This is a genomic window from Saccharothrix sp., assembly GCF_031180885.1.
Taxonomy (GTDB): domain Bacteria; phylum Actinomycetota; class Actinomycetes; order Mycobacteriales; family Pseudonocardiaceae; genus Actinosynnema.
Window position 1 is genome coordinate 57,672 of the sequence record NZ_JAPSLK010000029.1, and the last position, 41,133, is coordinate 98,804.

General features: G+C 71.0%; 47 protein-coding genes and 2 tRNA genes (1 of these 49 cut by a window edge). 19 read left to right on the top strand and 30 right to left on the bottom strand.

The window, feature by feature from the left end:
• The 8 genes from RIN75_RS27395 to RIN75_RS27430 form a co-directional block, all read right to left on the bottom strand.
• On the bottom strand, positions 1-440 hold the beginning of the coding sequence (locus RIN75_RS27395; RefSeq protein ID WP_309114906.1) for a hypothetical protein. It extends 1,474 nt beyond the left edge of the window; only the first 440 of its 1,914 coding nucleotides appear in the window; the start codon lies at positions 438-440; its stop codon lies off the left edge, out of view.
• 84 nt (positions 441-524) lie between these two features.
• Positions 525-944 carry a hypothetical protein gene (locus RIN75_RS27400; RefSeq protein WP_309114907.1) on the bottom strand — a complete coding sequence of 140 codons (420 nt, stop codon included), beginning with the start codon at positions 942-944 and terminating at the stop codon, positions 525-527.
• A 525-nt stretch (positions 945-1,469) separates the two neighbouring features.
• The gene (locus RIN75_RS27405; RefSeq protein ID WP_309114908.1) at positions 1,470-1,712 is read right to left on the bottom strand and encodes a WGxxGxxG family protein; all 243 of its coding nucleotides are present in this window, start codon (positions 1,710-1,712) and stop codon (positions 1,470-1,472) included.
• A gap of 326 nt (positions 1,713-2,038) precedes the next feature.
• A tRNA-Ala gene (locus RIN75_RS27410) sits at positions 2,039-2,111 on the bottom strand.
• Positions 2,112-2,184: 73 nt separating this feature from the next.
• Positions 2,185-2,850 carry a gephyrin-like molybdotransferase receptor GlpR gene (gene glpR / locus RIN75_RS27415; protein WP_309114909.1) on the bottom strand — a complete coding sequence of 222 codons (666 nt, stop codon included), beginning with the start codon at positions 2,848-2,850 and terminating at the stop codon, positions 2,185-2,187.
• 152 nt (positions 2,851-3,002) lie between these two features.
• On the bottom strand, positions 3,003-3,665 hold the full coding sequence (locus RIN75_RS27420) for a GNAT family protein (protein ID WP_309114910.1): 663 nt from the start codon (positions 3,663-3,665) through the stop codon (positions 3,003-3,005).
• A 10-nt stretch (positions 3,666-3,675) separates the two neighbouring features.
• Entirely contained in the window at positions 3,676-4,899 is a 1,224-nt protein-coding gene (gene glp, locus RIN75_RS27425) for a gephyrin-like molybdotransferase Glp (RefSeq protein ID WP_309114911.1), read from the bottom strand.
• A gap of 14 nt (positions 4,900-4,913) precedes the next feature.
• Complete coding sequence (locus tag RIN75_RS27430; RefSeq protein ID WP_309114912.1) at positions 4,914-5,795, bottom strand: UTP--glucose-1-phosphate uridylyltransferase; 882 nt, start codon at positions 5,793-5,795, stop codon at positions 4,914-4,916.
• 38 nt (positions 5,796-5,833) lie between these two features.
• On the opposite strand from RIN75_RS27430, the gene RIN75_RS27435 reads away from it, so the two are divergent.
• From RIN75_RS27435 to mscL, 6 genes are all read left to right on the top strand, one after another.
• Positions 5,834-6,397, top strand: a complete 564-nt coding sequence (locus RIN75_RS27435; protein ID WP_309114913.1) for a 5-formyltetrahydrofolate cyclo-ligase — start codon at positions 5,834-5,836, stop codon at positions 6,395-6,397.
• Positions 6,398-6,537: 140 nt separating this feature from the next.
• Entirely contained in the window at positions 6,538-6,819 is a 282-nt protein-coding gene (locus RIN75_RS27440) for an FmdB family zinc ribbon protein (protein ID WP_309114914.1), read from the top strand.
• Positions 6,820-6,927: 108 nt separating this feature from the next.
• Positions 6,928-7,431: an SAF domain-containing protein gene (locus RIN75_RS27445; RefSeq protein ID WP_309114915.1), complete on the top strand. Its 504-nt coding sequence runs from the start codon at positions 6,928-6,930 to the stop codon at positions 7,429-7,431.
• A gap of 97 nt (positions 7,432-7,528) precedes the next feature.
• On the top strand, positions 7,529-7,948 hold the full coding sequence (locus RIN75_RS27450; protein WP_309114916.1) for a VOC family protein: 420 nt from the start codon (positions 7,529-7,531) through the stop codon (positions 7,946-7,948).
• Between the two features lie 5 nt (positions 7,949-7,953).
• Positions 7,954-9,129, top strand: coding sequence for an RNA polymerase subunit sigma-70 (locus RIN75_RS27455; protein WP_309114917.1), 1,176 nt, complete (start codon positions 7,954-7,956; stop codon positions 9,127-9,129).
• Between the two features lie 97 nt (positions 9,130-9,226).
• A complete protein-coding gene (gene mscL / locus RIN75_RS27460) occupies positions 9,227-9,628 on the top strand; it encodes a large-conductance mechanosensitive channel protein MscL (RefSeq protein ID WP_309114918.1) in 402 nt (133 codons plus the stop codon).
• 304 nt (positions 9,629-9,932) lie between these two features.
• Here the strand turns inward: mscL and RIN75_RS27465 are convergent, their stop codons facing one another.
• The 8 genes from RIN75_RS27465 to RIN75_RS27500 form a co-directional block, all read right to left on the bottom strand.
• Positions 9,933-10,115, bottom strand: coding sequence for a hypothetical protein (locus RIN75_RS27465; RefSeq protein ID WP_309114919.1), 183 nt, complete (start codon positions 10,113-10,115; stop codon positions 9,933-9,935).
• Positions 10,112-10,612: a molybdenum cofactor biosynthesis protein B gene (locus RIN75_RS27470; RefSeq protein WP_309114920.1), complete on the bottom strand. Its 501-nt coding sequence runs from the start codon at positions 10,610-10,612 to the stop codon at positions 10,112-10,114. The genes RIN75_RS27465 and RIN75_RS27470 overlap by 4 nt, the downstream gene beginning before the upstream one ends.
• Positions 10,613-10,661: 49 nt before the next feature.
• Positions 10,662-11,663 (bottom strand): HAMP domain-containing sensor histidine kinase, encoded by a 1,002-nt coding sequence (locus tag RIN75_RS27475; protein ID WP_309114921.1) that lies wholly within the window; start codon positions 11,661-11,663, stop codon positions 10,662-10,664.
• Complete coding sequence (locus RIN75_RS27480) at positions 11,664-12,356, bottom strand: response regulator transcription factor (protein ID WP_309114922.1); 693 nt, start codon at positions 12,354-12,356, stop codon at positions 11,664-11,666.
• A gap of 559 nt (positions 12,357-12,915) precedes the next feature.
• Complete coding sequence (locus RIN75_RS27485; protein WP_309114923.1) at positions 12,916-13,938, bottom strand: trypsin-like peptidase domain-containing protein; 1,023 nt, start codon at positions 13,936-13,938, stop codon at positions 12,916-12,918.
• Between the two features lie 672 nt (positions 13,939-14,610).
• Complete coding sequence (gene galT / locus RIN75_RS27490) at positions 14,611-15,690, bottom strand: galactose-1-phosphate uridylyltransferase (RefSeq protein WP_309114924.1); 1,080 nt, start codon at positions 15,688-15,690, stop codon at positions 14,611-14,613.
• Entirely contained in the window at positions 15,687-16,487 is an 801-nt protein-coding gene (locus RIN75_RS27495; protein ID WP_121223266.1) for a DeoR/GlpR family DNA-binding transcription regulator, read from the bottom strand. The genes galT and RIN75_RS27495 overlap by 4 nt, the downstream gene beginning before the upstream one ends.
• A 1-nt stretch (position 16,488) precedes the next feature.
• Positions 16,489-18,483 carry a beta-galactosidase gene (locus tag RIN75_RS27500; RefSeq protein ID WP_309114925.1) on the bottom strand — a complete coding sequence of 665 codons (1,995 nt, stop codon included), beginning with the start codon at positions 18,481-18,483 and terminating at the stop codon, positions 16,489-16,491.
• A 251-nt stretch (positions 18,484-18,734) separates the two neighbouring features.
• Between RIN75_RS27500 and RIN75_RS27505 the strand changes: the two genes are divergently transcribed.
• The 4 genes from RIN75_RS27505 to RIN75_RS27520 are packed head-to-tail and all read left to right on the top strand — an operon-like array spanning position 18,735 to position 23,196.
• Positions 18,735-20,030 (top strand): ABC transporter substrate-binding protein, encoded by a 1,296-nt coding sequence (locus tag RIN75_RS27505; protein ID WP_309114926.1) that lies wholly within the window; start codon positions 18,735-18,737, stop codon positions 20,028-20,030.
• 5 nt (positions 20,031-20,035) lie between these two features.
• Positions 20,036-21,013, top strand: a complete 978-nt coding sequence (locus RIN75_RS27510) for a sugar ABC transporter permease (RefSeq protein ID WP_309114927.1) — start codon at positions 20,036-20,038, stop codon at positions 21,011-21,013.
• On the top strand, positions 21,010-21,867 hold the full coding sequence (locus RIN75_RS27515) for a carbohydrate ABC transporter permease (RefSeq protein WP_309114928.1): 858 nt from the start codon (positions 21,010-21,012) through the stop codon (positions 21,865-21,867). Before RIN75_RS27510 ends, RIN75_RS27515 begins: the two co-directional genes overlap by 4 nt.
• A 3-nt stretch (positions 21,868-21,870) precedes the next feature.
• Positions 21,871-23,196 carry an alpha-galactosidase gene (locus tag RIN75_RS27520; RefSeq protein WP_309114929.1) on the top strand — a complete coding sequence of 442 codons (1,326 nt, stop codon included), beginning with the start codon at positions 21,871-21,873 and terminating at the stop codon, positions 23,194-23,196.
• On the opposite strand, the gene RIN75_RS27525 is transcribed toward RIN75_RS27520, so the two are convergent.
• The 6 genes from RIN75_RS27525 to RIN75_RS27550 all read right to left on the bottom strand — a co-directional run bounded on the left by RIN75_RS27525 (position 23,193) and on the right by RIN75_RS27550 (position 28,387).
• Positions 23,193-24,572 (bottom strand): HAMP domain-containing sensor histidine kinase, encoded by a 1,380-nt coding sequence (locus RIN75_RS27525; RefSeq protein WP_309114930.1) that lies wholly within the window; start codon positions 24,570-24,572, stop codon positions 23,193-23,195. The two genes, RIN75_RS27520 and RIN75_RS27525, sit on opposite strands and share 4 nt — an antisense overlap.
• Positions 24,569-25,258: a response regulator transcription factor gene (locus RIN75_RS27530; RefSeq protein ID WP_309114931.1), complete on the bottom strand. Its 690-nt coding sequence runs from the start codon at positions 25,256-25,258 to the stop codon at positions 24,569-24,571. The genes RIN75_RS27525 and RIN75_RS27530 overlap by 4 nt, the downstream gene beginning before the upstream one ends.
• Positions 25,259-25,438: 180 nt before the next feature.
• A complete protein-coding gene (locus RIN75_RS27535; protein ID WP_309114932.1) occupies positions 25,439-26,050 on the bottom strand; it encodes a trimeric intracellular cation channel family protein in 612 nt (203 codons plus the stop codon).
• A 45-nt stretch (positions 26,051-26,095) separates the two neighbouring features.
• A complete protein-coding gene (eis, locus tag RIN75_RS27540) occupies positions 26,096-27,235 on the bottom strand; it encodes a GNAT family N-acetyltransferase (protein WP_309114933.1) in 1,140 nt (379 codons plus the stop codon).
• 10 nt (positions 27,236-27,245) lie between these two features.
• Positions 27,246-28,070 carry a 3-hydroxyacyl-CoA dehydrogenase family protein gene (locus tag RIN75_RS27545; protein ID WP_309114934.1) on the bottom strand — a complete coding sequence of 275 codons (825 nt, stop codon included), beginning with the start codon at positions 28,068-28,070 and terminating at the stop codon, positions 27,246-27,248.
• Positions 28,067-28,387, bottom strand: coding sequence for an EthD family reductase (locus RIN75_RS27550; protein WP_309114935.1), 321 nt, complete (start codon positions 28,385-28,387; stop codon positions 28,067-28,069). The genes RIN75_RS27545 and RIN75_RS27550 overlap by 4 nt, the downstream gene beginning before the upstream one ends.
• 55 nt (positions 28,388-28,442) lie before the next feature.
• Here RIN75_RS27550 and RIN75_RS27555 point away from each other — a divergent pair, with 55 nt between their 5' ends.
• A complete protein-coding gene (locus RIN75_RS27555) occupies positions 28,443-29,087 on the top strand; it encodes a histidine phosphatase family protein (RefSeq protein WP_309114936.1) in 645 nt (214 codons plus the stop codon).
• 1 nt (position 29,088) lies between these two features.
• Here RIN75_RS27555 and rpmF read toward each other — a convergent pair whose 3' ends face one another.
• Genes rpmF through RIN75_RS27570 form a run of 3 tightly spaced genes read right to left on the bottom strand, consistent with a single transcriptional unit; the run spans position 29,089 to position 30,469 of the window.
• Complete coding sequence (rpmF, locus tag RIN75_RS27560; RefSeq protein ID WP_309114937.1) at positions 29,089-29,250, bottom strand: 50S ribosomal protein L32; 162 nt, start codon at positions 29,248-29,250, stop codon at positions 29,089-29,091.
• Positions 29,250-29,501 carry a type B 50S ribosomal protein L31 gene (locus RIN75_RS27565; protein ID WP_309114938.1) on the bottom strand — a complete coding sequence of 84 codons (252 nt, stop codon included), beginning with the start codon at positions 29,499-29,501 and terminating at the stop codon, positions 29,250-29,252. Before RIN75_RS27565 ends, rpmF begins: the two co-directional genes overlap by 1 nt.
• Positions 29,498-30,469 carry a GTP-binding protein gene (locus RIN75_RS27570; protein WP_309114939.1) on the bottom strand — a complete coding sequence of 324 codons (972 nt, stop codon included), beginning with the start codon at positions 30,467-30,469 and terminating at the stop codon, positions 29,498-29,500. The genes RIN75_RS27565 and RIN75_RS27570 overlap by 4 nt, the downstream gene beginning before the upstream one ends.
• 47 nt (positions 30,470-30,516) lie before the next feature.
• Here RIN75_RS27570 and rpmB point away from each other — a divergent pair, with 47 nt between their 5' ends.
• The 4 genes from rpmB to rpsR are packed head-to-tail and all read left to right on the top strand — an operon-like array spanning position 30,517 to position 31,465.
• Positions 30,517-30,756 carry a 50S ribosomal protein L28 gene (rpmB, locus tag RIN75_RS27575; protein ID WP_309114940.1) on the top strand — a complete coding sequence of 80 codons (240 nt, stop codon included), beginning with the start codon at positions 30,517-30,519 and terminating at the stop codon, positions 30,754-30,756.
• Positions 30,756-30,923: a 50S ribosomal protein L33 gene (rpmG, locus tag RIN75_RS27580; RefSeq protein ID WP_033439124.1), complete on the top strand. Its 168-nt coding sequence runs from the start codon at positions 30,756-30,758 to the stop codon at positions 30,921-30,923. Before rpmB ends, rpmG begins: the two co-directional genes overlap by 1 nt.
• A complete protein-coding gene (gene rpsN, locus RIN75_RS27585) occupies positions 30,923-31,219 on the top strand; it encodes a 30S ribosomal protein S14 (protein WP_309114941.1) in 297 nt (98 codons plus the stop codon). Before rpmG ends, rpsN begins: the two co-directional genes overlap by 1 nt.
• A gap of 12 nt (positions 31,220-31,231) precedes the next feature.
• Positions 31,232-31,465 carry a 30S ribosomal protein S18 gene (rpsR, locus tag RIN75_RS27590; RefSeq protein WP_309114942.1) on the top strand — a complete coding sequence of 78 codons (234 nt, stop codon included), beginning with the start codon at positions 31,232-31,234 and terminating at the stop codon, positions 31,463-31,465.
• On the opposite strand, the gene RIN75_RS27595 is transcribed toward rpsR, so the two are convergent.
• Positions 31,413-31,736, bottom strand: a complete 324-nt coding sequence (locus RIN75_RS27595; protein WP_309114943.1) for a hypothetical protein — start codon at positions 31,734-31,736, stop codon at positions 31,413-31,415. The genes rpsR and RIN75_RS27595 overlap by 53 nt on opposite strands.
• A gap of 377 nt (positions 31,737-32,113) precedes the next feature.
• Between RIN75_RS27595 and bluB the strand changes: the two genes are divergently transcribed.
• Complete coding sequence (gene bluB, locus RIN75_RS27600) at positions 32,114-32,746, top strand: 5,6-dimethylbenzimidazole synthase (RefSeq protein ID WP_309114944.1); 633 nt, start codon at positions 32,114-32,116, stop codon at positions 32,744-32,746.
• A 100-nt stretch (positions 32,747-32,846) separates the two neighbouring features.
• Positions 32,847-34,307: a GGDEF domain-containing protein gene (locus RIN75_RS27605; RefSeq protein ID WP_309114945.1), complete on the top strand. Its 1,461-nt coding sequence runs from the start codon at positions 32,847-32,849 to the stop codon at positions 34,305-34,307.
• A gap of 99 nt (positions 34,308-34,406) precedes the next feature.
• Here the strand turns inward: RIN75_RS27605 and RIN75_RS27610 are convergent, their stop codons facing one another.
• Together RIN75_RS27610 and RIN75_RS27615 are read right to left on the bottom strand one after the other, a co-directional pair.
• Positions 34,407-35,054 carry a response regulator transcription factor gene (locus RIN75_RS27610; protein ID WP_309114946.1) on the bottom strand — a complete coding sequence of 216 codons (648 nt, stop codon included), beginning with the start codon at positions 35,052-35,054 and terminating at the stop codon, positions 34,407-34,409.
• Positions 35,055-35,195: 141 nt separating this feature from the next.
• Positions 35,196-35,816: a peptidoglycan recognition family protein gene (locus RIN75_RS27615; protein ID WP_309114947.1), complete on the bottom strand. Its 621-nt coding sequence runs from the start codon at positions 35,814-35,816 to the stop codon at positions 35,196-35,198.
• Positions 35,817-35,964: 148 nt separating this feature from the next.
• On the opposite strand from RIN75_RS27615, the gene RIN75_RS27620 reads away from it, so the two are divergent.
• Complete coding sequence (locus RIN75_RS27620; RefSeq protein ID WP_309114948.1) at positions 35,965-39,144, top strand: penicillin acylase family protein; 3,180 nt, start codon at positions 35,965-35,967, stop codon at positions 39,142-39,144.
• Between the two features lie 54 nt (positions 39,145-39,198).
• On the opposite strand, the gene RIN75_RS27625 is transcribed toward RIN75_RS27620, so the two are convergent.
• Both RIN75_RS27625 and RIN75_RS27630 read right to left on the bottom strand, forming a co-directional pair.
• Positions 39,199-39,945: an FkbM family methyltransferase gene (locus tag RIN75_RS27625; protein WP_309114949.1), complete on the bottom strand. Its 747-nt coding sequence runs from the start codon at positions 39,943-39,945 to the stop codon at positions 39,199-39,201.
• Between the two features lie 18 nt (positions 39,946-39,963).
• On the bottom strand, positions 39,964-40,827 hold the full coding sequence (locus tag RIN75_RS27630; protein WP_309114950.1) for a hypothetical protein: 864 nt from the start codon (positions 40,825-40,827) through the stop codon (positions 39,964-39,966).
• Positions 40,828-41,038: 211 nt separating this feature from the next.
• On the opposite strand from RIN75_RS27630, the gene RIN75_RS27635 reads away from it, so the two are divergent.
• Positions 41,039-41,111 (top strand) — tRNA-Arg (locus RIN75_RS27635).
• Positions 41,112-41,133: the final 22 nt, after the last annotated feature.

Genomic DNA, 41,133 nt, shown 5'->3' on the forward strand with positions numbered 1-41,133 from the left:
TCGAAGTCGAGTCCGCCGAAGTGGGTGTGGGCGGTCTCGCGGGCGTCCCACACGTACCCGGTGTCCGGGTCGAGGTCCTTGAAGGTGCCCAACGGCCGTTCCCGGCCGACCTCCACGACGTCCTTCGCCTCGACGTCCACCAACAGCCTGCGAGCCGCGTACGACCGCCCACTGCCCGGCCCCGCCAGGACGACCACCCGCTGGGCGGTCAGGATCCGCGCGGCGTCCCCGAACCCGCCGGGCAGCACGAAGTTGTCCCGCACGTCGTCCAGTTCCGCCCGGGTGGCCCGCAACACCGCGAGCCCCGACTCCCGCCCGACCCCGAAATGCACACCGCCGTGGATGACACCGGCCTGCACACCTTTGAACGCGCCGCCCTCGACGGAGTTCTCGACGGGGATGAGGCGGAGTTCCTCGGGAACGTCGTCTTCGTCACTCACATCGGGAATCCTGGCGAGCCGCGGGCCGATGTTCTCCCCGGAATTGCGGTCTCACCCCGATCGTCGGCTATCCCCGCGAAGATGTCACCAAGCGCCGGTCTGCCCTTGCGCCATGTGCGGACCAGGACCAGGACCGGGGCCGGGGCCGGGACCCGGCGGCAGCGGTGGCCCAGCCGGCGGCCTGACGGGATTCGGCACCGGCGCGACCCGAACCCGGTCGAACTGCCCGATCGCGACGGCCGCACCGATCAACGCCACCCCGCCGATCGTGAGCCCGAGGTAGCTCAAGGTGTCGACCAACCCACCCGGCCCCGCGTAGGTGGCCCCTTCGGTCTTGCAGGACAGCCGCCCGGTCGCGCCGGTGCCTTCCTGCTTGCAGGACCACGTCGCCGTGATCGGCCCACCCGACACCCGGGCGTCCACGGCGATCATGATGATCCCCAGGGCAGCCGCACCGATGCCGAGGACGATCAGGGCGACTCGCACAATCCGGAGGAAGATCACACCCGAACGTTAACGCTCACAGTCCCGGGCGTCTTCAATTTCGCGACATCTCGGGCACGTTCCCCACCCATCGCAACCACAGCCGGGGGTCCGGGGGCGAAGCCCGCCGGGCGGGGTCCGGTGGTTGCACCCCCGGGAAATACGAGGAGGCGAGATGTGTCCGCGCTTTCCGCGGACACATCTCGCCTCTCGCCGAGTGGATCCGACTACACAGCATGAGAACTCTCTTGTGGCCGTTCAGGGACCTGAGCTGCTGATCCCACCCGTGGGCTTCCGCCCCGCCCGACACCTCACCGTCAGACGCCGGAGACGGTAATCGCGAGGGACGGGCGACCTGGGGTGAACCGCACGCCGCCCATCTCGGGTGACTCGTCACAGCACGGCGTTCAGCAGAACAGTGAGCAGGACCGACAACACCACGGAGATCACCAGCATCGTCAGGCATCCCGCGCGGCCACCCAAGAACTCGACCCGGGTGTTACCGAAGCGCATGACCGACTCCCGCCCCTGCCGGCTCCACTCGGGTCAACGACCCTCAGTGCGATCGGTGACCTGGTTCCGCTTCCGTCCCGCCAGGCCTGCCAAACCCAGCAGACCGAGGAGGCCCAGCAAGCCCCAGTTGCCGCTGCTGTCGTCGTTGTCGTCCTGAGCTGTCACCACCACCGTGGCGCGCGGCGCAGCGTCGGCGGCGAGCGCCGAAGCCGCTGGAACCCCGGCGAGGGCTGCGCCGAGAACGAGTACGGCCATGAGCCGCTTCGCGGTGTCCATGTCATCTCCTACGGGCGATCGTTGTTCGAAGTCCCTGGGTACCGTCGAAGAAGCCATCCATGTGCTGATCGGCGAAAACCCCCCATTCGAGTGCACCTCTAGGCACCTCGTACCTGTCGTGCCGCGCGTTGACCACATGGGAGGGCCGCTGTCCCGCACCTTGCGGGCGCCAACACGACTCCTGCGGTCCGGGGCGCGTGTCCATCGCGAGCCCTGGTCCCAGGGGTGTCGACGGCGATGGTCGGCACCACCGACCTCGACGCGGCGAATGCGAAAGAGCGGTACCCGGTTCACCGGGTACCGCTCTTCTTGCGCTGTGTCATTTGTGGAGCTGAGGGGAATCGAACCCCTGACCTACTCGATGCGAACGAGTCGCGCTACCAACTGCGCTACAGCCCCGTGTTCAGTTGTCCTGCTCGGTGGTGCGGCGAAAGCATATCAGGCGTCGGGGGGTGGTTCTGCCACCCCCCTCCTACTCGCCCACCGCCCGCCGGTACGGCAGCGTCTCCGGCCCGTCCAGCTCGACGAACACCGGGTCCTCGTCGTCGGCGTCCACCACGACCGTGCCGGGGCGGACGTGGTGCTCGAAGCGCGGCTGCGGGGCCAGGCCGTGCTCCTCCTCCACCTGCTCCTCGCGGTCCTCGACGACCGCCGGGCGCGGGGCCGGGCGGCGACGGGACTGGGCCAGGCGGGCCAGTCGGCGGGCGCGGATGTCCTCTTCGATGCGGACCTGGCGGCGCAGGTACACCAGGTAGCCGACCAGGGTCAGGTCGACGGCCGCGTGACCCCACCACGCCAGCGGGTACAGCACGCCCGCGACCACGCCCGAGACCAGGGCGACCAGCAGCAACGTGCCGACGACCCGGCGCCGGAACGCGTACTTGGCCTGCGCCACGATCGCCGCGGTCTCCGGGTCGAAGCCGCCGCGGCCGGGCCGGTAGGGCCGGTGGGCGACCTCCTCGAACTCGTCGACCTCCGCGTCGGCGTAGTCGTCGTACTCGTCGAACTCGGCGTCGGGCATGGCGTCGTACCCCTCCTCCATGCTGGTCCGCGCGTCGGCGCGCTTGCGCGCCACCATGGGGACGAGGACGACCAACCAGGCCACCACCAATCCCACGATGATCAGCGAACTCGGCATCCCCGTCACCTCCCCCCGCCCACGCGGACTTCGTACGCCACGCTAGTCACAACAGTCACACCTGTGTCGGAGGCTCGCCGACCGGCGTGCGTACCAAAGTGTGGTGTATCACCCACGTTCGGGTGATCCGAATGGGCCGCTCGGCCCGCCGATCAGGCGGTTTGGGCGAACCCGGCCGCGACCAACCGGCGTACCAGACCTTCCGGCGAGGCTTCTTCCGCGGTCATCGCGAAGCACAGGTGGTCCCGCCAGTCGCCGGCCACGTCGAGGTAGCGCAGGAACAGGCCCTCCTCGCGGAACCCGGCCTTGGCGAGCACCCGCAGGCTCGCCTTGTTCTCCGGCCGCACGGTCGCCTCCAGCCGGTGCAGCCCAGCCTCGCCGAAGCAGTGGTCCACGACCAGCGCCAGCGCGGCCGTCGCCACGCCGCCGCGGGCCCGGTCGGCGGCGACCCAGTAGCCCACCCACGCCGACCGCAGCGACCCGCGCACGATGTTGCCCACGGTGATCTGCCCGGCCAGGTCACCGTCGACCGTGATCACGAACGGCAGCGCCTGGCCGCGCCGGGCCAGGGCCTTCAGGGACGACCACTGCGCGGGCCACGACATGGCGGCGTTGCGCTCGGGCCAGCCGTCGACCGCGGTGGGTTCCCACTCCTCCAGGTAGGCCTGGTCGCGCATCCGGATCCGCGACCAGGCCGAGGCGTCGAGCAGCTTGGGCGGGCGCAGCGCGACGACACCGGCCTCGACCCGCAGCGGACCGAGCCGCGCGGGCCAGCCGGGATGTCTGCCACCTTCCCACGCGAGACCCGCGCCCATCCCCCTCCGTTCAGCTCTTCTGGGCCAGGAAGCTGACCAGCACTTCCTCGCCCGCCGCCACGTCCGTCACGTCCTCGTCGACCATGATCAGGCAGTTCGCCTCGGCCAGCGACGCCAGCAGGTGCGAACCGGAGGTACCCAGCGGCTGCACGAGGTACTCGCCGTTGTCCGCGTCCCGCAGCAACTGGCCGCGCAGGAAACCGCGCCGCCCCTTGGTGGAGGTCAGCGGCGACAGCAGCCGCGCGCCGACCGCCCGCCGGTACGGGTTGCGCTTGCCCAGCGCGGCCCGGATCAGCGGACGGACCAGCACTTCGAAAACGACCAGCGCGCTCATCGGGTTCGCGGGCAGCAGGAACGTCGGCACCGCGTCCGGCCCGAGCCGGCCGAAGCCCTGCACCGAGCCGGGGTGCATGGCCACCCGCGTGCAGTCGACGTCGCCCAGTTCGGCCAGCGCGGCCCGGACCTCGTCGCCGACCACGCCGCCGACACCGCCCGCGATCACCACGATTTCGGACAGCAGCAGCCGGCCCTCCACGACCTCGCGCAGCTTGCGCGGGTCGACCGACAGGATGCCGACCCGGCTCACCTCGGCGCCCGCGTCCCGCGCGGCGGCGGCCAGCGCGTAGGAGTTGACGTCGTAGACCTGGCCCTGGCCGGGGGTGCGGTCGACGTCGACCAGCTCCTCGCCGACGGAGATCACCGACACCCGCGGCCGGGGGTGGACCAGGACCTTGTTGCGCCCGACCGCGGCCAGCAGGCCGACCTGGGCCGCGCCGATGGACGCGCCGCGGCGGACGGCGACGTCACCGGTCTGCACGTCCTCGCCGGTGCGCCGCACGAACGCCGCGGACGGCACCGGCCGGTGGACGGTCACCTTCGCCGCGTGCCCGTCGGTGTGCCCCAACGGCACCACGGCGTCGGCCAGCGTCGGCAGGGGCGCGCCGGTCGCGACCCGGACCGCCTGGCCCGGCTGCAACCGTCTGGGCTGGCGGGACCCGGCGGGGATCTCGCCGACCACCGGCAACTGGACCGGTTCGCTGCCGGCGGCCTGCACGTCCACGCTGCGCACCGCGTAGCCGTCCACCGCCGCCTGGTCGAACCCGGGCAACGCGCGCTCCGCGACGACCTCCTCCGCGCAGAGCAGGCCCTGCGACTCGGAGATCGCCACGCGCACCGGGGCGGGCCGCACGGCGGCGGCGATCACCCGGGCGAGCTGCTCTTCCACTGACCTCATGTGCCGACCCTCGTTCAGGAGTTGCCGAGGCGTTCCCGCAACCACTCCCCCAGCTCGGGCCCGTAGTCCGGGTGCTCGAGTGCGAAGTCAACCGCAGCTTTGAGGAAACCGGCCGGATTGCCCAGGTCGTGTCGCCCACCCCGGTGGACCACGACGTGCACCGGGTGGCCCTCGTTGATCAGCAGGGCGATGGCGTCGGTGAGCTGGAGTTCGCCGCCGGCGCCGGGCGTGATCCGCTTGAGGGCGTCGAAGACGGCGCGGTCGAGCAGGTACCGGCCGGCCGCGGCGAAGGTGGACGGGGCGTCCTCGGGCTTGGGCTTCTCGACCATGCCGACGACCCGCTTGACGTCGTCGTCGCCGGTGTCGCGGACGTCGAACACGCCGTAGGCGGAGATCTGGTCCTTGGGGATGTCGAAGGCGCACAGCACGCTGCCGCCGAACCGCTCGCGCGCCTCCGCCATGCGGGTGAGGACGCCCGTGGGCAGGACGAGGTCGTCGGGCAGGAGGACGGCGACGGCCTCGTCGTCGCCGGTCAGGTTGCCCTCGGCGCAGCCCACGGCGTGGCCCAGGCCCAGGGCCTTGTCCTGGATGGCGGTTTCGACCTTGATCAGGTTCGGCGCCCGGCGGACCTTCTCGACCAGTTCGGTCTTGCCGCGCGCTTCGAGCGTCTGCTCCAGTTCGGGCTGCGGCCGGAAGTACTCGGCCACGGCGTCCTTGCCGGGTGAGGTCACGATCACGAGCTTGGTCGCCCCCGCCTGGGCCGCCTCGGTGGCGACGAGTTCGATCCCGGGGGTGTCGACGACCGGCAGCAACTCCTTGGGCACCGCCTTGGTGGTGGGGAGGAAGCGCGTGCCCAGTCCCGCCGCGGGCACGATTGCTGTCTGGAAGGCGCTCATGGAGAGCGAGCGTAACGGCGTGGTCAGGGGTGTTCGCGATGACGTCCGATGAACGTAACCGGAAGACGACGGAGCGCACACGGCTGCTCGCGGCACGGCGGGTGGCGGAGCCGTCGTCGTTGTCGTCGGTCGTCTTGTCCGCCGTGGAGGCTTTCGGGATTGTGCCTGGTCAGACGGTGTGTGCTTACCTGGCGGTGGGGGGTGAGCCGGGGTCGGCGGAGATGCTCGACGTGCTGCGGTCGGCGGGGTACCGGGTGCTGCTGCCGATCGTGGTGGGGGCGGCGCCGCTGGACTGGGCGGAGTACGACGGGGTGTTGCGGCCGGGTCCGTACGGGCTGCGGGAGCCGGCGGGGGCGGTGTTGGGGCCTGCGGCGATCGGGTCGGCGGCGTTGGTGCTGGTCCCGGCGTTGGCGGTGGACCACCGCGGGGTCCGGTTGGGGCGCGGGGGCGGGCACTACGACCGGTCGTTGCCGCTGGCGCGGTGCCCGAAGGTGGCGGTGGTGCGGGAGTCCGAGTTCGTGCCTTCGCTGCCCGCCGAGCCGCACGACGTCCTGATGGACGCGGTGCTGACGCCGTCGGGCTTGGTGAAGCTGCCCCTCTGAAGCTCTGTGGCGTTGACCTTGTGCAGTCGGCTCTGTGACGTTGACCTGTGATGTTTGCGCGGGATATGCCTGCCGGCGCATCATCGTGGTTGGCACTCTGGCGGTCTGAGTGCCAACCAGGACCCGTGGAGGGGCGACCAGTGCCGACCTACCAGTACGCATGCACCGAGTGCGACCACCGGTTCGAAGCGGTGCAGTCCTTCTCCGACTCGGCGCTGACCGAGTGCCCGGAGTGCAAGGGCAAGCTGCGCAAGCTCTACGGCGCCGTGGGTGTCGTGTTCAAGGGCAGCGGCTTCTACCGGACCGACAACCGGACGTCTTCCTCGTCCTCCTCTTCTTCCTCCGCTGCCAAGAGCGAGTCGAAGAGCGAGTCGAAGCCTGCGGCCTCGTCGTCCTCCGCGCCGGCCGCCGCCGCGTCGTAGCGCTGCTCGGTGCGGTAACCACCCCCAAGTTATCCACAGCCCCCGAGTTGTCCACAGCTCGGGGGTTCGTGCTTTTCCGGCCCCCGATCCCCACCTACCGTCGACCGCATGAACCTCACGCGAAAGATCTTGGCGGCACTGTTCCTGCTGGTAGCGGTGGCTGTGGCGGCGTGGCCCGCACCTCCCGCGGTGGAGGTCGCGGCGGCGGCCCACGACCTGGCGGCCGGTGTTCCCCTGACCCCAGGTGATGTGGTTGTCCACCGAATACCCCCAGAGTTGTCCCCAGGGGGTGCGGTGCCTGTGGAGCGCGCGATCGGGCGGGCTCTGGTGTCACCCGCGCGCGCCGGTGAGCCGTTGACAGACCTGCGCCTGTCGGCGGAGAACCCGGACACGGCCTCGGTGGCCGTGCGGCTGGGCGACCCGGCGGTGGCCGGGTTGCTGAGAACCGGGGCGCGGGTCGACGTGGTGGCCCAGGATCGGGTGCTGGCCGAGTCGGCGTCGGTGGTCGCGGTGCGCGACGGCGAGGTGGCCGTGCTCAACCTCGACCGCGCGGCGGCGACCCGGGTGGCGTCCGAGTCGCTGGCCCAGCCGGTCGCCCTCACCCTGCGTTGACCTGCCTCTTCGAAAAAATCATCGCTGGACCGATGAGTGTTCCGGCGGGCCGGCGTTCCACAGCGTGTACAACGCACAGCGAGCGAAGGAGAGCACCGTGGACTGGAAGCTGGAAGTGGTCGTCGTCCCCGTGGCCGACGTGGACCGCGCGAAGGAGTTCTACGCCGAGAAGCTCGGTTTCACCGTCGACACCGACCACAGCGCGGGTGACGCGTTCCGGGTCGTCCAGGTGACACCGCCCGGGTCGGGGTGCTCGATCGTCTTCGGCAAGGGCCTCGGCGGCGGGATGGAGCCGGGCACGCTGAAGGGCAACCAGCTGGTCGTCGCCGACATCGAGGCCGCCGCCGCGCACCTCGACGCGGCCGGCGTCAAGCACTCGGGCGTCCAGCACTTCGAGAACGGGTCCATGACACCGGGCCCCGACCCGCAGTCCGCCGACTACAACAGCTTCATCTTCTTCGACGACCCGGACGGCAACACGTGGGCCGTCCAACAGGTCGCCAAGCCCGTCCGCTGACCCCCGTGCCCACCGACGCAACCCCCGACCCGGCCACCGGTCCCACCCCGGCGGCCAGGCCCGACCCGACCGCCGGCCCGGACCAGACCACCGGCCCAGACCCAGCGGCGCGCCCAGACCCAGCAGCGCGCCCCGCCCAGGCCACCGGCCCCGACCCAGCGGCGCGTCCAGACCCGGCCACCGGTCTCGCTCCGACCGGCCACCGCGGCCCGGCCACCGGTCTGGCGCCGGCCGCCGACCCGGGTTCGACCCCCGCCCCGGACCTCGACGAGGCGTTCCGCCGACACCGGCGCGAACTGCACGTCCACTGCTACCGCATGCTCGCCTCCTACGACGAGGCCGAGGACGCGGTGCAGGAGACGCTGCTGCGGGCGTGGAAGGGGCGGGACACGTTCGACGGCGCCAACGTGCGGGCGTGGCTGTACCGCATCGCGACCACGACCTGCCTCGACGCGATCCGGTCCAAGGCGCGCAAACCGGTGACGACCCAACAGGAGGTGAACTGGCTGACCCCGTACCCCGACACGCTGCTCGCTCCCGCACTGGACGAGCCGGACGTGGTGGCGGTCGCGCGGGAGACGGTCGAACTGGCCTTCCTCACCGCGCTCCAGGTGCTGCCCCCGCGGCAGCGGGCCGCGCTGCTGGCCAAGGAGGTGCTCGACATGTCGGCGAAGGAGACCGCCGACCTGCTGGACCTGAGCCTCGCCGCCACCAACAGCGCCCTCCAGCGCGCCCGCGCCACGATGCGGCAACACCTGCCGTCCCACCGCAACGACTGGTCGGCGCACGCCCCCAGTCCGGCGGAACGCGAGCTGCTCGACCGGTTCATCGAGGCGCACGAACGCTGCGACGCCGTCGCCGCCGTGGCGATCGCGGCCGAGGACCTGCGGGTCAGCATGCCGCCGCTGTCGCTGTGCTTCGACGGCTTGACCGCGGTCGCGCCGCTGATCGAACGGGCCCTGGGCCCGGACCGCGAGGGCGACTGGCGCCTGCTCCCGACCAGCGTGAACCGCATGCCGACGGCAGCGAGCTACCTGCGCCGCCCCGGCGACACGCTGTTCCGCGCGTTCAAGCTCGACGTGCTGCGCGTCGAGGGCGACCGCATCGCCGAGATCACCACGTTCGGCACCGCGCTGTTCGACCTGCTCGGCCTACCCCCGACCCTCACCCCGACCGACTGACGGCAACCGACACACGCACCCGCTGTGTCACGGGAAGGAGCGCAACCGGTTACCCTCCGCTAGCCCCCAAGTGTCCCCCCGAACGGAGGAGCCGGTCGTGATCAAAGGCTTCAAAGACTTCCTCATGCGCGGCAACGTGGTCGACCTCGCGGTGGCGGTCGTCATCGGCGCGGCGTTCGGCGCGATCGTCACGTCGTTCACCAACAACCTGATCAACCCGATCGTCGCCCTGTTCGGCGGCAACAACGTCAACGGCCTGGCGGTCCAGCTCGGCAGCAGCGAGAAGACGATCATCGACTTCGGCGCGATCATCACCGCGGCGATCAACTTCGTGATCGTGGCGGCGGTCGTCTACTTCATCTTCGTGATGCCGATGAACAAGCTCAAGGAACGCCGCGAGCGCGGCGAGGAGCCCGGCCCGTCCGAGCCGACGGACGTCGAACTCCTGAAGGAGATCCGCGACCTCCTGGCCGCCCAGCAACGCCAAAACCAGAGCTGACCGACAACCCGGCCGGACCGGCGGCCGGTCCACCCTGGCCGCCACACCCACGCACCACCCACCCCGGTCCGCGACCGGTCCGACGGGCTGCACCCGGTTCCACCGGCAGCGGCCCAGACCCACTGGCCATCACCCGCCGCCCGGCCGCCACCGGCCATCACGCGGCACCCGGCCACCACCTGCCACCCGGCCACCACCTGCCACCCGGCCGCCACTGGCCGCCACCCGGCACCCCTGCCGAGTGGCGGGTGGCAGGTAGCTGGTGGCGGGTGGCCAAGGTGCCCCGAACGCCCCGGACCCGGGCCTACTCGTGGTGCGGCGGGCGGTTCTCCCGGTACCACTCTTCGTCGCGCGCGGCGGTGGTCGGCTCGTCGGGCGACTCCGGCAGCACCTCGCCGAAGACCTCGGCCAGCCGGCGACGACGCGCCGCCTCGGCCGCGGCGGCGGATGCCGCCGAGGCGGGGGCGTCGTCAGCCGGGTCGGTCACGCCTCGTCCAAGCCCGAGATCTGCTCGATCACGTACGGCACCAGGGCCGACAAGGTCGCCATGCCGTCGCGCACCGCCGACCGCGAACCCGCGAGGTTCACGACCAGGGTGCTGCCCGAAATCCCCACCAGCCCGCGCGAGATGCCCGCGTCCACGGCACCCGCGGCGAGCCCGGACGCCCGCAGGGCCTCCGCGATGCCCGCGATCGGCCGGTCCAGCACGCCCTGCGTCGCGTCGGGTGTGACGTCGCGCGGCGACACGCCGGTACCGCCCACGGTGACCACCAGGTCGACGCCACCGATGACGGCCGTGTTCAGCGCGGCGCGGATGCCCACGACCTCGCCCTCCACCGCGACGGTGCCGTCGACGATGAATCCCGCTTCCTCCAGCAGCTCGGTGACCAGCGGCCCCGTGCTGTCCTCGTGCTCACCGTGCGCTACCCGGTCGTCCACGATCACGACCAGGGCACGTCCCAGGCGCTGAGCGCTGCGTTCCATGCGGATCACCGTACCCAGTGAGCCGACGGGCCGGTTTGCGGACACGACGTCATGCGGTGCGCAACGGCAGGCGGACTTCGAACCGGCAGCCCGCGCCGTGGTTGCGGGCGTCGATGGTCCCCCGGTGCGCCTCCACCAACCCGCGCGCGATGGCCAACCCCAGCCCACCACCCACCGGCTGGCGGCTGGGCGTGCCCCGGAACGCCACGTCGAACACCCGCGGCAGGTCGGCCTCCGGGATGCCCCCGCACGCGTCGTCCACCCGCAACAACGCCTCCGAGCCCTCGACATCGACCTGGACGGCGACCGTCCCGTCCGGCGGTGTGTGACGGATCGCGTTGGCCAGCAGATTGCGCACCACCCGCGCCAACTCCGGGTCCGACCCCAGCACAACCGGCCACGTCAAAGCATCCGCCCGCAACTCAACGCCTTTACGCGCCGCAACCGCCCGTTCCGCCGCCACAACGTCACTGACGACATCCGCCAACGGCACTTCAGACAACGTCAACCGCAACGCGCCCGCCGTAATCCGCGACAGTTCGAACAGATCATCCACCATTCCCGACAGCTGCCGCGCTTCCGCCGAGATCCGCCCCGCGTAATCCGCGACCTCAGCCGGCCGCGTCACCACCCCATCGGCCAACGCTTCCGCCATGGCCCGAATCCCGGCCAATGGCGTGCGCAAATCGTGGCTGATCCACGCCACCAATTCCCGCCGCGACGCCTCCGCCGCCCGCTCCCGAGCCCGAGCCTCCCGCTCCCACACACTCCGCCGAGCGATCGACCGCCCCAGGACAACCGCCGCCGGCACCGTCACCAATGCGACCAGAACACACACCAAAACCGTCGTGACCAGCATCGACGTAAACATGAACCCGCTGACCGCGAGCACCCCACCGATGGTCGCGACCACCGGCACGATCGCCAAAACGGTCAACGCAGCCGCCAACGACCCGTGCACAAACCGCCGCAGCAACAACGCGCCCAACACCGCCAGCGGCAAAGAGAAAAGCACCGCGTACGGAAGGATGTGCGAGATTTCGACGAGCATTCAGCCGCTCCTGTCCCACCGGTACCCGACGCCCCACACCGTCGCAATCCGCACCGGCCGAGCCGCGTCAACCTCGACCTTCTCGCGAAGCCGTCGCACGTGGACCGTCACCGTGGACTGGTCCCCGAACTCCCACCCCCACACCCGCGCCAACAACTCGCTTCGAGAAAACGCCGTCCCCGGATTGCTCAGGAAGAACACGAGCAGATCGAACTCCCGGGTGGTCAGCGCCAGCTCAACCCCATCCCGCCAAGCCGTGTGCGCCCCAACATCAACCCGCAAGTCCCCGTCAACCAACACCGACGGCGGTGCACTGGCCGCCAACCGCGACCTCCGCAACACCGACGTGACCCGCAACGCCAGTTCCCGCGGACTGAACGGCTTGGTGACGTAGTCGTCCGCGCCAAGCGTGAGCCCCGCGATGCGGTCCTCCTCCTGCCCCAGCGCAGTCAACATCACAACGGGAACCGCACTGCGCACGCGCAACCGCCGGCAAACCTCAAGCCCGTCGATGCCGGGCAACATCAGATCGAGCACCACCAGATCGGGCTCCCGCTCAGCGATCCGCCGCAACGCCTGCTCACCATCGCCGACCAGCTCAACGTGGTGCCCGGCAAGCTCCAGGTACCGCCGGACAACGTCCCGAACCGTGACGTCGTCATCCACCACCAAAACCCGCCCGGTCTCACCCACACAACAACGCTACGACCCCACTCCCCACAAATCCCGCCCCCACCTCCCACCGTCACCACCCCGTAAGCCCCACCCACCCCCGCCGCACCAACCTTCAGCCACCCCCACCGCAACCCACCCCACCCACGACCGCCCCCACCACCGACCACCGCCACTCACTTCGATCGCCACTGGGCCGCCCGGTACCAAACCGCGCCCAGCCCTGCCTGGCCGCCGCGCCCGGCCACACCCGCACAGCCTGAACCCCAGCCGCACCCAGCCGGCCTGGCCTGGACCCAGCTCGCCAGCCCGCCTGCCCCGGCCCGGCCCGGCCTCCGCGAGCCTGGCGTGTGCCTGCCGTTGTGCCGCGCTCCTCGTTCACGGGACGCGTGAGGAGGCGAAAAGGCTCGGATCTTGTATGTCCTCGATCGGGTGATCCTGAGGCCGGCCAGTCGGTCGGCGGGTTCCACGGTCCCACGGGAGGACGGCGAAGGGCCGCATGCCGGCAGGTGAGGGGAGGCCTGCCGGGATGCGGCCGTTGGGCCGGCTCGAGGGCACTTGAGCCGGGGTCTGCGAGGGGTTACCTGGTTTCCACGGGCTGGCTGCCCAAGGTGACCTCTACGGTTCGGCTTCCTACCGTGAGCTCGACCTTCTCGCCCGGTGTGCGGGAGCGCACCGCCGCGACCAAGGCATCCGAGGTGTCGATGGGGCGGTCGCCCAGGCGGGTGATCACGTCGCCGGGCTTCAGGCCCGCCTGGTCCGCGGCGCCGCCCGGGGTCACCTCGCGGACCAGGGCGCCGCCCTCCTGGTTGTCGGTCACCTGGACACCCAGCACGGTCTGGGTGGCCTTGCCGGTCTCGCTCAGCTCCTTGGCCGTGCGCTTGGCCTGGTCGATGGGGATGGCGAAACCGATCCCGACCGAACCCGCCTGCGAACCCTGCCGGTTGGGGCTGTAGATCGCGGAGTTCACGCCCACGACCCGGCCCTGCATGTCGACCAGCGGTCCGCCGGAGTTGCCGGGGTTGATGGCCGCGTCCGTTTGGATCGCGTTCAACACCGTGGCCAGGCTGCCGCCTTCGCCTCCCGCGCGAACCGGGCGGTTCAGGGAGCTGACGATGCCGGAGGTGACCGTTCCGTTCAGGTCGAACGGGGAACCCACGGCGACCACGTCCTGGCCGATTCGCAGGTCGCTGGAGCTGCCCAGCTCCGCGGTCGGGAGGCCGGACACGCCCTCTGCCTTCACGACGGCCAGGTCGGACGTCGGGTCGCGGCCGACGATCTTCGCCGCGGCTCGCTTGCCGTCCTGGAAGACGACGCGGAGCGGGCCGCCGCCCGCGGCGGACTCGACCACGTGGTTGTTGGTCAGGATCAGGCCGTCGGAGCTGACCACGATCCCGGACCCGGCGCCGCCGCTGACCTGCACCTGGACGACTGTCGGCAGCACCTTCTGCGCCACCTGCTCGATGGAGCCCGGCGGTGCGTTCTCGGTCTGCTGGGCTGGTGGCGGGGCGTTCAGGGCGTTGGTCACCGGCCCGGACCGGTCGGCTGCCTGGTAGCCGATGTAGCCACCGACCCCGCCCGCGACGCCCCCGACGGCGAGCACGAGCGCGGTGACCCCCGCGACGACCTTCCCGCGGCCCCGATCCCGCGGTCGTGGCTGGGTGACGACAGATCCGGGCGGTGCGTAGAAGGGCCCCGGCTGGCCAGGCGTCCCCTGCTGAACGCCTGGCTGGCCGGGTACTCCCGGCTGGGCACTCCCCCAGCCGGCGGGTGGCTGCCCGGCGCTGCCCTGCCCAGCGCCCGGCCCACCGATCGGGCCCCCGACGACCGGGAACCCGGGTGCCGGCGACGCGGCGCTCCCGAAAGGCGCACTCCCCTGTGGGGCACTGGCCTGTGGGGCGCTCGGCGTTCCGGCGTCCGGCGTCGGGGTGCTCCCCTGCGAAGCACCCCCGACACCGGTTGCCGGCGTCGGGGTGCTCCCCTGCGAAGCACCCGCGACACCGTGGTCCGGCGCGGTGGTGCTGCCCTGCACAGCACCGCCCGCACCGGTCTCACTCGACGGCGCGGAGCTGCCCTGCCCAGCTCCGAGGCCGTCGTCCGACCGCCCGGCACCCTGCTGCCGGTGGTCGGCGTCTCCACGACCGGGGCCGCTCGGCGCCCACGGGCTCTGCGGCTGCTGCGGCTCGTTGTCGGTCATGTCCACCACTCTGGGGTGTGCGCCTGAGAGAAGCCTTAAACAGACCTGGGCATCACTTGTGAGTCCGCACCGACACCTTCACCCGCGCAGGCGTTCCGCGATCTGCTCGGGCGTCGCGTCGTTGACCCAAACGCCCATACCGGACTCCGAGCCGGCCAGGTACTTCAGCTTGTCGGCGGTGCGCAGCACGGAGAAGACCTCCAGGTGCAGCCACGCCAGGTCGCGACCGGTCCGCACGGGAGCCTGGTGCCACGCCGCGATGTAGGGCAGGGGACGCTGGTAGAGGGCGTCCAGGCGGTGCAGCACGGACAGGTAGAAGTGGGCGAAGTCGTCGCGTTCGGCCGGGGTCAGCCCGGGCAGGTCGGGCACCTGGCGGTGCGGTACGACGTGCACCTCGACCGGCCAACGCGCGGCGGCGGGGACGTACGCGGTCCAGTGTTCGGACGTGGCGACCACGCGGGTGCCGGCGGCGCGTTCGGCGGCCAGGACGTCACCCATCAGGTGGGTGCCATGTGACTCGTAATAAGCGTGAGCGACGGCCAGCATGCGTTCGGTCTTGGGGGTCACGAACGGGTAGCCGTAGATCTGGCCGTGCGGGTGGTGCAGGGTGACGCCGATCTCCTCGCCGCGGTTCTCGAACGGGAAGACCTGCTCGACGCCGGGTACCGCGTTCAGCGCGGTCGTGCGGTCGGCCCACGCGTCCACCACGGTCCGCACCCGGGACACGGGCAGCGAGCCGAACGACGTGGTGTGGTCGGAGGTGAAGCACACCACCTCGCACCGGCCGCGCCCGGCGGCCCGCGCCACCATCGGCATCCCGTCCAAAGTGGACGGCAGGTCCGGCACGTCCGGCGCGAAGGACGGGAAGCGGTTCTCGAACACGACCACGTCGTAGTCGGCCTCGGGGATCTCGGTCGGCATCCCCGGCGTCGACGGGCACAGCGGGCACAGGTCGGCGGGTGGCTTGTAGGTCCGGGTCTGGCGGTGGGCGGCCATGGCCACCCACTCGCCGGTCAGGGGATCGCGACGCACCTCCGACAGCGGCTGCGCCCGCGGGAGGTCCCGGGTGTCGACGGCCACGCGGGGTGGCGCCTCCGGGCTGTCGTCGAAGTAGATGATCTCCCGACCATCGGCAAGTTTCCCCGCCGTGCGCTTCACGCGAACTCTTCCTCTCCCCGTCCCGGCACGTGCGCCAGGACCAGCTCACCCACCTGCTCCCCGAGCACGCCACGCGCGGTCTCGGGCAGTCCTTCGTCGGTCACCAGCACGTCGGCCTCGTCCAGCGCGGCGATGGTGGAGATGCCGACCGTGCCCCACTTGGTGTGGTCGGCCACCACCACGACCCGCCCGGCCGCGTCGACCAGGGCGCGGTCGGTCTCGCTCTCGTTGAGGTTCGGGGTGGTGAACCCGGACCGCTCGGCCATGCCGTGCACGCCCAGGAACACCACGTCCAGGTGCAGCGACCGCAGCGCCTGCACGGCGACCGGGCCGACCAGCGCGTCCGACGGGGTCCGCACGCCGCCGGTCAGCACGACCGTCCGGTCCGTGCGCCCGCTCTGCTGGAGCACGTCGGCGACCCGGATGGAGTTGGTGACCACGGTCAGGTCCGGGATGTCGTCCAGGAACCTCGCCAGCGTCCACGTGGTGGTGCCCGCGGACAGGCCGATCGCGGTGCCGGGGCGGACCAGGGTCGCGGCCTCGGCGGCGATCGCCTCCTTCTCCGGCAGCTGGCGCACCGACTTGGCCTCGAACCCGGGCTCGTCGGTGCTGCGCCCGACCACGGACGTGGCCCCGCCGTACACCTTCTCCACCAGCCCGCGGGCGGCCAGCACGTCGAGGTCGCGGCGGACCGTCATGTCCGAGACGCCCAGCCGCACCACGAGGTCGCTCACCCGCACCGCGCCGGTCCGCCGGACCTCTTCCAGGATCACCGCTTGTCGTTGCCGCGCCAGCACGTCACACCTCTTCCCTGAGGACAACCACTCCTCCGGCGGGCACGGTGAGCGAGCCGGTCACGCGCATGCCGGACAGCAGCTCGACGCCCGCCGCGGGCAGCTCGACGTCGCCGCCCCCGTGGTTGATCGCGACCAGCCACGATACGGGCGAACCGGCCGCTCCACCCCGGCGACGCACCACCTCCACGTCCTCGGGACCGCGCGGCACGCCGGCGTCGAACAGCACGGCGTCCACCAGCTTGGCCAGGCCGTCCCCGGACAGCCCGCAGGCCAGGTACCAGGCCGCGCCGTCGCCGCGCTCGTTGCGGGTCACGGCGGGCACGCCGGGCAGCGGCCCGGAAGCGTAGGAGGCGACCGCCTTGGCCCTGTCCAGGTGCAGCAGCTCGGTCCACAGCGCGACCAGGCCGCCGTCGTCCAGGGTCGCGGTCTCGCCCCAGCCCAGCGGGAAGAACTCCTCGGTGCGCACGCCCAGCAGGTCGCGGAACGCGCCGGGGTAGCCGCCGAGGTGCACGTGGCCGCGGGTGTCGGTGATCCCGGACAGGTAGGTCACCAGCAGCCGGCCGCCGTTCTCGACGTACCGCTCGAACGGCTCGGCGGAGTCGAGGGCGTACAGGGCGGGCACCACGACCAGCGGGTACCCGGAAAAGTCGCCGTCCGGCGGCAGGAAGTCCACCGTCACACCGGCCCGCCAGAACGCCCGGTACAGCGCGAAAGCGTTCTCCTGGTAGGAGAAGTCCGAGTTCGGGTGCGCGGGCTGACCCACCGCCCACCGGGACTGCCAGTCGTAGACGATCGCCACCCGGGCGTCCACAGTGGACCCGAGCAGTTCCGAGATCCTGTGGTACTCGGACCCGACCTGGCACACCTCGCGGAACACCTTGGTCTCGGTGCCGGCGTGCGGCACCATCGCCGAGTGGTAGCGCTCGGCGCCGGCGCGGGACTGCCGCCACTGGAAGAACAGCGTGCCGTCCGCGCCGCGGGCCAGGTGGGCGTAGGAGTTGCGGCGCAGTTCACCGGGCTGCTTGGCGATGTTGCGCGGCTGCCAGTTCACCGCGGACGTGGAGTGCTCCATCAGCAGCCACGGCCGGCCTTGCGCGAGCCCGCGGGTCAGGTCGGCGGCGAACGCCAGCTCGACGTGCCGCTCGGCGTCCTCGGACGCGGTGTAGTGGTCGTTGGAGAGGAAGTCGACCTCGCGCGCCCACGCCCAGTAGTCCAGCGCGGAGAACGTCCAGCCGACCATGAAGTTCGTGGTCACCGGCACGCCCGGGGTCACCTCGCGCAGCACGTCCCGCTCGGCCTTGAACAGCTCCAGCAGGGCGTCGGAGGAGAATCGGTCGAAGTCCAGCAACTGGCCCGGGTTGCCGTAGGTCGGGGTGGTCCGCGGCGGCAGGACCTGGTCCCAGTCGGTGTAGTGCTGGCTCCAGAACGCCGTCGCCCACGCCTCGTTCAGCGCGTCGAGCGTGCCGTGGCGGGCCTTCAGCCACTCCCGGAACGCGGTCGCGCAGCGGTCGCAGTAGCAGCGGGAGACGTGGCAGCCGTACTCGTTGCCGACGTGCCAGGCCGCCAGCGCCGGGTGGTCGCGGTACCGCTCGGCCAGCGCGCGGGCCAGGGCGACGGCCTTGCGCCGGTACACCGGTGAGCTGGGGCAGTACTCCTGGCGCGAGCCGTGCGAGAGCCGGACGCCGTCGGGGCGCTCGGGCAGCATCTCCGGGTGCGCGGTGGTCAGCCACGGCGGCGGGGACGCGGTGGCGGTCGCCAGGTCCACCCGGACGCCGCCCTCGTGCAGCAGGTCCAGCACGCGGTCCAGCCAGCCGAACTCGTAGCGGCCGTCCTCGGGCTCCAGCCGGGCCCACGAGAAGATGCCGACGCTGACCAGGTTCACCCCGGCCTCGCGCATGAGCCGGACGTCCTCGGTCCACACCTCTTCGGGCCACTGCTCCGGGTTGTAGTCCGCGCCCCATGCGAACTCCGGCAGCCCCACCGGCCAGTTGGTCATGCGGCAAGGGTGACGACAAAACCGCACACCGTCAACACAAGCGAACAGAAACGATCGTTTGAGTCTGTTAGGCGGTAGCCGGGCCGACGTGTGACTGGTCACTCCAGCTCAGGGCGGCTACGGACCGAACCTGCGCGTTAACGGCTGGGTAACGAGGCTTGACAGGAGGTGTGCTGCGGACCACATTGTGCGCAACTTTGTTGAACTCCTGTTCGGTCCTGTGTCACCACCGTTACCCCGAAGGAGCGAAGATGGCAAGGTTCGAGACCCCCCACCCGCTCATGGGCCGCCGCGCCCTGCTCAAGGCGATCGTCGCGGGCGCGGGCCTCGCGGCCGTCCCGGGCCTCGCCGCGTGCGGCGGGTCCGACAGCGGCGCCTCGACCGACACGGTGTCCTTCGGCAACAACCTCTCCGACCAGGTCCCGAAGGACGCCATCACGGCCGTGCTCCAGGCGTTCGAGAAGGAGTCGAGCCTCAAGGTCGCCATCAACACCAAGCAGCACGAGCAGTACCAGGAGCAGATCAACAACTACCTCCAGGGCCGCCCGGACGACGTGCTCGCCTGGTTCGCCGGCTACCGGATGCGGTTCTTCGCGGGCAAGGGCCTCACGGGCGACCTGTCCGACGTGTGGGGCAAGGTCGGCAGCGGCTACTCGAGCGCGCTGAAGGAGGCGTCCACCGGGTCCGACGGCAAGCAGTACCTGATCCCGTTCACCCAGTACCCGTGGGGCATCTTCTACCGCAAGAGCGTGTGGCAGCAGCGCGGCTACGAGGTGCCCAAGACGCTGGACCAGATGGTCGCGCTGGCCACCAAGATGAAGTCCGACGGCCTGGTGCCGATCGCCTTCGCGCAGAAGCAGGGCTGGCCCGGCATGGGCACGTTCGACCAGCTCAACTTCCGGGTCAACGGCTACCAGTTCCACGTCGACCTGATGGCGGGCAAGGAGGACTGGCAGAGCCCGAAGGTCAAGGAGGTCTTCGACACCTGGAAGCGGCTGCTGCCGTTCCACCAGGAGAACGCCCTGGGCCGCGAGTGGCAGGAGGCCGCCCAGTCGCTCGGCCAGGGCAAGGCGGGCATGTACCTGCTGGGCAGCTTCCTAGCCCAGCAGTTCAAGGGCCCCGACCTGGACGACCTGGACTTCTTCCCGTTCCCCGAGATCAACCCCGCGCACGGCCAGGACACCGTCGAGGCGCCCATCGACGGCTACATGATGGCCCGCAAGCCCGCCAACGAGGCCGGCGCGAAGAAGCTGCTGGAGTACCTGGCCACCCCCGCCGCGCAGGCCATCTACCTCAAGTCCGACCCGACCTCGATCGCCACCGCGAGCAACGCCGACACCTCCGGCTACAACGCCCTGCAGAAGAAGGCCGCGCAGGTCATCAAGGAAGCCAAGCACATCACGCAGTTCCTCGACCGCGACACCGACCCGCGCTTCGCCAGCGACGCCGCCACCAACGGCCTCAACGCGTTCATCCAGAACCCGAACGACGTCGACTCGATCCTCAAGGGCATGGCCGACCAGGCGAAGACGATCTTCACGGGGTGAGCGGCGTGACCGTGGTGCAGGACAAGGCCTTCGGCGGCACAGACCCCGGCGGCGCGGCGGCCTCTCCCCCGCCGCGCCGCCGGACCAGGCGGCGGGCGACCGCGCTGCCGTCCGGCGACAAGCTGGTCCTCGCGTTGATGCTCGGCGTGCCGTCGCTGGTGCACGTGCTGTTCGTGTGGGTGCCGTCGCTCGGGTCGGTGGCGCTGTCGTTCAGCTCGTGGGACGGGATCGGCGGGTTCGAGGACATCGAGTGGGTCGGGTTCCAGAACTACGTCGACATCTTCACCCGCTACCCGCGCTTCTGGCCCGCGTTGCAGCACAACCTGATCTGGCTGGCGTTCCTGCTGGTGGTGCCGACCGTCGCCGGGTTGCTGCTGGCCGTGCTGCTGGACCGGCAACTGCGGTTCGGACGGCTCTACCAGAGCGCGTTGTACCTGCCGATGGTGTTGTCGCTGGCGCTGGTCGGGTTCATCTGGCAGCTGATCTACCAGCCCGAGCAGGGCCTGCTGAACAACCTGCTGGGCACCGCCGAGACGAACCCGACGAACTGGCTGGGCGACCCGGACATCAACCTGTACGCGGTGCTGGTGGCGGCGGCCTGGCGGCACACCGGGTACATCATGCTGCTGTACCTGGCCGGGCTGAAGTCGGTGGACCCGGCGCTGAAGGAGGCCGCCGCGCTGGACGGCGCGAACGCGTTCCAGACCTTCACCCGCGTCACGTTCCCGGTGCTGAAGCCGGTGAACATCGTGGTGCTGGTGGTGACGGTGATCGAGGCGCTGCGGGCGTTCGACATCGTCTACGTGGTCAACAAGGGCCGCAACGGCCTGGAGCTGCTGTCCGTGCTGGTGACGGACAACATCATCGGCGAGTCCAGCCGGATCGGGTGGGGCTCCGCGCTCGCGGTGATCCTGCTGCTGATCTCGCTCGGGTTCATCATCACCTACCTGTTCCAGGTGTTCCGGAAGGAGGAGCGGGCGTGAAGATCCGACCGGGCCGCGTGGTGCTGCACGTCTTCCTGGCGACGACGTGCCTGGTGACGCTCGCGCCGCTGCTGTGGGCGCTGTACGCGTCGCTGCGCACGTACGACGACACCAACCGCAACGGGTACTTCTCGTGGGCGGAGAACCTGACCCTGGAGAACTTCGGCAACGCCTGGACCCAGGCCGACCTGCCGCACTACTACCTCAACACGCTGCTGATCACCGTGCCCGCGCTGGTGCTCGTGCTGCTGCTCAGCTCGATGGTGGCCTACGGCGTCTCCCGATTCAGCTTCAAGTTCAACATCGCGCTGCTGATGCTGTTCACGGCCGGGAACCTGTTGCCGCAGCAGGTGGTCGTGACGCCGCTGTACCGGCTGTACCTGTTGATCGAACTGCCCGACTGGATGTCGGAATCGGGGCTGCTGCTGGACTCCCAGCTCGGGCTTGTGTTGATCCACGTGGCGTTCCAGTCCGGGTTCTGCGTGTTCGTGCTGAGCAACTACATGAAGACGATCCCGCACGAACTGGGCGAGGCGGCCCGGGTGGACGGGGCCGGGGTGTTCCGGCAGTACTGGCAGGTCATCCTGCCGCTGTGCCGGCCCGCGCTGGCCGCCCTGGCGACGCTGGAGTTCACCTGGATCTACAACGACTTCCTGTGGGCGCTGGTGCTGATCCAGACCGGGGACAAGATGCCGATCACCTCGGCGTTGCAGAACCTGAAGGGCACGTTCTTCACCGACAACAACCTGATGGCGGCGGGGTCGCTGCTGGTGGCGCTGCCCACGCTGGTGGTGTTCTTCGTGCTGCAACGGCAGTTCGTCGGCGGCCTGACGCTCGGATCGACGAAGGGGTAGGGCATGAGGATCGTCGCCGAGATCCCGGTCGAGCCCCGCTGTGCGCGGGTGCACGAGCAGGGCTGGCAGTCGTGGTCGCCGTCGACCGGGTACCACCTGGCGCAGGCGCCGCACCGCTGGGTCGCGCCGGAGCACCGCATCGGCAACTACCGGGCCGAGTCGTTCCCCGCCGGGTTCTGGGGCGAGGGGCTGCTCGCGGTGGAACCGGGTGACGGTGCTCCGGTGACCGTGGTGGCCGCCGCGTCGCCCACCGAGGCGGTGCCGTCCATCAAGGCCACCTATGTGGACCAGCGGGTTGTGGTCTACGCGGACGGGCCGGTGGAGGTGCGGACGTCGTCCGGGCCGGTGGACCTGGCGTTCGCGCGGTGGGCCGACGACGTGGTGGCGCGGCTGGGGCTGCCCGCGCCCCGGCCCGCGCCGACGATCTGGTGCTCGTGGTACCAGTACTTCACCGGGGTCACCGAGTCCGATGTGGACCGGAACCTGGCGCTGCTGGGCGAGTTGGACCTGCCGGTGGACGTGGTGCAGGTCGACGACGGGTACCAGGCGGAGATCGGTGACTGGCTGGTGCCGTCGGGGCGGTTCGCGAGCGTGCCCGGGGTGTTCGAGCGGATCACCGGGGCGGGCCGGCGAGCCGGGATCTGGACCGCGCCGTTCCTGGTGGGTCGGCGGTCGCGGGTGTTCGCCGAGCACCCGGAGTGGCTGGTGCGGGCGGGCGACGGCACGTTCGTGTCGGCGGGGCGGAACTGGAACCAGCAGCTCTACGCACTGGACACCACGCATCCCGGGGCCGTCGAGTACCTGCGGGAGGTGTTCACGGCGTTCCGGTCGTGGGGCATCTCGTTCCACAAGATCGATTTCGTGTACGCGGCGGCCCTGCCGGGGCGGCGGTACGAGGACGTGACGCCGGTTGCGGCCTACCGGCGGGGTGTGGAGCTGATCCGGTCGGTGATCGGGGACGCCTACCTGCTGGGGTGCGGCGCGCCGCAGTTGCCGTCGATCGGGTTGGTGGACGCGATGCGGGTCAGCCCGGACATCGCGCCCGAGTACGAGCCGGGGAACGGGGACGTCGCCCAGCCGTCGCAGCGCGGGGCGGTGCTCAACGGGGTGTCGCGGGCGTTCCAGCACGGGCGGTTCTGGGTCAACGACCCGGACTGCCTGATCGCGCGGCCCGGTGTGGAGCGGCGGGAGGAGTGGGCGGCGCACGTGTCGGCGTTCGGCGGGCTGCGCGGGTCGTCGGACGGGTTGGACCAGCTCGACGAGTGGGGGTTGGAGACCACTCGGCGGGTGTTGAGCGAGGCCGTGCCGGCGCGGTTGGTGGAGAGCTAGGGGCGGCCGGGCAGTCGGAGGGTGAACAGCGCGCCGCCCTCGGGGGCGCGGCCCGCGTAGGCCGCGCCGCCGTGGCGTTCCGCGGCCTGCTTCACGATGGCCAGGCCCAGGCCCGAACCGGGCAGGGTGCGGGCCTCGGAGGAGCGGTAGAAGCGCTCGAAGACGTGGGGCAGGTCGGCGTCGGCGATGCCCGGACCGGAGTCGGCCACCTCCAGGGCCACGCTGCCGTCGCCCACCTGGCGCAGCTCCAAGCGCACGACCCCGCCGGACGGGCTGAACTTCACGGCGTTGTCCAGCAGGTTGAGCACCGCCCGTTCGAGGGCGCTGGAGTCGCCCAGGAGGGTCCACGGCTGGAGACGCACGTCGAAGGTGACGTCCGCGGGGGCGCGGCGGCGGGCCCGGTCGAGGGCGCGTTCGACGACCTCCACCAAATCCACCGGCTCGTGGACGACCTGCGGGGCGTCCTCGCGGGCCAGTTCCACCAGGTCGCCGATGAGGGTGGTCAGCTCGTCGAGCTGGGCGCGCACGTCGGCGTGGATCTCGGACTTGTCCTCGTCGGAGAGGGTCGGGGCGTCCGGGCGTTCGGAGGCCAGCAGGAGTTCCAGGTTGGTGCGCATGGACGTCAGCGGGGTGCGCAGTTCGTGGCCTGCGTCGGCCACGAGTCTGCGCTGGCGCTCCTGCGAGTCCGCCACCGCGCCAAGCATCGCGTTGAACCGCTGGGTCAGGCGGGCCAGCTCGTCGTCGCCGGTCACCGGGATGGGGCGCAGGTCGCCGGTCATCGCGACCCGTTCGGTGGCCTCGGTCAGGCGCTGCACGGGGCGCAGGCCGGTGCGGGCCACGGCGGTGCCGGCCGCCGCCGCGACCAGGACGCCGATGCCGCTGATCACGAACAGGACGACGGACAGCTTGCCGAGGGTCTGGTTGAGCGGGGCCATCGACTGGGCGATCACCATCGCCCGGCCGTCCTCGTAGGGCACCGAGATGACCCGGAAGCCGGTCCGGTGGTCGTCCCACATGTTCTCCAGCGCGAGGCCCTTGGCGACGTCGAGGTCACCGGAGCTGGACGGGGGCGCGATGGTGCCGGTCGGGTAGAGCATCTGGCCGCGCACGTCGAGCAGGCCGATCCGCACGTCGCCGGCGGCGAGGAACGCGCCGGGCACCTCCGTGAGGTCGGCGTTCACCCGGGGCGCGGTGACGGCGGCGCGGGCGCGTTGGCGCAGGTTCTCGTTGAGCTGGTCGTCCAGGTTGCTGCTGACGGTCATGTACGCGCCGAGGGACACCACGGCGACCACGCCCGCCACGCAGAACGCCGCCAGCAGGGTCACCCGGGCCCGCAGGGACACCCGCTGGAACCGCCCGTTGGCGGTACCGATCACGGAGGGGTCTCCCGGAGCACGTAGCCGACGCCGCGCACGGTGTGCAGCAGGCGGGGTTCGCCGTCCGCCTCGGTCTTGCGGCGCAGGTAGCCGACGTAGACCTCCAAGGCGTTGCCGGAGGTGGGGAAGTCGTAGCCCCAGACGTCCTCCAGGATGCGGCCCCGGGTCAGCACCTGCTTGGGGTGCGCCAGAAACAGCTCCAGCAGCGCGAACTCGGTCCGGGTCAGGCTGATCGACCGGTCGCCGCGGCGCACGTCCCGGGTGTTGGGGTCCAGTTCGAGGTCGGCGAACTTCAGCACGGTGCCCGCGGGTTCGGCGGCGTCGGCGGCGGCCCGGCGCAGCAGCGCCCGCAGCCGGGCCAGCAGCTCCTCCAGCGCGAAGGGCTTGGGCAGGTAGTCGTCGGCGCCCGCGTCCAGGCCGGACACCCGGTCGGACACGGCGTCGCGCGCGGTGAGGACGAGGATCGGCAGGTCGTCACCGGTGCTGCGCAGCCGGCGGCACACCTCCAGCCCGTCCAGCCTGGGCATCATGACGTCCAGGACCATCGCATCGGGACGCTGCGCGACGACCGCTTCCAGGGCCTGCTGACCGTCGCCGGCCAGGTCCACCTGGTAGCCGTTGAACTGCAGTGAGCGGCGGAGCGACTCACGCACGGCCCGGTCGTCGTCGACAACGAGGATGCGCATGGGATCAGTCTTGCCTCTCGTCCTGAGAGCGGCCTGAGAAGGGCATGTGAGCTAACCGTCAAGTCGCGTCGGTCGTCCGGGGGTGGTTCTGCGATGATCAGCGTTTTCCGATCATCGCAGAACCACCCCCCGGACGACCGACTTCCAGGCGACTTGACCGCCGCGCCGGAGGCGCGGCCATCAAACACCGTCAAGTTTTGGTGCGGTGGGGGCATTCCAACCGCGCCAGAGAGCCAGTATGCGCAACCCCATGATGACCACCGATCCGGTGATGGCCACGGGTTCGGCCGGTAGGCCCGCGTAGTCACCCAGGGCGACGATCATGGCCCCCGCCAGCGCGGCGACGGCGTAGATCTCGCGTCTGAGGACCAGGGGGATTTCGCGCAGGAGCACGTCGCGCAGGGCGCCGCCGCCGATGCCGGTGGTCATGCCGACCAGGCAGGCGGCGTAGGGAGGAGCGCCCAGGTTGAGGGCGGTGTTCGTGCCGGCGGTGACGAACAGGCCGAGGCCGACGGCGTCGAGCACCAACACGGACCGGCGCAGTTTGGCCACCGTCGGGTGAAAGAGGAACACGACGAGTCCCGTGCCGCCCGCGACCGCCAGGTACGGCCAGGTGACCAGGGCCGTGGGCGGGGTGACGTCCAGCAGCACGTCCCGGATGGTCCCGCCGCCCAGCGCGGTGGTCAGGGCGAGCACGATGACCCCGAAGACGTCCAACCGGGACCGCACCGCGGCCAGCGCGCCCGAGGCGGCGAACGCGGCGATCCCGATCAGCTCCAGCGCGGTCAGCACCGGTGGAGGCTAGGCGACACCGCCGCGTCCGGTCACATCGGACACTCAGAAGAAGTCGGCCAGCCGCGGCACGCCCGGTGCGCCGACCAGCCGGTCGAGCAGTGCCGCGTCGCCGTTGCCGTCCAGCAGGCCCGCCCGGCGCAGGGCGTTGGTGTCCTGCATGCCGCTGAACCACGGTCCCAGCGCGCGGGAGTGCAGCCGCACCGCGCCGGTCCCACCCGGCTCGACCCGGACCACGCCGCCCTCCACCACCAGCCGCTGCCGGCCCGCGTGCCAGGGCGCGTGGTCGTCGACGACCTCCAGGTCCACGGCCGCGTCCTTCAGCGCCGCCGCGGCGGGCCAACCCCGGGCCGCGACGGCGGCGGGCAGGTCGACGACCCGGAGCAGCCAGGCGGAGGTGGTGACGGTGTAGCGGATGGCCTGGTTGGTCAGCAGGCCGGTCACCGCCGGGTCGGTCACCCGCAGCGACACCTGGTCCAGCAGGCCCGCCCAGCTCCGCAGCGCGCGCAGCAACCCGAGCTGGGTGTCGAGGTCCCGCCCGACCAGGTCGAACACGCGCAGGCCCTCGCGGTTGCGCTCGGCGGTCAGGAAGCCGCGGACCTCGCCGTCGTGGCCGGGCACGACCGTGACCACGTCGAGCTTGAGCACGTCGGCCACGTCCACGCCCGGCTTCGAGCGGTCCACCAGGCCGTTCACCGTGGACGCCAGGTCGACGTAGCAGGCGTGCAGCGCGTCGAGGTCCGCCTCGGTCGCCGGGCGCGTCGCGGCGGCGGGGCCGGTGGGCAGGCGGTCGAGAGGGAAGTCGAGCCACTCGAACACCCCGGCCCGCTCCCAGCCGCGCGACCGGTACAGCGCGGGCACCGTGGCGTAGAGGACGGACAGCGGTTGGCCGTGCTCACGCAGGTCAGCCAACACATGGTCGAGCAGTCCGCTGGCCACGCCCCGACCGCGCACGGACGGGTCCACGGCGACGCCGCCGATGCCGCCCATGGGCACCGGCGCGCCGCCGTAGAACTGGTGGAACTCGGAGATCGTGAGCACCGCCGCCGGACGGCCGTCCAGCTCGGCCAGCAGCCCGCGCCGGCCGGGGCGGACCGGGTCGTCGTCGGACGCGGCGCCGAAGGCCACCTTGCGCAGTCGGCGGACTTCGTCGGCGTCGTCCCCGGTGAGGTCTCGGATCAGCACACCGTCCTGCTTACCAGGAGAAGAAGCCCTGCCCGCTCTTGCGCCCCAACTCGCCCCGGGCGACCTTCTCCCGCAGCAGCGCCGGCGGCTCGAACCGCGGCCCCAGCTCGGCGGCCAGGTGCTCGGCGATGGCCAGCCGGACGTCCAGCCCGACCAGGTCGGTGAGCTTGAGCGGGCCCATCGGCCAGCCGTAGCCCAGGCGCATCCCGGTGTCGATGTCCTCCGCGCTGGCCACGCCCTCCTCCAGCATCCGGATGGCCTCCATGCCGACCGCGACGCCGAGCCGTGAGGTGGCGAAGCCGGGGGTGTCCCGGACCTCGATGACCGTCTTGCCCAGTTCCTCCGCCCACGCGCGGGCGTTGGCCACGGTCGAGGGCGCGACGGCGTCGTGGACGACGAGTTCCACGAGCTGCTGGACGGGCACCGGGTTGAAGAAGTGCATGCCGATCACGCGCTCGGCGGGCAGCCCCTGCGCCAGCGCGGTGATCGAGAGGGACGAGGTGTTCGAGGCCAGGACCGCGTCGGGGCAAGCGTTTGCGGCCGTGGTCAGGACGCGCCGCTTGAGGTCGAGGTCCTCCGGCACCGCCTCGACCACCAGCTCCGCCGGGACCGCGGCCAGTTGCTCGACGACGGTCAGGTTCTTCAGCAGGTCGTCGGGCGCGCTCGCGAGCTTGCCCCGGTCGGCCGCCTTGGCCAGCGACGCCGCCACCGCCGACCGCGCGGTCACCACCCGGTCCGCCGACGACTCGGCCAGCACCACCTCGTGCCCGCCCGCGAGCAGCACGTGCGCGATGCCCGCGCCCATCGTGCCGCCACCGATCACCACCGCGATCATGCTTCGACGACCTCCGCCGCGAACATGGCCACCAGCTCCATCCCGCCGATCTCGGTCAGGTTCGCCCCGGCGGCCTGCCACTCCGGCGACTTGAACGCGGCCTTCATGTCCGCTTCGGAGGCGAAGTGCATCTCGGCCACCAGGTGCGGCTCGTGCTCGCCGAGGAAGCCGGGCACGAACACCCGCCCCACCTTCGCGACCTCCGCCTTGAGCAGGCCGGGCGTGTTGCGCACCAGCGGCAGGTGGGCGGCGAAGTAGGCCTCGTCGAAGGCCTCGGGGTCCTCGGGTTTCCGGTACAGCGCGATGTACTTGATCATGTGACACCTTCCGTCCGGTTTCGCCGCCGGACTGTAACACCGGCACCATGGCGGGGTGCGGATCATCCTGCTGCGGCACGGACAAAGCCTGGGCAACGTCGACGAACTGGCGTACTGCCGCATACCCGACCACGCCCTCCCCCTCACCCCGCGAGGCGAGCGGGAAGCGGCCGAGACCGGTCCCAGGATCAAGGAACTCCTGGACGGCGCGCCAGTGGCCGTCTACGTCAGCCCGTACGTCCGCACCCGCGCCACGCTGCGCGGCCTGGCCCTCGGCGACCAGGCGGAGCGCGTCACCGCCGAGCCCCGCCTGCGCGAACAGGACTGGGGCAACCTCCAGGACCCGGTCCAGCAGGAGGTCCTGAAGCACCAGCGGCACGCCTTCGGCCACTTCTTCTTCCGGCTGCCCAACGGCGAGTCCGGCGCGGACGTGGACGACCGCCTGGCCGCGTTCCTGGTGGACCTGGAGACCCGGATGGCCCGCCCGGACCACCCGGACACCGCCCTGATCGTCTCGCACGGCCTGACCATCCGCCTGCTGTGCCGCCGCCTGTTCGGGTGGAGCGTGGAACTCTTCGAGTCCCTGTCCAACCTGGAGACCTGCGAGCACCGGGTGCTCACCCACGACGGCACGGCCTGGCGGCTGGACCGGCCGTTCGCCCAGTGGCGGGACTCCCCGGACGGCGAGACCCAGATGTGAGTCAGAGGAGTCCGCGCCGGTAGGCGGCCACCAGCCGGCGCGGCACCAGCAACTCCCGTCCGTCGAGGGTCTTCACCGGGACCAGGTCCGGTGTTGCGGCTTTCCACTGGGAGCGCCGGTGCCGGGTGTTGCTCCTCGACGTCTTCCGCTTCGGCACGGCCATCAGCGCGACCTCTTCCCGTAGCGGCGGTTGAACTTCTCCACGCGCCCGGCCGTGTCCACGACCCGCTGCGACCCCGTCCAGAACGGGTGCGAGTCGGAGGTCACGTCGACCACGATCAACGGGTACGTGTTGCCGTCCTCCCACTCCACGGTCCGCGACGACGTCGCCGTGGACCGGGTGAGGAACGCCTTGCCCGTGCCCGAGTCCTGGAACACCACGGGGTGGTAGTCCGGGTGGATGCCCTTCTTCACAACTCCTCCATCTCGTGATCGGCGAACGGGTCCACGAAGTCCAGTTCGTCCGCCAACGCCCACTCCTCGTCGGTCACCAGCGCCTCGCGCAGCGCCGACGTGATCTCGAACTCGGACGCCTTCCAGGTGATGGCGACGATCTCCTGGAGGCCGTCGGTCCGCCGCCCGATCTCCCCCATGTGCAGGCCGCCGCCCGCCGACTCCAGCCACAGCAACGCGTCCGGCTGGCTCACCAGCCACAACCGGCCCCGGCTGCGCACGACCCCGTCCAGCAGGACGTCCAGCGCCATGTGCAGCCGCATCGGGTGGAAGGGGCGCGACGCCACGAAGTGCACGACACCGACGTCACCGGCCGGTTCCAGCGGGGCGCCGCGCAGCAGCGAGCCGGTGACCTGGTCGAACCGGGGCACCCTCCGCAGCCTCATGAGCGCATCGGGCAGTTCCTCGAGGGACACCCGCGGCACGCCGGGCGAGAGGCGGTCCAGCACCGCGTTCAGCGTGAAGTCCGGCTCGCCGACCACGACCAGCACGTCGGCGAACTCGGTCCGGCCCACCACGACCTGGGCCAACGTCCGCTCGTCGCCCGGCACGTCGGACACCAGTTCCTCGTCGCCGGTCGCCTCGGCCAGCCAGGTGGAGGTGTCCACCGCGGTCACCACGGCGGCCACCCGCACCGGCCGGTCGTGCAGTGCGAGGCACACCGCCTCGGGTTCCAGCGCCGGGTCGAGGTCGACGATCACGTGCCCGCCCAAGGCGTCGAGCAGCGGCAGGAGGTCGTGGCGCAGGGTGCACGACACGCAGCCGTGCTCCAGTTCCAGCACCTCCAGCGTGCCGTCGACCCACCGCCGCACGACACCCGAGGACAGGCCCGCCAGGTCGTACCGGACCAGCACGGCACCCGGCGAGGCGCACCACAGGGACGTGGCCACGCCGTGCCCGCCGGCCACCAGAACGACAACCGTTTCCATTTGGGCTACAGTAGGTGAAAACGGTTGTCGTTTCAAAGGAGTGCTGCGTGTCTCACCGCCACTGCCAGTTGACCGGGCGCAAACCCGGCTACGGCAAGCAGGTCTCCCACTCGCACCGGCGCACGAACCGCCGCTGGCTGCCCAACACCCAGCGCCGCCGGTACTGGCTGCCCAGCGAGAACCGGTTCGTCGTGCTGACCCTGTCCGTGAAGGGGATGAAGACCGTCGACCGGCGCGGTATCGAGTCCGTCGTGGCCGAGCTGCGCGCGCGGGGGGAGAAGGTCTGATGGCCAAGAGCACCGACGTCCGGCCGATCATCAAGCTCCGCTCCACCGCCGGCACCGGCTACACCTACGTGACCCGCAAGAACCGCCGCAACGACCCGGACCGGCTGGTGCTGCGCAAGTTCGACCCGGTGGTGCGCCGGCACGTCGACTTCAAGGAGGAGCGCTGATGGCGAAGAAGTCGAAGATCGCCCGCGACCGGCAGCGCCGCGAGGTCGTCGCCCGGTACGCCGAGCGGCGGGCGCAGCTCAAGGAGGTCGTGCGCACCGACCCTGCGCGGCGCGCCGAGGCGCAGCTCGCGCTCCAGCGCCTGCCCCGCGACGCCAGCCCGACCCGGCTGCGCAACCGCGACGCCGTGGACGGCCGGCCGCGCGCCTACTTCCGGGCGTTCGGGCTGTCCCGCCTCCGGTTGCGGGAGATGGCGCACAAAGGTGAGCTACCGGGTGTCACCAAGTCGAGCTGGTAGGGGAGGACGTACGTGCCCAGGACCGAACGCACGCCCAAGAAGCGGGTCAACCTCCTGCGCAAGGAGGGCGTGACCACCGTCGACTGGAAGGACGTCGCGCTGCTGCGCAAGTTCATCTCCGACCGCGGCAAGATCCGCTCGCGCCGCGTGACCGGGTTGACGCCGCAGCAGCAGCGCCAGGTCGCGACGGCGATCAAGAACGCGCGGGAGATGGCACTGCTGCCCTACCCCTCGCAAGGCCGCTGAGCGAGGCGGTGCCGGCCGCCGCCAGCACCGCCAGCGCGGGCCAGTCGGGGGCGAAGTGCCCTTCGGCGCCCACCACGAAGCTCCCGTAAAGGCCCCAGCACTGCAGCGCGGTCAGTGCCGCGCCCAGCGGGGTGGTCACGAGTGAGACGGCCACCACCACGGCGACCAGCGCGGCGAGTGCGGGTAGGGGCCAGTTGCCCGCGACCACCGTCGCCACGACACCACCGGCGAAACCCAGGGCGGACCCGGGGGCGCTTCCGATCCTCGGCATGACGTGCCATTCAACGCCCGATTGAGACGCACGCCACCGCACGACGGCGGAGTTCACCTGATCGCGCGGGCAGGTTCCGCCGACCGAGTGGGGGTCGGGGTCGGTGGATCGGCGCGCTGGCGGGGCCGGCGGAGCAGCGGGGCCGGTGAGGTTGCCGGGCCGGTGAGAGCGGGGTCAGCGGCTGGCGGGCGGCGGCCGTGGCGAGGCTGGCAGCGGCGGGCATTTTGTGGTGGCTGCGGCCTCCGGCCCCGACACCATTTTCCCACGCAGGTACGACAGTCGGCGGAGCAGCGGCTCGGCTTTCGGGGTCCACGTGAGACGCACGCCACCGGCACCAAGGCCGGGTTCGCCTGATCGCGTGAGGCACGATCCTCCGAATGAGCTTCTACGACGTACTGCACCGCCGCCGGGACACCAGGGGCGAGTTCACCGGCGCCCCCATCCCGGACGACGTGCTGCGCCGGGTGCTCACGGCGGCCCACGCGGCGCCGAGCGTGGGCCTGTCGCAGCCGTGGGACTTCATCGTCGTCCGCGACCGGGACACCCGGCGGGCGTTCCGCGACCACGTCCAGGCCGAGCGCAGCGTCTTCGCCACCGAGCTGGAGGGCGAGCGCGCCGAGACGTTCGCGCGGATCAAGGTCGAGGGGATCATGGAGTCCACCCTCGGCGTCGTCGTCACCTACGACCCCGAGCGCGGGTCGCCCGCCGTGCTGGGTCGGCACGCCATCGCGGACGCGGGCCTCTACTCCGTGTGCCTGGCCATCCAGAACCTGTGGCTCGCCGCGACCGCCGAGGGCCTGGGCGTGGGCTGGGTGAGCTTCTACCGCGAGGACGAGCTGCGCCGCCTGCTGGACATCCCGCCGACCGTCCGCCCGGTCGCGTGGCTGTGCGTCGGCCCGGTCGCGTGCCTGCCCGACACACCCGACCTGGAGCGCCACGGCTGGCGGAACCGGCTGCCGCTGGACGACGTCCTGCACCAGGAGCGGTACACACGGCGTCCGTCCCGGTAGCCTGTCTAAGCCGTACCGCTGGTGGGCGGTCCCGCGTACCCGCCCACCGAGCCGGAATGGAGTGTCGACACGGGTGGAGCAGCGAGATCCGCTGGTAGCGGTGCCACAGCTGGACCTTGAGGTCAAGGCGTTGCTGAACGCTGGCCGCCTGCCGGAGGCCAACACGCTGTTCGACCAGGTCGTGAGCCGGATCCCGCCCGGCGCCGACCGGTGGACGCGCTCCGCGGTGCTGGTCAACCGGGCCAAGCTGGCGTGGCGGCTGGGCCGCATCCCGCTGGCCCTCGAACTGGCCGCCGAGGGCTGGACCGACCTCGACGGCGAGAACGCCGACAACCCCGCCGCCGCGCAGGCCATGCACGCCCTGGCCTACCTGCTGGAGGGCATCGGCAACCGGCGCGCGGCGGTGGACATGCTGCGGCTGTCCGTGCAGGTGGCGCGGCGCGCGGACGTCCCCGAGGTGCTCGGGCACTGCCTCCAGGGGCTGGGCGGCACGCTGAACTTCCGCGCCATCTCGTCCCCGCCCGACCGCGCCCCGGCGATCTTCGCCGAGGCCCGCGAGTACCTGCGCGAAGGTCTGGAGCTGACCACCGACGAGCAGATGCGCCGCGCCCTGCTCGGCGCCTACAGCCGGTCGCTGGCCGGGGTGGGCGAGCTTTTCGAGGCGGAGCAGGCGGCCCGCGAGACCCTGCGGCAGGCCACCGAGGCCGGTGACAAGTGGTCCCAGGCCGTCGGCAACTGGGTGCTCGCCGTGGTGCGCCGCGACCAGGACGAACTGGTCGAGGCCCGCACCCTGGGCAGCCGCGCGGTCGCGGCGGCCGAGGCCATCAACGACGCGTCCCTGCTGCTGAGGTTCTCCCTCGACCTGGCCGACATCTGCGCTCAGATGAACGACCACGTGGGCGAGGCCGCCGCGCTGCGCTGCTCGGTGGCGGCGAGCAAGACCGCGACCGAGACGTTGCAGGAGGGCCTGGCCCAGGCCTTGGAGCAGCGCCGGGTGGCCGTGCAGGCCCAGCGCTTGGCCGTGGCCGCCCAGGAAGCCGCCGCGCGGGACCCGCTCACGGGCCTCGCCAACCGCCTGGGCCTGGAACGCGCTGCCGCCGGACTGCTCGAATCCACCGCCGCCCGGGGCCGGGTGCCCTGGCTCGTGCTGGTCGACGTGGACTGGTTCAAGGGCGTGAACGACGACGCCGGGCACGCCGCCGGCGACGCCGCCCTGCGCGAGATCGCCCAACTGCTCCGGCGCGAGTGCCGGGCCGACGACCTGGTCGCCCGGTGGGCCGGCGACGAGTTCGTGGTGTTGCTGGGTGACACCGACAGCAACGCCCGCGATGTCGGGCCGGTGGTCGCCGAACGCATCCGCGCGGCCGTCGACTGCCACGACTGGACGATGGTCCTGGGCACCACCCGCCGCCCCACGGTCAGCATCGGCGTCGCCGCCGGACCGGCCAAGCTGGACCAGCTCTTCGCCGCCGCCGACATGGCGCTCTACCGGGCCAAGCGCCACGGCCGCAACCGGGTCGAGGTCGAACCCAGCGTGGCCGAGATCCTCGGCGGCGCCTGACCGCGGCACGACGGCACGACGGCACTGCGGCATGGCAGCAAAAAGCCGGTATTTCCCCACGGCCCCACACCGCGGGGAAATACCGGCTCTTCGAGAGCGCTAGGCGATCAGCCCGCCCCGGAAAGCGACCAGGGCGGCCTGGACGCGGTTCACCGCGCCGATCTTGCCCAGGACCGAGGACACGTAACCCTTCACCGTCGCCTCGGACAGGTGCAGCGTGCCGCCGATCTCCGCGTTCGACATGCCCTGTCCGATGAGGACGAGCACCTCCCGCTCCCGCTCGGACAGCGACGCCAGCAGCCGGCGCGCGGGCTCGGCGGCCCGTTCGCCGTCGGCCACCGCGGCCAGGACCCGCGCGGCCACGCCCGGGTCCAGGACGGCGCCACCCGAGGCGAGGTCGCGGACGGCCCGGACCAGCTGCTCGGGTTCGGTGTCCTTGAGCAGGAAGCCCGACGCGCCCAGCCGCAGCGCCTCGGACACGTACTCGTCCACGTCGAACGTGGTCAGCATGGCGATCCGCGGCGCGTCCGGGATCGAGCGCAACCGCCGCAGGGCGGTCAGGCCGTCCGAGGACCGCATCCGGATGTCGAGCAGCACGACGTGCGGGCGGTGCTGGCGGGCCAGGTCGGCCACCAGGTGCCCGTCGTCGCACTCAGCCACGACCTCGATATCGCCTGCGCTGTTGAGGATCATGCGAAGGCCGGACCGGACGAGGTCTTCGTCATCGGCCAGCATCACCTTGATCACGACGCCTCCCCGCGTTGGCGTTTCGTGTTCGTACCCGCTCAGCCTCGCGCACGAACACGCAAGCTGACGTTAATTCACCGTTATCTCACCACGGATGAGCCCCGGAACAGCCTGTTCACAGTTGCCAGGAAATACCGGAGATCAGCCCAGAACGCGCGCAACTTCCTGGCGCAGACGCGGCAACAGGGCGTAGAGCTTGTCGCCCGGGCAGAGCGTGTCGTGGTGGTCGCGGTGGCCGAAGATCTCAGTGGGCGGGATGGCGTACTGCTCACATGCGTACACGCAGAACGAGACCAGTGAGTCCCACAGCAGGACCGGCGGCTCGACGGACATGTAGTTGCCCTCGTTCTCGATGCCGATGGCCGCGCTGTTCTGGCCGGGGCAGTGCGCGCCGACGACGACCCGGTCGCCGGACCGCAGCGCGGCGAGGCTGCCGTGCCGGCCCTCCATGAGGAACCCGCCGCGGCTGTTGGTGAAGTGCTGCCCGGAGTCGATCCAGCCGTTGGTGTCCATGTGGAGGTTCTGGATCCACCGGGCGTGGGCGTAGGCGTGCTCCTGGCTGACGTCGGACGTGTTCTCGGTGGCGGTGTGGTGGATCAGGATGCGGACGGGGCGCTGCATGAGCACGGTGGGCCGGCCGGACGGCGGCCGGGCCGACCATTCGGCGCAACTCCGGATGGGCAGGACGGGTGAGGCGTGCGCCGGGGTCGCGCTCAGGAAGCCGGCGCCGACGACGCCGGCGAGCAGGGTTCGTCGCCGCATCACGTGGAACGTTTTCCCACTGCCCGGCCTTCCTGGCAACGACCGACACCCGTTCGATGGAGTGACGACCAAACGCGAAGCTCTTTCGCGAATCTTTACTTGTGAGTAACGTGCGTCACACGAACCCTGCCTGGAAGGAGCTCCGGTCATGCGGAGAGCCGCCCGTTCCCTGGCCGTGGTCGCACTCCTCGCCACGGCCGTCACCGTTCCCGCCGCCGAGGCCACGCCTCGCACGACGGCGTTCGCCCCGGACGACTACTGCCTGGGCCAGTGCCACGACGTCTTACCGCCCGGCCAGAACGGCAACGCCACCCTCGCCGAGATCCTGGCCCACCGGACAGTGGGCACCCGTCCCGGGCACTCCGCCGACCAGCTCGGCAAGTACGACGCCCTGGTCTCCGGCTACTCGGGCCTGACCAACGACCAGCTGGCGACCTTCTTCAACGACGCCTCGTTCGGTGTGCCCGCCGACCAGGTGGAGAGCACGATCAAGCCGCGCGCGGACGTCACGATCATCCGCGACAAGCGCATCGGGATGCCGCACATCTACGGCACCACCCGGTCCGGCACCGAGTTCGGCGCCGGTTACGCCGCCGCGCAGGACCGGCTGTGGCTGATGGACCTGTTCCGCCACCTGGGGCGCGGGCAGCTGACCGGGTTCGCCGGCGGCGCGGAGGGCAACCGGGCGCTGGAGCAGAGCTTCTTCAACCAGATCCCGTACACCGAGGCCGACCTGCAGCGGCAGATCGACCAGGTCGCGGCGCAGGGGCCGCGCGGGCAGCAGGCGTTGCAGGACGTGCGGGACTACGTGGCGGGCATCAACGCCTACATCACGGCGGCGGTCAACGGCCGGTACTTCCCCGGCGAGTACGTGCTGACCGGGCACGCCGACGCCGTCACCAACTGGAACGACATCCAGCCGTTCAAGCCGACCGACCTGGTCGCGATCGCGGCCGTGGTGGGCGGCCTGTTCGGCGCGGGCGGCGGTGGCGAGGTGCAGAACGCGCTGGTCAAACTGGCCGCGCAGAACCGCTACGGGGCGGAGGTGGGCGACCGGGTGTGGCGGTCGTTCCGCGAGCAGAACGACCCGGAGGCGGTGCTGACCCTGCACGACGGACAGCGGTTCCCTTACGCCACAACGCCTGCCGCGCCGCAGGGCGTGGCGCTGCCGGACGGCGGGGTCGTGACGCCGGAGCGGATGGTGTACGACCAGACCGTTTCCGCGCAGTCCACTGTGGACGTTCCGGCTGAATTGCGGGCGGTGCAGGGGATTTTCGCCGATGGCGTGCTGCCCAAGGACTTGCTGGCGAAGAAGCACGGCATGTCCAACGCGTTGGCGGTGTCCGGCGCGCACACCGACACCGGCAACCCGATCGCCGTGTGGGGACCGCAGACCGGGTACTTCGCGCCGCAGTTGCTGATGCTGCAAGAACTGCACGGTCCGGGTCTGCGGGCGCGGGGCGTGTCGTTCGCGGGCGTGAGCATGTACGTGCAGCTCGGGCGCGGCATCGACTACTCGTGGAGCGCGACTTCGGCAGGGCAGGACATCACCGACACCTACGCCGTCGAGCTGTGCGAACCCGACGGGCGGCCCGCGTCGGCGGCGTCGCTGCACTACCGGTTCCGGGCGGAGTGCCTGCCCATGGAGCGGATCGAGCGCAAGAACGCGTGGCAGCCCACGGTCGCCGACCCGACCCCGGCGGGCTCGTACACGCTGGTCATGTACCGCACCAAGTACGGGCTCGTGCAGAGCCGCGCGCAGGTCGGCGGGAAGCACGTGGCCTACACGTCGTTGCGCTCGACGTACCTGCACGAGGTGGACTCGATCATCGGGTTCCAGGAGTTCAACGACCCGGACGCGGTGCGGTCGGCGCAGGACTTCCAGCGCGCCGCCGAGCACATCGGGTACGCGTTCAACTGGTTCTACGTCGACGCGAAGGACACCGCGTACTTCAACTCCGGCGCGAACCCCGTGCGCAAGGCCCACGTCGACCCGCACCTGCCCGTGCACGCGGTGCGGGCCAACGAGTGGGAGGGCTGGGACCCGGACCGCAACACGGCCGCGTACACGCCGTTCGCGCAGCACCCGAACTCGGTCAACCAGGACTACTACATCTCGTGGAACAACAAGCAGGCGCTGGACTACTCGGCTTCGGGCTACGGCAACGGGTCCGTGCACCGCGGTGACCTGCTGGACGACCGGGTGAAGGCGCTGCTGGCCGGTGGCCGCAAGGTGACGCGGACGTCGTTGACCCAGGCGATGGCCGAGGCGGGCGTGGCGGACCTGCGGGCCGAGCAGGTGCTGCCGGACGTCCTGCGGGTGCTCGACACCGCCGCGATCACCGATCCGGCGCTCGCGTCGGCCGTGACGAAACTCCGTGAGTGGCAGCGGTCCGGGTCGCTGCGCAAGGAGACTTCGCGCGGCAGCAAGACCTACGCGCACGCCGAGGCGATCCGCCTTTTGGACGCGTGGTGGCCGTTGTTGGTGAAGGCGGAGTTCCAGCCGGGGCTCGGCGACGCGCTGTACGCGCGGCTGACCGGGGCCTTCTCGGTGGACGAACCGCCGTCGGACAAGCACGGGTCCGCGCCGCACAAGGGTTCGGCGTTCCAGTACGGCTGGTGGAGCTACGTGGACAAGGACCTGCGGGCGGTGCTGGGTGACAACGTGGCCGGTCCGTTGGGGGCGAAGTACTGCGGTGGCGGGGTCCTGGCGGCCTGCCGGCAGGTGCTGCTGGACTCGTTGGCGCAGGCGGTGGCGATGCCCGCGTCGGCCGTGTACCCGGCTGACGGCGACTGCGCGGCGGGTGACCAGTGGTGCGCCGACACCATCATCCACCGTGCCATGGGCGGCATCACGCACGACAAGATCCACTGGCAGAACCGGCCCACGTACCAGCAGGTCGTGCAGTTCCCGGCGCGGCGGGGCGCGGCGGTGACCAACCTGGCGGCGGGTTCCTCGGCCACCGCGAGCAGCTACGAGCGCGGCTGGTACTACTCGCCGCCTGCGCATGCGGTCGACGGCAAGCCGGACACCAGGTGGGCCAGCGACTGGAGCGACAACCAGTGGCTGCGGGTCGACCTGGGCGCGTCGCGGACCGTCGGGCGGGTGGTGTTGTCGTGGGAAGCGGCCTTCGCCCGTTCGTATCGAATCGAGGTATCACCCGATGGCACCAACTGGCGCGAGGTATTCACGACAAGTGCGGGAAACGGTGGACAGGACGTGGTGTCGTTCACCCCAACCGCCGCACGATTCGTACGAATGACCGGTATCCAACGCGCCACGGGTTACGGATACTCACTGTACGAACTTGAGGTCTACGGCACGTAGACCGGTCCGCAGGAAGACCCCGGTCCACCCCCAGGGACCGGGGTCTTCCGCCTTTCACTCGGCGGTGAACAGGTAGTTGCGCAGGTCAGGCCGGATGCGCTTGACCCGCTGCCAGGCGCCGCGCTGCCACACGTGCATGCGGTAGCCCCGTTCCGAGAGCCAGTCGGCGACGTCCTCCGCGCGGTATCCGAACCGGCGCACGTGCCGTTCTTCGATCTCCAGGAGAAGTTTTGGTCGAAACTTCTCGATGGTCTCGTTTCCGCCTTGCAGCACGCGCAGTTCGGCGCCTTCCACGTCGGCCTTGACGAAATCCAGCCGCCCAATGCCGTTCGCCGCGACGAACCGGTCGAGGGTGTCCGTGCGGACGACGACTTCAAGGTGCTCGGTGAACTCGTTGTTGGACCCGAGCCCGTCCGCGCCGGCGGTGAGGAACGACCGACCGGTGACCGGGAGGCCGTGGCGCACCGGCACGCTCATCACGTCCTTGCCCTCGCTGGTGCCCAGCGCCACCGAGTGCCGCACGATGTTGCGGCCCTCGCGCGGGCGCAGGAGGTAGGACAGCGCGGGGTGCGCGAAGACCAGCGGCTCGACGCTGTGGACTGTCCCTTGTGGACCGACGAGGCGGGACAGCGACACCGTGTACAGCCCCAGCGCGGCGCCGATGTCGACGCAGGTGTCTCCGGGTTTGACGACGTCGCGCAGGCCGATCAGCTCGGGCTCGACGAACGGCGTGACGCGGGCGAGCACGCGCAACACGCCCGCCACCGCCGCGCCGCGCGCCTCGGTCAGGTTGTGGTTCACGGAACCACAGTAGAGAAGTCAGGGCAGCGGTTTGGCCCCGTTGTGATTCTGGCCTTGAGGAAGCCCTTGGTGCTGCGGCAACCCAACCTGCTCCGCGAACTCCTCCGCCACCGTGGTACCGCCGTAGATCCCCAGCGCCTTCGCCAGGTGCTGCTTCAACTCCGTGCGATGGCCGTCGGACAGCCGCGGCAGGGCAGTTTCGAAGCTGGTGACAAGGGTGTCCGCCCAGTGCTGGTCACGTCTCTGGGCAGCGATCCGGACAAGCTCGTTGAGGTGCTGCGACAGCGCGACCGCTTGCTCGACCTGGTACCCGTTGCGGTGCAGCCACCAGATCGTGGCGGTCGACAGATCGGTGAGGACTTCGTCACGCAGATACCGAATCTCCGCCCGCTCGGCATCCCTCTCCGCTTGCCGAACGGTCGTCGACCGCAGCAGCTCGATGTGCTTGCGCGCCGACTCGAGGTCAGCGTCGTCAACTGTCAGTTCAACCCCTTCGGCCCGCGCCCACACATGTGTCCCCTCAACCTGCCGCTCCGCCGCGAGCTCGTCCCCGAGCTGGAACTGCAACGGCGCGTGGTGCACCAACATGGCCCGCTCGGTGATCTGCTTGGCCCGCTTGACCACGTCGTTGATCGCGGCACTGCGCGGCGAGTTGTGCCGTGCGCCGGTGGTCAGGTCGAGCCGCCAGTGCACCGTGAACTTCGCCTTGAAGTCGAGCCCGTAGACGGCGCTGGGCAGTGGCGTCTCAAAGACATGCTGATGCGACGACGACGGCGGAACGAACGTGAAGTCCTCTCCCCGCCGCTCCTGCCTGCGCCGCCACCAGGCCCCCAGGGACCCCAGAGGTCCGGGCCGAAAGTCCGGCCAAGGTCTACCGCTCATGAGAGGTTCTTTCGCCGAGCCACCACAGACGCCCCTTGACTACCTGACGAACCCCGCCGGGAGAAGGTGACCCACCCCACTTCCCCCCAACAGTCCACCACAACCCTCCGCCCCCGTCACCCGCGGTGCATACTTCCCCCCGGGCGATGTCCACCCGGGTGACGCCCCACCTACGACACGGGGCGGGGGCACCCGGTACGCTGCCCCGTGCGCCCTCGTAGCTCAGGGGATAGAGCATCGGTTTCCTAAACCGTGTGTCGCAGGTTCGAATCCTGCCGGGGGCACTCACCTTTCGCCGGGTGAATC

Bases quoted from the DNA above. Each gene is read 5' to 3' on its own strand.
- RIN75_RS27405 (WP_309114908.1), bottom strand. From the start codon at position 1,712: ATGGACACCGCGAAGCGGCTCATGGCCGTACTCGTTCTCGGCGCAGCC.
- glpR (WP_309114909.1), bottom strand. From the start codon at position 2,850: ATGCCGAGTTCGCTGATCATCGTGGGATTGGTGGTGGCCTGGTTGGTC.
- RIN75_RS27420 (WP_309114910.1), bottom strand. From the start codon at position 3,665: ATGGGCGCGGGTCTCGCGTGGGAAGGTGGCAGACATCCCGGCTGGCCC.
- glp (WP_309114911.1), bottom strand. From the start codon at position 4,899: ATGAGGTCAGTGGAAGAGCAGCTCGCCCGGGTGATCGCCGCCGCCGTG.
- RIN75_RS27430 (WP_309114912.1), bottom strand. From the start codon at position 5,795: ATGAGCGCCTTCCAGACAGCAATCGTGCCCGCGGCGGGACTGGGCACG.
- RIN75_RS27435 (WP_309114913.1), top strand. From the start codon at position 5,834: ATGACGTCCGATGAACGTAACCGGAAGACGACGGAGCGCACACGGCTG.
- RIN75_RS27445 (WP_309114915.1), top strand. From the start codon at position 6,928: ATGAACCTCACGCGAAAGATCTTGGCGGCACTGTTCCTGCTGGTAGCG.
- RIN75_RS27470 (WP_309114920.1), bottom strand. From the start codon at position 10,612: ATGGAACGCAGCGCTCAGCGCCTGGGACGTGCCCTGGTCGTGATCGTG.
- RIN75_RS27475 (WP_309114921.1), bottom strand. From the start codon at position 11,663: ATGCTCGTCGAAATCTCGCACATCCTTCCGTACGCGGTGCTTTTCTCT.
- RIN75_RS27500 (WP_309114925.1), bottom strand. From the start codon at position 18,483: ATGACCAACTGGCCGGTGGGGCTGCCGGAGTTCGCATGGGGCGCGGAC.
- RIN75_RS27505 (WP_309114926.1), top strand. From the start codon at position 18,735: ATGGCAAGGTTCGAGACCCCCCACCCGCTCATGGGCCGCCGCGCCCTG.
- RIN75_RS27520 (WP_309114929.1), top strand. From the start codon at position 21,871: ATGAGGATCGTCGCCGAGATCCCGGTCGAGCCCCGCTGTGCGCGGGTG.
- RIN75_RS27530 (WP_309114931.1), bottom strand. From the start codon at position 25,258: ATGCGCATCCTCGTTGTCGACGACGACCGGGCCGTGCGTGAGTCGCTC.
- RIN75_RS27545 (WP_309114934.1), bottom strand. From the start codon at position 28,070: ATGATCGCGGTGGTGATCGGTGGCGGCACGATGGGCGCGGGCATCGCG.
- RIN75_RS27550 (WP_309114935.1), bottom strand. From the start codon at position 28,387: ATGATCAAGTACATCGCGCTGTACCGGAAACCCGAGGACCCCGAGGCC.
- rpmF (WP_309114937.1), bottom strand. From the start codon at position 29,250: ATGGCCGTGCCGAAGCGGAAGACGTCGAGGAGCAACACCCGGCACCGG.
- RIN75_RS27570 (WP_309114939.1), bottom strand. From the start codon at position 30,469: ATGGAAACGGTTGTCGTTCTGGTGGCCGGCGGGCACGGCGTGGCCACG.
- rpmG (WP_033439124.1), top strand. From the start codon at position 30,756: ATGGCCAAGAGCACCGACGTCCGGCCGATCATCAAGCTCCGCTCCACC.
- rpsN (WP_309114941.1), top strand. From the start codon at position 30,923: ATGGCGAAGAAGTCGAAGATCGCCCGCGACCGGCAGCGCCGCGAGGTC.
- RIN75_RS27595 (WP_309114943.1), bottom strand. From the start codon at position 31,736: ATGCCGAGGATCGGAAGCGCCCCCGGGTCCGCCCTGGGTTTCGCCGGT.
- bluB (WP_309114944.1), top strand. From the start codon at position 32,114: ATGAGCTTCTACGACGTACTGCACCGCCGCCGGGACACCAGGGGCGAG.
- RIN75_RS27615 (WP_309114947.1), bottom strand. From the start codon at position 35,816: ATGCGGCGACGAACCCTGCTCGCCGGCGTCGTCGGCGCCGGCTTCCTG.
- RIN75_RS27620 (WP_309114948.1), top strand. From the start codon at position 35,965: ATGCGGAGAGCCGCCCGTTCCCTGGCCGTGGTCGCACTCCTCGCCACG.
- RIN75_RS27630 (WP_309114950.1), bottom strand. From the start codon at position 40,827: ATGAGCGGTAGACCTTGGCCGGACTTTCGGCCCGGACCTCTGGGGTCC.